55 protein-coding genes and 2 pseudogenes are annotated in these 56379 nt (G+C 58.5%); 15 read left to right on the forward strand and 42 right to left on the reverse strand.

The genetic code is table 11. The features are described 5' to 3' along the window. Positions 1-299: 299 nt before the first annotated feature. The 6 genes from ACYVIS_RS04280 to ACYVIS_RS04305 form a co-directional block, all read right to left on the reverse strand. Positions 300-1034: an amino acid ABC transporter ATP-binding protein gene (locus ACYVIS_RS04280; RefSeq protein ID WP_460873360.1), complete on the reverse strand. Its 735-nt coding sequence runs from the start codon at positions 1032-1034 to the stop codon at positions 300-302. A gap of 17 nt (positions 1035-1051) precedes the next feature. Further along, a complete protein-coding gene (locus ACYVIS_RS04285; RefSeq protein ID WP_460873361.1) occupies positions 1052-1738 on the reverse strand; it encodes an amino acid ABC transporter permease in 687 nt (228 codons plus the stop codon). A gap of 10 nt (positions 1739-1748) precedes the next feature. Next, positions 1749-2489: an amino acid ABC transporter permease gene (locus tag ACYVIS_RS04290; protein WP_232743291.1), complete on the reverse strand. Its 741-nt coding sequence runs from the start codon at positions 2487-2489 to the stop codon at positions 1749-1751. Positions 2490-2571: 82 nt separating this feature from the next. After that, the gene (locus ACYVIS_RS04295) at positions 2572-3471 is read right to left on the reverse strand and encodes an amino acid ABC transporter substrate-binding protein (RefSeq protein ID WP_232743292.1); all 900 of its coding nucleotides are present in this window, start codon (positions 3469-3471) and stop codon (positions 2572-2574) included. A 250-nt stretch (positions 3472-3721) separates the two neighbouring features. Beyond that, the gene (locus tag ACYVIS_RS04300) at positions 3722-4258 is read right to left on the reverse strand and encodes a YaeQ family protein (RefSeq protein ID WP_460873362.1); all 537 of its coding nucleotides are present in this window, start codon (positions 4256-4258) and stop codon (positions 3722-3724) included. Between the two features lie 59 nt (positions 4259-4317). Next, a complete protein-coding gene (locus ACYVIS_RS04305; protein WP_232743294.1) occupies positions 4318-4656 on the reverse strand; it encodes a P-II family nitrogen regulator in 339 nt (112 codons plus the stop codon). A gap of 294 nt (positions 4657-4950) precedes the next feature. On the opposite strand from ACYVIS_RS04305, the gene argH reads away from it, so the two are divergent. Next, positions 4951-6378, forward strand: a complete 1428-nt coding sequence (gene argH / locus ACYVIS_RS04310) for an argininosuccinate lyase (protein WP_232743295.1) — start codon at positions 4951-4953, stop codon at positions 6376-6378. Positions 6379-6432: 54 nt separating this feature from the next. Here argH and rlmD read toward each other — a convergent pair whose 3' ends face one another. The 6 genes from rlmD to surE all read right to left on the reverse strand — a co-directional run bounded on the left by rlmD (position 6433) and on the right by surE (position 11760). After that, positions 6433-7740 carry a 23S rRNA (uracil(1939)-C(5))-methyltransferase RlmD gene (gene rlmD / locus ACYVIS_RS04315; protein ID WP_232743296.1) on the reverse strand — a complete coding sequence of 436 codons (1308 nt, stop codon included), beginning with the start codon at positions 7738-7740 and terminating at the stop codon, positions 6433-6435. 117 nt (positions 7741-7857) lie between these two features. Further along, positions 7858-8481: a hypothetical protein gene (locus ACYVIS_RS04320; RefSeq protein WP_460873363.1), complete on the reverse strand. Its 624-nt coding sequence runs from the start codon at positions 8479-8481 to the stop codon at positions 7858-7860. Between the two features lie 120 nt (positions 8482-8601). Further along, positions 8602-9381 carry a 3'-5' exonuclease gene (locus tag ACYVIS_RS04325; RefSeq protein ID WP_460873365.1) on the reverse strand — a complete coding sequence of 260 codons (780 nt, stop codon included), beginning with the start codon at positions 9379-9381 and terminating at the stop codon, positions 8602-8604. After that, positions 9378-10184: a peptidoglycan DD-metalloendopeptidase family protein gene (locus tag ACYVIS_RS04330; RefSeq protein WP_232743299.1), complete on the reverse strand. Its 807-nt coding sequence runs from the start codon at positions 10182-10184 to the stop codon at positions 9378-9380. Before ACYVIS_RS04330 ends, ACYVIS_RS04325 begins: the two co-directional genes overlap by 4 nt. Positions 10185-10201: 17 nt before the next feature. Then, complete coding sequence (locus ACYVIS_RS04335; protein WP_232743300.1) at positions 10202-11017, reverse strand: protein-L-isoaspartate(D-aspartate) O-methyltransferase; 816 nt, start codon at positions 11015-11017, stop codon at positions 10202-10204. Continuing rightward, a complete protein-coding gene (gene surE, locus ACYVIS_RS04340) occupies positions 11002-11760 on the reverse strand; it encodes a 5'/3'-nucleotidase SurE (RefSeq protein ID WP_232743301.1) in 759 nt (252 codons plus the stop codon). The genes ACYVIS_RS04335 and surE overlap by 16 nt, the downstream gene beginning before the upstream one ends. 110 nt (positions 11761-11870) lie before the next feature. Between surE and plsY the strand changes: the two genes are divergently transcribed. Continuing rightward, on the forward strand, positions 11871-12518 hold the full coding sequence (gene plsY, locus ACYVIS_RS04345; protein WP_460873366.1) for a glycerol-3-phosphate 1-O-acyltransferase PlsY: 648 nt from the start codon (positions 11871-11873) through the stop codon (positions 12516-12518). Between the two features lie 22 nt (positions 12519-12540). On the opposite strand, the gene tsaD is transcribed toward plsY, so the two are convergent. Further along, a complete protein-coding gene (gene tsaD, locus ACYVIS_RS04350; protein ID WP_460873367.1) occupies positions 12541-13590 on the reverse strand; it encodes a tRNA (adenosine(37)-N6)-threonylcarbamoyltransferase complex transferase subunit TsaD in 1050 nt (349 codons plus the stop codon). Positions 13591-13690: 100 nt separating this feature from the next. On the opposite strand from tsaD, the gene ACYVIS_RS04355 reads away from it, so the two are divergent. Both ACYVIS_RS04355 and trxA read left to right on the forward strand, forming a co-directional pair. Continuing rightward, complete coding sequence (locus ACYVIS_RS04355; RefSeq protein WP_460873368.1) at positions 13691-14983, forward strand: NCS2 family permease; 1293 nt, start codon at positions 13691-13693, stop codon at positions 14981-14983. A 239-nt stretch (positions 14984-15222) separates the two neighbouring features. After that, positions 15223-15597, forward strand: a complete 375-nt coding sequence (gene trxA, locus ACYVIS_RS04360; protein ID WP_232743305.1) for a thioredoxin — start codon at positions 15223-15225, stop codon at positions 15595-15597. An 80-nt stretch (positions 15598-15677) separates the two neighbouring features. On the opposite strand, the gene ACYVIS_RS04365 is transcribed toward trxA, so the two are convergent. From ACYVIS_RS04365 to ACYVIS_RS04390, 6 genes are all read right to left on the reverse strand, one after another. Next, positions 15678-16283 carry an IMPACT family protein gene (locus ACYVIS_RS04365; protein WP_232744548.1) on the reverse strand — a complete coding sequence of 202 codons (606 nt, stop codon included), beginning with the start codon at positions 16281-16283 and terminating at the stop codon, positions 15678-15680. A 15-nt stretch (positions 16284-16298) separates the two neighbouring features. Then, positions 16299-17900, reverse strand: coding sequence for an ABC-F family ATPase (locus ACYVIS_RS04370; RefSeq protein WP_232743306.1), 1602 nt, complete (start codon positions 17898-17900; stop codon positions 16299-16301). Positions 17901-18079: 179 nt separating this feature from the next. Next, the gene (locus ACYVIS_RS04375) at positions 18080-18991 is read right to left on the reverse strand and encodes an LD-carboxypeptidase (RefSeq protein ID WP_232743307.1); all 912 of its coding nucleotides are present in this window, start codon (positions 18989-18991) and stop codon (positions 18080-18082) included. 128 nt (positions 18992-19119) lie between these two features. Then, positions 19120-19683, reverse strand: a complete 564-nt coding sequence (gene tadA, locus ACYVIS_RS04380) for a tRNA adenosine(34) deaminase TadA (RefSeq protein ID WP_255696625.1) — start codon at positions 19681-19683, stop codon at positions 19120-19122. Then, positions 19661-20509, reverse strand: a complete 849-nt coding sequence (locus tag ACYVIS_RS04385) for an HAD family hydrolase (RefSeq protein WP_232743308.1) — start codon at positions 20507-20509, stop codon at positions 19661-19663. Before ACYVIS_RS04385 ends, tadA begins: the two co-directional genes overlap by 23 nt. Before the next feature lie 75 nt (positions 20510-20584). Next, positions 20585-22066: an NAD(P)H-hydrate dehydratase gene (locus tag ACYVIS_RS04390; protein WP_232743309.1), complete on the reverse strand. Its 1482-nt coding sequence runs from the start codon at positions 22064-22066 to the stop codon at positions 20585-20587. 183 nt (positions 22067-22249) lie between these two features. Between ACYVIS_RS04390 and ACYVIS_RS04395 the strand changes: the two genes are divergently transcribed. From ACYVIS_RS04395 to ACYVIS_RS04410, 4 genes are all read left to right on the forward strand, one after another. Further along, on the forward strand, positions 22250-22849 hold the full coding sequence (locus tag ACYVIS_RS04395) for a TetR/AcrR family transcriptional regulator (protein ID WP_460873369.1): 600 nt from the start codon (positions 22250-22252) through the stop codon (positions 22847-22849). 74 nt (positions 22850-22923) lie between these two features. Further along, complete coding sequence (locus ACYVIS_RS04400) at positions 22924-24222, forward strand: MFS transporter (protein WP_232743311.1); 1299 nt, start codon at positions 22924-22926, stop codon at positions 24220-24222. Positions 24223-24292: 70 nt separating this feature from the next. Then, entirely contained in the window at positions 24293-25219 is a 927-nt protein-coding gene (locus ACYVIS_RS04405; RefSeq protein WP_460873370.1) for an ABC transporter ATP-binding protein, read from the forward strand. Beyond that, positions 25216-25977: an ABC transporter permease gene (locus ACYVIS_RS04410; RefSeq protein WP_232743313.1), complete on the forward strand. Its 762-nt coding sequence runs from the start codon at positions 25216-25218 to the stop codon at positions 25975-25977. Before ACYVIS_RS04405 ends, ACYVIS_RS04410 begins: the two co-directional genes overlap by 4 nt. Positions 25978-25999: 22 nt before the next feature. Here ACYVIS_RS04410 and ACYVIS_RS04415 read toward each other — a convergent pair whose 3' ends face one another. Continuing rightward, positions 26000-26482, reverse strand: a complete 483-nt coding sequence (locus tag ACYVIS_RS04415; RefSeq protein WP_460873371.1) for a YajQ family cyclic di-GMP-binding protein — start codon at positions 26480-26482, stop codon at positions 26000-26002. Positions 26483-26666: 184 nt separating this feature from the next. On the opposite strand from ACYVIS_RS04415, the gene ACYVIS_RS04420 reads away from it, so the two are divergent. Together ACYVIS_RS04420 and ACYVIS_RS04425 are read left to right on the forward strand one after the other, a co-directional pair. Next, complete coding sequence (locus tag ACYVIS_RS04420) at positions 26667-27350, forward strand: FadR/GntR family transcriptional regulator (RefSeq protein ID WP_460873372.1); 684 nt, start codon at positions 26667-26669, stop codon at positions 27348-27350. Next, a complete protein-coding gene (locus ACYVIS_RS04425) occupies positions 27347-28639 on the forward strand; it encodes a CynX/NimT family MFS transporter (RefSeq protein WP_460873373.1) in 1293 nt (430 codons plus the stop codon). Before ACYVIS_RS04420 ends, ACYVIS_RS04425 begins: the two co-directional genes overlap by 4 nt. A gap of 50 nt (positions 28640-28689) precedes the next feature. Here ACYVIS_RS04425 and ACYVIS_RS04430 read toward each other — a convergent pair whose 3' ends face one another. Continuing rightward, entirely contained in the window at positions 28690-29124 is a 435-nt protein-coding gene (locus tag ACYVIS_RS04430) for a MarR family winged helix-turn-helix transcriptional regulator (RefSeq protein ID WP_232743317.1), read from the reverse strand. A gap of 94 nt (positions 29125-29218) precedes the next feature. Between ACYVIS_RS04430 and ACYVIS_RS04435 the strand changes: the two genes are divergently transcribed. Both ACYVIS_RS04435 and ACYVIS_RS04440 read left to right on the forward strand, forming a co-directional pair. After that, positions 29219-29899 (forward strand): uracil-DNA glycosylase family protein, encoded by a 681-nt coding sequence (locus ACYVIS_RS04435; RefSeq protein WP_232743318.1) that lies wholly within the window; start codon positions 29219-29221, stop codon positions 29897-29899. An 83-nt stretch (positions 29900-29982) separates the two neighbouring features. Then, on the forward strand, positions 29983-30684 hold the full coding sequence (locus tag ACYVIS_RS04440) for a cytochrome b/b6 domain-containing protein (protein ID WP_460873390.1): 702 nt from the start codon (positions 29983-29985) through the stop codon (positions 30682-30684). Positions 30685-30692: 8 nt separating this feature from the next. On the opposite strand, the gene ACYVIS_RS04445 is transcribed toward ACYVIS_RS04440, so the two are convergent. The 6 genes and pseudogenes from ACYVIS_RS04445 to ACYVIS_RS04470 form a co-directional block, all read right to left on the reverse strand. Further along, a complete protein-coding gene (locus ACYVIS_RS04445) occupies positions 30693-31151 on the reverse strand; it encodes a CHRD domain-containing protein (protein ID WP_460873374.1) in 459 nt (152 codons plus the stop codon). A gap of 339 nt (positions 31152-31490) precedes the next feature. Continuing rightward, the gene (locus ACYVIS_RS04450; RefSeq protein WP_460873375.1) at positions 31491-33323 is read right to left on the reverse strand and encodes an FAD-binding oxidoreductase; all 1833 of its coding nucleotides are present in this window, start codon (positions 33321-33323) and stop codon (positions 31491-31493) included. A 565-nt stretch (positions 33324-33888) separates the two neighbouring features. Next, positions 33889-34187, reverse strand: a pseudogene (locus ACYVIS_RS04455) (NAD(P)-binding domain-containing protein); the annotation flags it as partial. After that, the gene (locus tag ACYVIS_RS04460; protein ID WP_460873376.1) at positions 34099-34563 is read right to left on the reverse strand and encodes an SDR family NAD(P)-dependent oxidoreductase; all 465 of its coding nucleotides are present in this window, start codon (positions 34561-34563) and stop codon (positions 34099-34101) included. The pseudogene ACYVIS_RS04455 and the gene ACYVIS_RS04460, both read right to left, overlap by 89 nt. Then, positions 34529-34882 (reverse strand): annotated as a pseudogene (locus ACYVIS_RS04465) (SDR family NAD(P)-dependent oxidoreductase); the annotation flags it as partial. The pseudogene ACYVIS_RS04465 and the gene ACYVIS_RS04460, both read right to left, overlap by 35 nt. Positions 34883-35134: 252 nt before the next feature. Then, positions 35135-36688 (reverse strand): winged helix-turn-helix domain-containing tetratricopeptide repeat protein, encoded by a 1554-nt coding sequence (locus ACYVIS_RS04470; RefSeq protein ID WP_232743322.1) that lies wholly within the window; start codon positions 36686-36688, stop codon positions 35135-35137. 116 nt (positions 36689-36804) lie between these two features. Here ACYVIS_RS04470 and ACYVIS_RS04475 point away from each other — a divergent pair, with 116 nt between their 5' ends. Continuing rightward, entirely contained in the window at positions 36805-37284 is a 480-nt protein-coding gene (locus ACYVIS_RS04475) for a cupin domain-containing protein (protein ID WP_232743323.1), read from the forward strand. A 149-nt stretch (positions 37285-37433) separates the two neighbouring features. Here the strand turns inward: ACYVIS_RS04475 and guaA are convergent, their stop codons facing one another. Beyond that, a complete protein-coding gene (gene guaA, locus ACYVIS_RS04480) occupies positions 37434-39020 on the reverse strand; it encodes a glutamine-hydrolyzing GMP synthase (RefSeq protein ID WP_232743324.1) in 1587 nt (528 codons plus the stop codon). A gap of 207 nt (positions 39021-39227) precedes the next feature. On the opposite strand from guaA, the gene ACYVIS_RS04485 reads away from it, so the two are divergent. Beyond that, positions 39228-39953, forward strand: coding sequence for an alpha/beta fold hydrolase (locus ACYVIS_RS04485; protein ID WP_232743325.1), 726 nt, complete (start codon positions 39228-39230; stop codon positions 39951-39953). Between the two features lie 150 nt (positions 39954-40103). Here the strand turns inward: ACYVIS_RS04485 and guaB are convergent, their stop codons facing one another. From guaB to ACYVIS_RS04540, 11 genes are all read right to left on the reverse strand, one after another. Continuing rightward, on the reverse strand, positions 40104-41564 hold the full coding sequence (gene guaB, locus ACYVIS_RS04490) for an IMP dehydrogenase (RefSeq protein WP_232743326.1): 1461 nt from the start codon (positions 41562-41564) through the stop codon (positions 40104-40106). A gap of 255 nt (positions 41565-41819) precedes the next feature. Continuing rightward, complete coding sequence (locus tag ACYVIS_RS04495; RefSeq protein WP_232743327.1) at positions 41820-42479, reverse strand: 2-dehydro-3-deoxy-6-phosphogalactonate aldolase; 660 nt, start codon at positions 42477-42479, stop codon at positions 41820-41822. Between the two features lie 31 nt (positions 42480-42510). Next, complete coding sequence (locus ACYVIS_RS04500; protein ID WP_232743328.1) at positions 42511-43443, reverse strand: 2-dehydro-3-deoxygalactonokinase; 933 nt, start codon at positions 43441-43443, stop codon at positions 42511-42513. Positions 43444-43525: 82 nt separating this feature from the next. After that, positions 43526-44992 (reverse strand): N-acyl-D-amino-acid deacylase family protein, encoded by a 1467-nt coding sequence (locus tag ACYVIS_RS04505; protein ID WP_232743329.1) that lies wholly within the window; start codon positions 44990-44992, stop codon positions 43526-43528. A 67-nt stretch (positions 44993-45059) separates the two neighbouring features. Further along, entirely contained in the window at positions 45060-45947 is an 888-nt protein-coding gene (locus tag ACYVIS_RS04510) for a MurR/RpiR family transcriptional regulator (RefSeq protein WP_232743330.1), read from the reverse strand. 8 nt (positions 45948-45955) lie between these two features. Then, on the reverse strand, positions 45956-47230 hold the full coding sequence (locus tag ACYVIS_RS04515; RefSeq protein WP_232743331.1) for an amino acid deaminase: 1275 nt from the start codon (positions 47228-47230) through the stop codon (positions 45956-45958). Positions 47231-47260: 30 nt separating this feature from the next. Then, the gene (locus tag ACYVIS_RS04520; protein WP_232743332.1) at positions 47261-48226 is read right to left on the reverse strand and encodes an ABC transporter ATP-binding protein; all 966 of its coding nucleotides are present in this window, start codon (positions 48224-48226) and stop codon (positions 47261-47263) included. After that, the gene (locus tag ACYVIS_RS04525; RefSeq protein ID WP_232743333.1) at positions 48223-49272 is read right to left on the reverse strand and encodes an ABC transporter ATP-binding protein; all 1050 of its coding nucleotides are present in this window, start codon (positions 49270-49272) and stop codon (positions 48223-48225) included. The genes ACYVIS_RS04520 and ACYVIS_RS04525 overlap by 4 nt, the downstream gene beginning before the upstream one ends. Next, entirely contained in the window at positions 49269-50132 is an 864-nt protein-coding gene (locus ACYVIS_RS04530; RefSeq protein WP_232743334.1) for an ABC transporter permease, read from the reverse strand. Before ACYVIS_RS04530 ends, ACYVIS_RS04525 begins: the two co-directional genes overlap by 4 nt. Positions 50133-50141: 9 nt before the next feature. After that, positions 50142-51098 carry an ABC transporter permease gene (locus ACYVIS_RS04535; protein ID WP_232743335.1) on the reverse strand — a complete coding sequence of 319 codons (957 nt, stop codon included), beginning with the start codon at positions 51096-51098 and terminating at the stop codon, positions 50142-50144. 14 nt (positions 51099-51112) lie between these two features. Beyond that, complete coding sequence (locus tag ACYVIS_RS04540) at positions 51113-52702, reverse strand: ABC transporter substrate-binding protein (protein WP_232743336.1); 1590 nt, start codon at positions 52700-52702, stop codon at positions 51113-51115. Between the two features lie 115 nt (positions 52703-52817). Between ACYVIS_RS04540 and ACYVIS_RS04545 the strand changes: the two genes are divergently transcribed. Then, positions 52818-53210: a RidA family protein gene (locus tag ACYVIS_RS04545; protein WP_232743337.1), complete on the forward strand. Its 393-nt coding sequence runs from the start codon at positions 52818-52820 to the stop codon at positions 53208-53210. A 9-nt stretch (positions 53211-53219) separates the two neighbouring features. Here ACYVIS_RS04545 and aroC read toward each other — a convergent pair whose 3' ends face one another. From aroC to ACYVIS_RS04560, 3 genes are read right to left on the reverse strand one after another with little or no spacing between them, the layout of a single operon-like run. Next, entirely contained in the window at positions 53220-54278 is a 1059-nt protein-coding gene (gene aroC / locus ACYVIS_RS04550; RefSeq protein WP_232743338.1) for a chorismate synthase, read from the reverse strand. Positions 54279-54336: 58 nt separating this feature from the next. Then, on the reverse strand, positions 54337-55815 hold the full coding sequence (locus ACYVIS_RS04555; RefSeq protein ID WP_232743339.1) for a protein adenylyltransferase SelO: 1479 nt from the start codon (positions 55813-55815) through the stop codon (positions 54337-54339). Next, complete coding sequence (locus ACYVIS_RS04560; RefSeq protein WP_232743340.1) at positions 55812-56222, reverse strand: DUF2069 domain-containing protein; 411 nt, start codon at positions 56220-56222, stop codon at positions 55812-55814. The genes ACYVIS_RS04555 and ACYVIS_RS04560 overlap by 4 nt, the downstream gene beginning before the upstream one ends. Positions 56223-56379: the final 157 nt, after the last annotated feature.

A 56379-nucleotide genomic window follows, 5' to 3' on the forward strand; every position in this document is an offset into this window, starting at 1 on the left:
CCGACCGCTGGACGTGCCGGACTGCACAGCACCGCCCACCCTGCGGCGTCTTTATAGAAATACCATCACGCCTACACTGGCAACACACAATCCAAAGTCATCGCCCCAGCCAGTACAGCCTACCCAAGCCTAAAAGCGGCTCAAAACAAAAGTCACTGAAACACGTCCAGCGCCTAAAACAATTGAGCCAAAAATACTCCAGCAGCCCATCTTCCTTCGACAAAGCAATCGGCCTGCCAGCACTCCCGAATTCGGGAGCATCGGCAGGCCGAAGCAAAGCTTCAGGCGGTATTGCAGTATCAGTGCGACAAGATCTTGGATAAAAAGTGTTTGGCTCGCTCAGTACGGGCCTCCGGATGATCGAAAAAATCATCCTTGGAGCAATCTTCGACTATATAGCCGGCATCCATGAAAACAACGCGGTCGGCCACTTTTTTGGCAAATCCCATTTCGTGGGTAACCACCATCATGGTCATTCCTTCCTTGGCCAGGTCGACCATGACATCGAGCACCTCATTGACCATTTCCGGATCGAGCGCCGACGTGGGCTCGTCGAAAAGCATGGCAACAGGATCCATCGCCAAAGCGCGTGCAATCGCCACGCGCTGCTGCTGGCCACCTGAAAGCTGCCCCGGAAATTTGTCGGTATGAGCGCTTAAACCCACCCGCTCGAGCAGCTTGCGGCCGCGTTCGAGCGCTTCGGCCTCGTTGCGCCCCAGCACTTTGACCTGCGCCAGCGCCAGGTTGCGCATGACTGACAAATGAGGGAACAGCTCGAAATGCTGAAACACCATACCTATGCGCGAGCGCAGCTTGGGCAGATTGGTTGTAGGCGCGCCGACGGATATGCCGTCGATCCAGATTTCGCCTTTTTGAAACGGCTCGAGGGCATTGGCCGTTTTGATCAGGGTCGACTTGCCCGACCCGGAAGGGCCGCATACGACCACGACCTCACCCTTGGCCACCGAAGTCGTGCAATCCGTCAGTACCTGGAAGGAACCGTACCACTTGCTAACATTCTTGAATTCGATCACAGAAAACTCCCTTGCCCTTAGCGAACAATCGCCATGCGATGTTCAAGCGTTTTAACGATGCGTGACGCGGTGTACGAAATAAGAAAATACACCACCGCCGCAAAAAGAAACATTTCGACCAGGCGGCCGTCGCGCTGGGCAACGTTGTTGGCGGCGCCCAGGAAATCAGTCAACGACAATACATATACTAGAGAAGTATCCTGGAACAGCACGATCATTTGCGTGAGCAGGACCGGGGTCATGTTGCGAAACGCCTGCGGCAATACGATATGGCCCATGACTTGCCAATAGTTCAATCCCAGTGCGTATCCCGCGCCCACCTGGCCCCGGGGAATGGATTGAATACCCGCACGCATGATTTCGCAGAAATAGGCCGCTTCGAACAGGGTGAACGTGATCCACGCCGAGGTAAACCCGCCCACGGCGATGGGCCGCCCGGAGCCGGTAACCCATCCGACGATGTACGGCACCAGAAAATAGAACCAGAAGATGATCAGGATCAGCGGCAAAGAACGCAGGAAATTGACATAGCTGCCGGCCGCGCCCGATAAAATCCGGTTGGAAGACAAGCGCATCATGGCCAGCAGCGTGCCCAGCGCCACAGCCCCTATTGTGGCCAGAAACGTCAGCTTGAGGGTAAAAACCATGCCGATGCCAAATACATAAGGCAGTGTGCGCAGAATAATTTCGAAGTCAAAATGCATGGCGAGCCCCTTATTTTTCGGTACCGATGAAACCGGGTACGCTCATCCATTTTTCAATGTAGCGCATGAGGATCACCACGATCGTATTGATGACTAAATATAATACCGTGGCAGCTGCAAACGACTCGAAGATCTGAAACGAAAACTCTTGCATGGACCGTGCGGCACCGGTCAATTCCACCAAGCCTATGGTGAACGCCACAGACGTATTCTTGATGAGATTAAGCGCCTCGGAAGTAAGCGGAGGCATGATGATCCGTGCCGTAATGGGCAGCAGGATATAGCGGTACACCTGGGGGCGCCGCAAACCAAGAGCGGTGCCGGCCATGCTTTGGCCTGTGGGCAAGGAATTGATGCCGGCCCGGATCTGTTCGGCCACACGGGTCGAGGTAAACAGGCCCAGGCAGATCACTGCCGTCCAGTATGTGCTGAGCGTCGGATCGGCGGATTTGATGAAATCGCCCAGGCTCTTGGGCACAATCTCCGGAAAGACGAAGTACCACAAAAAAAGTTGTACCAGCAAGGGAATATTGCGAAAGACCTCGACATACCCCGCGCAGATCTTTTCCAACCACTTGATCCGGCTGGTGCGCAGCACGCCAACGGTCACGCCCACTACCAGGGCAATAATCCAGGCCACGGCGGAAACACCAAGGGTCCAATACACACCTTTGATCAAGGTGTACATATAGGTACCCGAACCATCGGGCGCCGGCGCCCAGAAAATTGACCAGTTCCAGTTGTAATTCATGCATCTGTCCTAAAGATACTATGTATCCAAATACAAATACGGCACAGCCCCGCGTTTAGGGCTGTGCCGTACCAATCGATGCTTATTTGTAAACAGCAGGGTCAGGTGAATCGGTAGGATGCGCAATGACCTTTTTCAGCTCAGGCGTCATGGGCCAGTTCATATTGATATTTTTGGGCGGTATGGCTTTTGTGAACCATTTGGCATAGAGGCGATCGAGAGTGCCGTCTTTCATCATGGTCTTGACCGCTGTGTCGACAGCAGCTTTAAAAGCTGGATCGCCCTTGGGCTGGATGATGCCGTAAGGCTCGATAGTGTATGCCGTCTTGCTGATCATCCAGTTGGCAGGTTTGTGCGAGGTAGCCACCAGGCCGGCCAGGAGGATGTCATCCATGAAGAAGGCGGAGGCACGACCGCTTTCTACTGTAAGGAAGGCTTCGGGGTGATCTTTGGCAGTGATGATCTTCATGCCCAGTTTTTGCTCTGAATTGGCTTGAACCAGCCAGCGCAAATTACTGGTGCCCGATACGGAAACCACTGTTTTGCCTTTGAAATCGGCCAAATCCTTGAGCTTGGACGATTTAAGCGCCGCGAAACGCGTGGCCGTCACGAACGTGGTGGGTGCGAAACTGACCTGCTGCTGCCGCTCGGCGTTATTGGTGGCGGAACCGCAGGAAAGGTCGACCGTGCCGTTGGCCACCAGCGGAATCCGGGTGGACGAAGTGACGGGCACTTCCTTGATTTTCAGGCTGGCCAGTTTGAGGTCTTTTTTGACAGCGGCGGCAATATTGCGGCATATGTCCATCGAATAGCCAATCGGCTTCTGATGATCGTCGAGATACGAAAATGGAATGGATGCGTCGCGATAGCCAAGCGTGATTTCACCGCTCGCTTTAATTTTATCGAGACGGCCTTCTGCGTGTGCGGCACCCATTCCGATAACGGTAACGGCGGCAGCCAAAACGAAGGGCATTAATTTCATAATATCTCCTTTGCTAACCCTGATAGGGTATATGCATTATGCATTTTTTGGTTTTGCAATCCAACTTTACATGCGCTGCGGCAGCACATGCAACTTTGCCCAAAACATGACCTGTTTGTGCTTGTGCACAAACAGAACGTTAGTCAGGAATTTTCAACAACAGGCATAGTATGCACGATAATGCCAGCGTTTTCTTTGATGAAATACCCTAATTGAGCGCAATTCGTTTATATGCCGCGGCTGGCCGGTATCAATGCCAGATCGAAATGTCCACCGGCACGCTATCGCTGTCGGAAGTCACCAGCGCAGTGCCCTCGTCAATACTGATGTGCAGAGTCATGGTGCGCTGGACGAGCCTGGCCAGGGCTCGAACCGCTTCGGGGGCCACTGAAATGACTTTCAAATTCGGCATGCGCGAGACTGTGCTTTGCACCCCCTGCCACCAGACCTGACTGGCGGAGCCCCCATAGCAGCACACAGTAACCTGCGCCGACTTGCCACTGGCTTGCAACAAGCGCCTTTCGTCGGGGTGCCCCAGATCGACCCAGTTCAGGATCAGGCCGGTCAGATCTTTCTGCCAAAGAGCCGGTTCGTCCGCAATGCTCAAGCCCCGGGTAAATACCAGTTGTTCGTCGGCGAGCAAGGCAAAAACCAAAATTCGCAGCATCAGGCGCTCTTCGGTTTCGGAAGGATGGCGCGCCAGCGTCAGGACATGGCTGTTGTAATAGCCGCGCACCATATCGGCAATATGCAGCTCGAGCTTGAAAATCGTAGCGCGCAGAGCCATGTCATGCCCCTGTCGGCGGAAGATCCGGGTGGCGTGCCGCCATCAGAGCGGCGTACGGCTCAAAGTGCCTCGGCACCGCTTTCCCCCGTACGTATGCGTATTGCCTGTTCTACCGGCATGACAAATATCTTGCCATCGCCAATCTTGCCTGTATAGGCCGCCTTGACGATCGCATCGATGGCGGCATCGACCATGGTCGCGGGCAAAACCACTTCGACACGGATTTTGGGTAGAAAGTCCACCACGTATTCGGCGCCACGATACAGCTCGGTATGGCCCTTCTGGCGCCCAAACCCCTTTACCTCGGTCACGGTGAGGCCGCTTACCCCCATCTCCGCCAAGGCCTCGCGTACCTCGTCAAGTTTGAAAGGTTTGATAATTGCCGCTACTAGTTTCATTGCTCGCTCCGATAAATTCTGTTCGCCAGGCATCGTACTCGCTGTCTGCCCTTAAGCGCCAGGCCGCGCACCATTCGCGAAAACCATTGGTAATGGGGCGCCGCCAATCGCGCCCGAGTAAAGTATGCGGCAGCCCGTGGCCAGCCTGGATTTGTTACCAATCATTAAAACCAGGCGCCGCCGTGCGCAGGGAAATAAAGAATAAAATTATCGCATGCCGCCAGCATATGAGCGATTCATCAAGACGCTGCCGCAATTTTTTATCGGTAGCGGCTCCTTTATAATCACGGCACTATGTCAAAAAACACGCCCTCCTCACAGCAAAATCAATTCGCCAACAAGTCGCAGGCCTGGTCTGCCCGCTTTTCCGAACCGGTTTCCGATCTGGTCAAGCGCTATACAGCCTCGGTCAATTTCGATCAACGCCTGGCCGGCGTCGACATCCAGGGGTCGCTGGCCCATGCGGACATGCTCGCCTCCATAGGCATCATCAGCGCCGACGACAACGCCGCCATCAAGCGCGGCATGGCGCAAATCCTCGATGAAATAGCCGCTGGTCAATTCGTCTGGTCGCTCGATCTTGAAGATGTTCATCTGAACATCGAAAAACGCCTGGTCGAGCTCATCGGCGATGCCGGAAAGCGCCTTCACACGGGGCGTTCGCGCAACGACCAGGTCGCCACCGATATCCGCCTCTGGGTGCGCAACGAAATCGATCTTGCCGTCGATCTGCTGCGCCAGTTGCGCCGTGCCCTGGCCACCCTGGCGCTCGAGCACATAGGCACCATCATGCCCGGATTCACGCATTTGCAAGTCGCTCAACCGGTTACCTTCGGGCATCACCTGATGGCCTACGCCGAAATGTTCGGACGCGACGCCGAGCGCCTGATCGACTGCCGCAAGCGTGTCAACCGCCTGCCTCTGGGGGCCGCCGCCCTGGCCGGCACCTCGTACCCGATAGACCGTGAACTGGTCGCCAAAATACTCGGATTCGAGGAAGTCTGCCGCAATTCGCTCGACGCGGTCTCAGACCGCGATTTCGCCATCGAGTTCTGTGCCGCCGCCGCGCTGATCATGACGCATATATCGCGTCTGTCCGAGGAGCTTGTACTGTGGATGAACCCACGTATGGGTTTCATTGTTTTGGCGGATCGTTTCTGCACCGGCAGTTCGATCATGCCGCAAAAGAAAAATCCCGATGTGCCCGAACTGGCGCGCGGTAAAACCGGCCGTGTCTATGGCCATCTGCTCGCCCTGCTCACCCTGATGAAAGGCCAGCCTCTGGCCTACAACAAAGACAATCAGGAAGACAAGGAAGGCCTGTTCGACTCGGCCGATACCATACGCGACACCCTGACCATTTTCGTCGATATGATGAGCGGCATCAAGGTGCGTGCCGATGCAATGCGCGCGGCTGCACTGCAAGGCTTTGCAACGGCGACCGACCTGGCCGATTACCTGGTCAAAAAAGGCGTGCCATTTCGCGATGCCCATGAAACGGTTGCCCACGCGGTACGGGCCTGCGAAGAACAGGGATGCGATCTGGCCGATCTGCCGCTTGAAGCACTGCAAGGCTTTCACCCCGCCATCGAACAGGATATTTACAGCGTCCTGACTCTCGAGGGTTCGGTGTCAGCACGCAACCATATAGGCGGCACAGCACCGGAGCGCGTCAAGATCGAGGCCGAACGCATCCTGGCCCAAACCAGCCCGGCCTCTTGAAAGACACTATGCGGGCATGGTGGCAAACAGGAGTCCCACGACAAAGTGGACTCGCTATTCAAAGACCGCAATGGACTCCACGTGCCCGGTATGCGGAAACATATTGATCACGCCAGCGGCTTGCAAACGATAGCCGCCTTCGTGAACCAGTATGCCGGCATCGCGAGCCAGCGTGGCCGGATTACAGGAGACATAGACAATCTTTCGAGGGCGTTCCGGCAAAGTTAACGCCGCCAGGGCGCGAGCCACCGCTTCGGCGCCATCGCGAGGCGGATCGATCAGGATACGTTCGAAATGTCCCTGGTCGCGCAGCCATTGCACATCCACTTCGAACAAATTCAGGGTAGCGAACCGCACACGGGAAGCCAGGCCGTTGTGTTCGGCCCCCGCCTGCGCCCTTTCCGTCAGAGTCTTGCTGCCCTCCACCCCGACGACCTCGCGAGCCCGCGTGGCCAGAGGCAGGCTGAAATTGCCCAGGCCGCAAAACAGATCTGCCACCCGATCCGTAACCTGGGGTTCGAGCAGGGTCAACGCCCGGGAAATCAGTGTGCGATTGATGGCATCGTTGACCTGGGTAAAATCGGCCGGCCGGTACAGCATGCGCAAACCGAACTCGGGTAAGGAATAAGCCAGCTTGTCTGCGTCATCGGGATCCAGGGGATGTATGGTTTCGGGTCCCTTCGATTGCAGCCACCACGATACCCGATGCTGGGCGCCAAATTCCCTGAGCTTGTCGATATCGGCCGCCGTCAATGCCTCCATGTGCCGCAACAGCAGGGCCGTAGTCTTGTCTCCTACCGACACTTCGATTTGCGGCAAACGGTTGGGAGTGGACATCGATCCGATCAAGCCGCGCAAAGGCCACAGCAAATCGGATACATGAGGTGGCAGGACCAGGCAATCCTTCATATCGGCGACATAACTGCTGCGGCGCTCGCGAAACCCCACCAGCACCCCGCCTTTCTTGGCCACCACGCGTATCGACAGGCGGGCGCGATGGCGATAGCCCCAGGTCGGGCCATGCAAAGGCGGCAGCATGCACGCTGGCTTCAATTTGCCTATATGCCACAGAGTATCTTCAAGAACACGCTGCTTGATGGCCACTTGTGCCGCGGGTTCCAGATGCTGCATCGCACAGCCACCGCAGATGCCGAAATTTGGACACGGAGGACTGGTACGCTGCGCCGAAGGCTTCAAAACCCGTTCCAGCCGGGCCGTGTCGAAAGAGGATTTCCGTTTGACAATATGAGCGCTGACCCGTTCTGAGGGCAGCGCCCCATCCACAAACACAACCTTCCCGTCGCGGCGGGCTACGCCGCGAGCTTCGAGATCCAGCGACTCGATAGCGAATACTTCTGACATGATGATTCGGACATCCTAAAACACGTAGGTCCGAATTTTACAGTCTTCGGCTGCGCTGGCGCCGCCATGCCCGGCGTCCGTCGGTGAAACACGAACGCGGGCGATGGATTGCTTCAATCAGGAAGCGGCTTTCATAGGCGCGGAAGCATGCTCGTCGGAGTCGTGATGCTGACGATGATGACGTCCCTCATGCTTGTAGTGCTTGTCTGCCCTTTCTTTCAGGTAAGCAGCCACTTTCTGTTGCTGCGCGCTATCCAGGGAATCCCAGACCGCCAGCCATTTCTGAGTGATCTGCTGGCGCTCGCCCTGTGCTTTCTGGACAACAGCGTCCATTGCCTGTTGAGCAGCGTGGGGGTCGACCTTGCCGGCATCCAGCTGCGCCTTTTTCTCCTGTCTGGCCGATTTCATGGCATCCCACCGGGCATGCCGCAGCGCTTTCTGGGCCGATTGGGCATCTTCCAGCAGCTTGGCCTGATTTGCGTTCAATGCAAGGGAGGTCACAAGTTTCTGCTTGACCGGGCCATAGCCGGGAATCCACATGGCCATATCCTTGTCGTGATGATGCCTGCCCATCCGTGGAGAATGGGTCGAAGGGGTTTGGGGAGCGGCAGCTTGCCCGCTAGCCACTTGCGCCGCGCTATCGGGCGTGGCGGGAGTGGCTGCCATCGCAGCCCCTTGCAAGGCAAGCGCCGCCGCCAGGGCCGCAAACTTGGCTAGTACGGGAGTTTTGGAGTATTGCATAATGGTCCGTCCTTGAATGAGGAGTCGCCATTGTCTGCCCGAAGCGGTTTCCGATCTGTTTCAGCCCGGACCAATCGTTTTCAATTGATTTCAGGGCAGCCCGTACAAAGGCAATACAAGCTACGGTGCATCCCACGCGGCCAGGTATTCCTTCCAATGCGGCGCCTGGCTTGCCTCGAGCGTGTCGCGTACCAGGCGGACCTCGGAATCGTAGGCGGCTTTGTCGAGCTCGCCTCTCATGAAGCGAAAACGGCAATAAACCAGCCAGGTATTGACCACATCGGTTTCACAATACGCACGAACTTCGCCGGCCTGGCCGTTGGACCAGGCTTTCCAAACCTGGCTGCCGTCCATGCCCAGCTTCCCGGGAAAGCCGCAAAGCTTGGCCAGGTCGTCCAGTGGCGCATTGGCCCGACCGTTATACTTGGCCAGCAGATCCATGAGATCGATATGGCGGTTGTGGTAGCGACTAATGTAATTGTTATATTTGAAGTCGCGATCGTCGTCGCCCATGTCCCAGTACCGTGGCGCCTGGACGGCATGAATAAGACTGCGGTAATGCAAGACCGGCAAATCGAAGCCCGAGCCGTTCCAACTGATCAGTCGCGGGGTATAACGCTCTATGGTTTTAAAAAAACCCGAAATCAGTGTTGCCTCGGGGTCGTCGGCATTGCCCAGGGTTTTTACCCGAAATCCCTGATCGTCCCGGAATACGCAGCCGACCACCGCGACTTGCTGCAGATGCAAAGGCAGGAAGTCGTTGCCGTGGCTTTCCCGGCGAGCCGCCAGCGCCGCTTCTATGACCTCCGCGTCGCTCATTTCCGGCTCGTAATGATTCAGACGACGCAGCCCTGCCGCGTCGGGTATCGTTTCAAGATCGAAAACAAGCGTGGGAATCATCGCGCAGGCAAATACGACATGGGATTGACCGGAGTGCCGCGACGCCGTATTTCAAAATGCAAACGCGGCGACGTGGTATCGGTTTGACCGATGGTGGCAATCTTGGCGCCCCGATGCACCTGCTGGCCCGTCTTTACCAGCAACGTTTGATTATGGGCATACGCAGTGATGAATCCGTTGCTGTGGCCCAGCAGGATCAGGTTGCCCAACCCCCGCACGCCATTGCCCGCATACATGACCTTGCCGTCGGCCGCCGCATGAACCGGTTCGCCCGGGGCTCCCGAGATGTCTATGCCCTTGGTCGTGGCGTTGAAGCCCTGAATGATGCGGCCCGACGCAGGCCAGGCCCATTGAATCAGGGCGGCATCACTGGCCTTCTCGGCGGGAGCCGCTTCGGCGGGAGCGGGAGGAGCAATCGGAACCGGGGTTGCGTTGCCGCCAGACGGCGCTGGCGATGGAGCTGAACCACCTGAACCGCTCAGATGCAGCGTCTGCCCAACCCTTAGCTGGCTGGGATCGCTGATGTGATTCAAGCGAGTCAGGGTTGCCACATCGACATTGTTGGCCTGGGCAATTTTGTAAAGCGTGTCGCCAGGCTTGACGACGTAAGTACCACCGGTGGCAACGCTGCTGGCGGAGGTTCCGCCCGATAGATCGGCTACCGGCGCGTGAGTCGACCTGGAGGCGCAACCCGCCATGATGGATGTAGCCGCCGCAACAGCAGCGATCAATAAATAGCGAGACGTGCGTTTAGGCTGTTCGAATGCCGATTTGGCGATAGGCTGGGACGTCCCTGCTGGCATATAACTCTCCTGATGACTTATGACTGTATTCCTGCCCTGAGAGGTACGAAACGCACAGACTCCAGTTCTTCGCGGTGCCACGTTGTGGAACCGGTTCGTTCAACCAGAATCAGGCGTTGCGCCGAGGATCCTTCCGGGGCAATCAAGCGACCCCCAACTGCCAACTGTTCAAGCAGGGCAAGGGGAATTTTAATACCTGCGGCGGCCACGACAATCGCATCGAAGGGCGCGACGCCGGGCAAGCCCAGCATGCCGTCTCCGTACGAAAGCCGAACCCGTGTGATGAGTTTAAGCGTTCTGAGATGATTGCGCGCCAGCTCATACAGCCCACGAATGCGTTCGATGCTGTGTACCTCCTTGACGAACTGCGCCAGTACGGCAGCCTGATAACCGCATCCGGAGCCCACTTCGAGAACCTTGACCGGCAAGCGATTTTCGCATACGGCTGAAATCATGCGGGCAACTATCCAGGGTTGAGAAATCGTCTGGCCATGTCCTATCGGCAGCGCGGCATCTTCGTACGCGCGACTGGCCAGGCCTTCATCGACAAACAGATGACGAGGCACCGCCATCATGGCATCGAGCACACGTTCGTCCTGAATACCCTGGTTGCGCAGACGCTGGATCATCATGCCACGCGAGCGCTCCGAGTTCAAACCCAAATTGACAATCGTTGACGTATTGGCCGCATCGGGCACCCGTGGCATAACGGAGCCGGATGAAGAAATACGGGTGTTGCTATTGGATGCAGAAAATCCCCGCCCCAGGCTGGAACGGCCAAAACGGTTATGAGTGCCCGTCGCGAACGGGAATGGATTTACTGGTTTGCGCATAATGAATCCGCCCAGATTTTCACATCGCGCAATTGTTCATAATCGGTCAAATCGAGCCGCAAGGGTGTAACCGATACGGCATTTTGTTCGATTGCGCCAAAATCCGTATCGGCGGCCGAATCGGACACATTGCCGACGGGGCCTATCCAATATACCGGATCGCCATAAGGCGTGCTGCTCTTGACCACAGGCTCCGATGGATGGCGCTTACCCAGACGCGTCACGTGTATGCCTTGCAGCGCCGCCATAGGCACCGCGGGTATATTGACGTTGAGCAGCACGTTTTGCTTCAGGGGCTGGGCCAACTGCTGCTCGACCACTTGCCGGGCAATCCCGCCCGCCGTATCGAGATGCTCCCAGCCTTTCTTTGCCAGCGAAAAGGCGATCGAGGATATCCCGAACAGAAACCCTTCAGTCGCCGCGGCAACGGTACCCGAATACAAGGTATCGTCACCCATATTGGCCCCATTGTTGATGCCCGAAACGACCAGATCAGGGCGAAAATCCAGCAGACCGGTCAAGGCAATATGCACACAATCGGATGGCGTGCCGTTAACGAAATAAAATCCATTGGGCGCCTGCCGAACCGACAAGGGGCGATTCAGCGTCAGGGAATTGGACGCGCCACTGCAATTGGTTTCCGGCGCCACGACGGTCAGGTCGCCCAAACCCTTCAGGGCCTGGACCAACGCTTCAAGACCCAAAGCGTTGTAACCATCGTCGTTGGACACCAATATACGCATTACCTTTCCACAAGAAAACAAACGGACCCGTGGATTGTACCCGGTCGTTTTGCCGTTTTGGGTGACGCTCACGGTAGAATCTCGCTGAACCCTTCCGGAGTCCGCATGCCATGTCGTCGATAAACTCGTCCATTTTGAGTCTGGCCCTGATTTTTCTATCTTATTTGCTCGGATCGATCTCTTTCGCCGTCGTGGTAAGCCGCTGCATGGGCCTGCAAGATCCCCGTACATTCGGATCGAAGAACCCCGGCGCCACTAACGTGTTGCGGACTGGCAACAAAAAGGCGGCGGCCCTGACCCTGCTGGGCGACATGGCCAAGGGCTGGCTGGCGGTATGGCTAAGCAGCCTGATCGCCGCGCGATTCCAATTGCCGAGTGCGATCCTGGGCCTGTGTGCCATTGCCGTTTTCATGGGACACGTCTACCCCATTTTCCTGAATTTCAAGGGTGGCAAAGGCGTAGCGACCGCGCTGGGCGTGCTGCTGGCGTTGCAACCGTGGCTGGCCGTCGCTACCGTCGCTACCTGGCTGATAGTCGCTTATGCCACCCGCTATTCGTCGCTGGCCGCCATTTTGGCCGCCATTTTCGCCCCGCTGTATTACCTGTTCGGGGGCGACGTTGCCTGGGACTTCGACATCGCGATCTGCCTGTCCATCGTGGCCATCAGCGCCATGCTGATTTATCGCCATCAGGCCAATATTGCCCGCCTCATCGCCGGCAAGGAAAGCCGGATCGGCAAAAAGAAACATCAGGCTTGATCCGTCCCGGCATCAGGGTGCATCAGGCCGTTTCGCGCTCGCAAACATCTTGCAGATCCCAGCGTGGCTTGACCGTAAATGCATGGCTCGTATCGGCAAGGTCGACCAAGCCAGCCCTGACGCGCTGGGCTGCGGCAAAAGCGATCATTGCACCGTTATCGGTACACAGATCGAGCGGCGGAAAAAATACCTGGCCACGTCTCGCGGCAAGCACCGCAAGCAATTGGCGCCGTAAATGACGATTGGCGCCGACCCCTCCGGCCACGACCAGATTTTTCAAGCCGGTCTGTTTCAGCGCCTTGAGCGCCTTGGCGGCCAGGACATCGACAATGGCCGCCTCGGTCGAGGCGGCCAGATTGGCACGCTGTTGCGCAGACAGGCTGCCACTTTCCTTTTCCAGATGCCTCAGGCGTGTCAAAACGGCTGTTTTCAACCCACTGAAGCTGAAATCCAGATCATGGCTATGCAGCTTGGGGCGCGGCAAATCGTAACTGGACGGATCGCCCTGTTCGGCCAGTTGTGACAAGGCAGGCCCGCCAGGATAGCCAAGTCCCATCAATTTAGCTGTTTTGTCGAATGCCTCGCCAGCCGCATCGTCCAGCGTTTCCCCCAGCAATTCGTAATCACCCACACCGTCCACCCTCATCAACTGCGTATGACCGCCGGACACCAGCAAGGCAACAAAGGGAAAATCCGGCCGGGGACTGGCAAGCAGGGGCGACAACAGGTGCCCTTCCAGATGATGGATGGGAATCGCCGGCAAGCCGCGGGCCCAGGCGAAGGATTGAGCCACACTTGCCCCAACCAGCAAGGCTCCGGCAAGCCCTGGGCCCGCCGTATAGGCAATGGCGCCGATATCGCCGAAGGACAAGCCGGCTTTTTGCAAGACCTCGGTGGTCAGCGGCAAGACTCGCCGAATGTGGTCTCGCGAAGCCAATTCGGGCACTACGCCGCCGTATTCCTGATGCATGGCGATCTGGCTGTGCAGGGCGTGGGCAAGTAAACCGCGTTCGGTGCAAACGGCCGCCACACCGGTTTCATCGCAGGAACTTTCAAAACCAAGAATAATCATGATGCATAAGTGTACAACCAGAGCAAAAACCGACTTAGAATTGCGTTCAGCCAACTTTTTTCTATCAACAACTAACAAATAGCCTATTCGGGGAAAACGAATGCTGGAAAAATACTTCAAGCTGGACGAGCACGACACATCGGTGCGCACCGAAATTCTGGCGGGCATTACCACCTTCCTGACCATGTCCTACATTATTTTTGTAAACCCCGAAATCCTCTCGGGCACAGGCATGGACAAAAGCGCGGTTTTTGTGGCCACCTGCCTGGCGGCGTCGCTGGGCACGCTTATCATGGCGTTCGTCGCGAACTGGCCCATTGGCATGGCGCCCGGCATGGGCCTGAACGCATTTTTCGCATTTACCGTAGTGGGAGCCATGGGTTACAGCTGGCAACAGGCTCTGGGCGCGGTGTTTATTTCAGGCGCAATATTTGTCATTCTGACCGTCACCGGCATACGGTCGTGGCTGGTAGACGGCATACCCAAATCCTTGCGGTCGGCCATAGCGGCCGGCATAGGGCTGTTCCTGGCCATTATTGCCTTGAGCAGCGCAGGCATAGTTATCGCCAATCCCGCAACCAAAGTCGGCCTGGGCAACCTGACCTCAGCACCCGCTCTGTTTGCGATTCTGGGATTTTTCATCATTGCCGCCCTCGATACGCTCAAGGTTCGCGGCGCCATCCTTATCGGCATACTGGTCATTACCATCCTGTCGATGCTGACCGGCAACAACCAGTTTCATGGGGTATTTTCGATGCCGCCAAGCCTGGCGCCCACCTTCTTCCAACTGGATATCATGGGGGCCCTGCACACCGGCTTCGTTCATGTCATTTTGGTATTCGTGCTGGTTGAAGTATTTGATGCCACCGGCACCATGATAGGCGTGGCCAAGCGGGCCGGCCTTGTTCAGGAAGGAAAGCCCAACCGCCTGGGCCGCGCCCTGTTCGCCGACAGTACCGCCATCGTGGCCGGGTCCTTCCTGGGCACCAGCAGCACCACAGCCTACATTGAAAGCGCCTCGGGCGTGCAGGCTGGCGGCCGCACCGGACTGACGGCACTCACCATAGGCATATTGTTTCTGCTTTCGCTGTTTCTTGCACCGCTTGCCGGTTCGGTACCCGCCTACGCCACAGCACCTGCCTTGCTTTACGTGGCCGGCCTGATGTTGCGCGAACTAACCGAAATCGAATGGGGCGATATCACCGAAGCCGCTCCGGCGGCCCTGACCGCCATTATCATGCCCTTCACCTACTCGATTGCCAACGGCCTGGCATTTGGTTTTATCAGCTATGTCGTCCTGAAAGCCGTTACCGGAAAATTCAAGGACATACACCCGGCTGCGCTGCTGGTCGCAGCCCTGTTTGTAATCAAATACGGATTTTTCCCCGGCTAGGGCGCACACCGGCGCGGGCACGTCCTGCCGCTGCGGCCAAACGCCGTGGCGGCTGGCCAGGCAGGCTTTTCACCGAGCCGGCTGCCGCTATCTATCGGCACTATTAGGATTTACCTATTCACCCCATTTAAGGGTAAACAATCACATAAAACACCGAGCAATGGCGCTACACTCTGCGCTTGTTTGCATTACTTTCTTGATAGGCGGCTCATAAAGCCGCTTTTTAGTTTGGATTCCCTATGAGTACCATCGATTTAAACAAAGACACCTTTCAAGCAGCAATCCGCGGCAGCCAGCCGCTCATCGTCGATTTCTGGGCTCCCTGGTGCGGTCCATGCCGCAATTTCGCACCGATTTTCGATGATGCCTCCGACAAGCACGACGACATCACCTTCGCCAAGGTGAACACCGAAGACCAGCAAGAACTGGCGGCCGGCATGAATATCCGCTCGATACCTACATTAATGGTATTTCGCGAGCAAGTACTGTTGTTCTCGCAGCCGGGCTCCCTGTCGGCGGGCCAGCTTGACGAACTGATTACCCAGATCAAAGCGATCGACATGGACAAGGTTCATGCCGATATCGCCGAACAGGAAAAACAGGAAAGCGCCTAGCAACAAGCGCGGACAGATGTAGAGGTGGACCTTGTGCCCACCCTCGCCCATCACGGCGGGCAGCCCTGGCAGGGCTGCCCCTACAAATCGACCTGCGGAGTTGGCGCAATTCGCCACTGCCCTTGCCCGCGAGTCAAATTGGCGAACAATTTGCCCAGCGATTGGGCAAGGTCTTGTGGAACGACAAGGCGCCATTGCACGCCATTTGCATCGAATATTTCGTTTTCGATGCGAACATGGAAGGCTGGGAAACGCGACTGAATCAGTGCCATCTCCGCAAAAGTGCAACAGCAATCAATCAGAATTTCGGCAAGCAGTTCGACTCTGTCGGCCAGCCGCAAACACTGAGCGGCTGAGCCTCCGTACGCTCGCATCAGGCCGCCCGGACCCAGCTTGATGCCCCCGAACCAGCGCGCCACCAGAACCGCCACCCGATCGCACTGCTGCCCTTCGATAGCTTGCAGGATCGGCCGGCCGGCCGTGCCACCCGGCTCCCCATCATCGTTGAATCGATATTCGGTGCCGATCCGGTACGCCCAGCAATTGTGGCTTGCCGACGCCACGCGATGCCTTGCGATAAAACTCAAAGCCTCCGCAGGCGACTGAACCCCCTCGGCAAACACAATGAAACGGCTTTTCCTGATGTCTTCCTGGTACGTTCCCGGTGCGGCAAGCGTATAAAGCATCATGAAAAAAGCGGATCAGGCTTCAATCCCGCGCGAACTCAGGTAATCGTCGTAGCCGCCGAGATAATCAACGATTTCCCCGCTCGGCATGATCTCGATGACGCGAGTGGCGACTCCCGATACGAATTCGCGGTCATGCGACACGAACACCAGCGTGCCGGCATATTTCTCGAGCGCAAACTGCAACGACTCGATCGATTCCATATCCAGGTGATTGGTGGGCTCGTCCATGAGCAGCACATTGTGGCGACCCAGCATCAATCGTCCGAAACTCATGCGGTTTTTTTCGCCGCCCGACAATACCTTGACCGCCTTGGGAATGTCGTCGGCTGAAAACAGCAAACGCCCCAGCACCGAGCGGATCGACTGATCGTCATCGCCCGTTTGCCGATAATCGATAAGCCAGTCGAACAGATTGCTGTCGGACTGGAACTGCTCCGAAACGTCCTGAGCCATATAGCCGATATCGGCGTTCTCGGACCATTTGACGGTTCCGCCATCCGGAGCCAGATCGCCCGCCAGCATACGCAGCAGCGTGGTCTTGCCCGCCCCATTGGCCCCAATGATCGCGATTTTCTGGCCGGCTTCAATCATGGTCGAAAACGACCGTATCACCGGCTGATCAAACGATTTGCGTATGTGCTCGAGCGTTACAGCCAGACGGTGCATGACCTTGTTCTGCTCGAACCGGATATACGGGTTCTGGCGCGAAGAAGGCTTGACCTCAATGGCGCCCGCCTTGATTCTGTCGATCTGCTTCAGGCGCGAAGTAGCCTGGCGAGCCTTGGATTTATTGGCGGAAAAGCGCCGCACGAAATCCTGCAACTCGGCCACTCGCTCTTTGGCCTTGGCATTAGCCATGGTCACGCGCTCGCGCGCCTGCGTGGAGGCCAGCATGTAGTCGTCGTAGTTGCCTGGATAGATACGCAGTTCGCGGTAATCCAGATCGGCCATGTGCGTGCAAACCTGATTCAGGAAATGCCGGTCATGGCTGATGATGATCATGGTGCTCTGATAGCCGTTGAGCACATCCTCGAGCCAGCGGATGGTGTTGATATCGAGGTTGTTGGTGGGCTCATCCAGCAGGAGCACGTCGGGGTTCGAAAACAGGGCCTGGGCCAGCAGCACACGCAGCTTCCAGCCCGGTGCGATTTCGCGCATGGGCAGGTTATGCTGATCGACCGCAATTTCCAGCCCCAGCAGCAATTCGCCAGCCCGCGCCTCGGCGGTGTAGCCGTCGTATTCGGCAAACTTGGCCTCGAGGTTGGCCGCGTGCATGTAATCTTCTTCGGTCGCGTCCGGATTCGCGTAAATGGCATCGCGTTCAGTCATGGCCTGCCACATTTCCTCGTGGCCCATCATGACGACATCCAGAACCCGGACGTCCTCGAACGCAAACTGATCCTGGCGCAACTTGCCCAGGCGCACGCCCGGCTCCAGCGACACATTGCCGCTACTGGATTCGAGATCGCCCCCAATGATTTTCATGAAGGTAGACTTGCCCGAGCCATTGGCGCCGATCAGGCCGTACCGGTTGCCTTCGCCGAATTTGACGCTGACATTTTCAAAGAGAGGTTTGGGCCCGAACTGAATAGTAAGATTTGCGGTGGAGATCACTGAGAATTATCACGTAAGTAGAGTCAAGACAACCTGCTAGTTTAACAAGTTGCCGGGATATTCGTTGAACACCGGTAAAGTACGGCGAATTGCAACAACAGCCGTGCGGGCATGATCGCTATTGCCGACGCGGCAGCGGCGGCTCTTCCCCGGATGTTCTGCCCGCTTTGGGCCACACCCTAGAAATGCTCTTCGAGGACCAGGTGCGCCATGCCTTTTTCGGTTGCGATCCCTACCTTCCTTCCTACCGGCAAGGTGGCTTTCACCTTGACATGACCGTAGGGCAACCCGGTCACGACCGGTACCTTGACAGTTTGACGCAACCAACGAACCACCGAGGGCATGTCGAAGCCATTGTCGTGATCGGCCAGCCGATAGTCGGTGAAGTGCCCCAGAACAATAGCCTTTTGGCGTTGAAGTATGCCGGCATGCCACAACTGGGTCAGCATGCGCTCGACCCGGAACGGGTGTTCGCACACGTCTTCAAGAAACAATATGCCGCCTTTCACTTTCGGAAAATAGGGCGTACCTATCAGCGAAGTTATCATGGCCAGATTACCGCCCCATAAAATGCCACGGGCATCGACCGCATCGGAGCCAGGCGACTCGAAGCTGAGGATTTCCAGCTCTCCACGCATGATTTCGGCAAACAGATCCGCGGTCAGGTCGTCCATGGTTTTGGCGCCAAAGTCGAACACGGCGGTAGGTCCGACAAAACTCGGGGCTCCGGTTCGAGCCAGCAGCGCCAGGTTGAATATCGTAAAGTCGCTCTGTCCGACAAATACCTTGCCGCTGTCGGCGGCCGCTTTCCAGTCGATGAACGGCAACAATCGGCTCAGGCCATAGCCACCGCGTGTGGCCATGACAATGGCTTGTTTCTGCTTGAGCGCGCGGGCAATACCGGCCAGACGCTGCTTGTCGGTTCCCGCAAACCGTTCGTGCACGGCCAGAGCTGCCCGATCTACCGCGGTTTTGAACCCCAGCTTGGCGAGCCGTACCCTGGCGAGATCAAGCGCCTTGGGATCGGCCACCGCTCCCGATGGAGAAATCAGATAAATACCAGAAGCGGAATGATGCTCGGCATGACTCATAGTTGTACTCGTGAAATCAGAAAAAAAGCCCGAAGGCCATGTTCGAACGGGGGGCGCCTCTTCAGCCGCCAATACAGAGCAGCCATCCGCGGACACCGCATCGCATGCAAGCGTGTAAGTATAGTTGACTAGCTATCCGGGTCCCTTGCTTCTTTCGCCCTGATGCGGCGTTCGCGAAAAAACTGCCGCAACAGATCGCCGCATTCTTCAGCAAGCACGCCACCCCGGACCTCGGTGTGATGATTGAGCTGCGCGTTGGCATGCACGCTGAGCACGCTGCCGCAGGCTCCGGTTTTTGGGTCGCTGGCGCCGTATATTACCCGCTTGAGCCTGGCATGCAGCATGGCACCCATGCACATGGCGCAAGGTTCGAGCGTGACATACAGGCTCATGCCCGGCAGGCGATAATTGCCCGCCGCCCGGGCCGCAGCCCGCAAGGCCACGATTTCAGCATGCGCGGTGGGATCGCTGTCGCTGATCGCGCGATTGAATCCTTCCCCCACGATCCGGCCTTTTTCGTCCACGACAACCGCCCCGACAGGAACTTCCCCTGCCGCATGCGCCCGGCCTGCCAGCGCAATGGCCGCCTGCATTGCGGCCCGGTCGGCGGCAGCCTCGGCAGGATCCGGCCCGGCATCGTTGCCGGCTTCGGCGAGATCGGGCCCCGGATCAGCCACGGTAAATGCGCGCATTAAGGGAAATCCGACCCGCCAGGCTTTCGACAGCCTCTTCAAGCCATTGATAGAGCTCGGCATCTTCATCGTAGCGTGCCTGATTCAGATTGGACACGCGTCCCTCTTGAATAAACCCCCAAGCCCGGCTGCGTTTTTCGCGATGCTTGGGATCCCATACGCCAAACGCCACTCCACCAGAACGGCGAATCAGGGAAAAACAGGGAATATCGGTATAGCCATCGCCAACAAAGATCATCTGTTCGAAGGGAATCCGCAATTTGTCTTCCGCTATTTTCTTGTTGACCTCGAATGGCTTGTTGCGCGAAGACAGGCCCACGATACCCTTCTGGATATGAAACAGATAACGCGTCTTGTCGGTAAAGCTGACTATCCGCTTGGGAAAATGGATCCCTCCCTGCTTGTCGTAGATAAATTCGGAAGCCCAGATATCCGTAAACTCCCCGGCGATTGGCGTGTGCCTGACCACATCGCCTATACCGCTGGAAATCAGGTAGAACTCGAGCTGTACCTGCGGGTGCTGTTCTTTGACCATGGCCCGCAAACGGCCGAACAGGGATTCCACTCCGGCATGCAGCGGCAGGCGCGCGCCCCACTGCGCCAGGCGTTCCTGCGTTATACGGCCATGACTCCCCGATTTGGACAATTCAATCATGCGGTACAGGTAGGCCGGGACCGGGTCCCAGTCGTGCTGCGACAACAGCGGATCGACCTGCCTCTGCCAGAAGTCCTCGACATCGACCCCCATATCGGCAAGAAAACCCGACGTACTGTCGGGCGCAAGCGTATCGTCAAAATCGAATATCAGGGCGATCACATCGGACATACCAAACCTCTTGCCACGCAGCCAAATGAGGCCGGGTTGAACGTAAAGGTCAAGTGTAACGCCTGGGACGGCCGTTCAGGAGAGCCCGGTTTTCAATTCTTTGAGGCGGCGCAAAACCGTCGGCAAAATAGCCGGCAGATCTTCGGCGATCAAGCCCGGACCGAATTCGCGCGCGGCCTCGCCATGCAGCCAGGCTGCGGCGGCCGCGGCCAGAAAGGGCTCCATGCCTTGCGCCATCAAGCCCGCAATCAAGCCGGCCAACACATCGCCGGTACCACCGGTCGCCAGTTCCGGCGGCGCATTGGTATTGATAATTGCCCTGCCATCGGGCGCCGCGATGATCGTATCCGACCCTTTAAGCAAGACCACTGCACCACTCTCGCGCGCGGCATAGCGTGTGCGCATCAGTTTATTCCCTTCGCATGCGAAGATCCGGGCAAATTCACCCTCGTGCGGCGTAAGCACGCAAGGACCGGAGATTGCCGCGAAAAGCAGTTGTGGATCGCGGCCGAACGAGGTAATGGCATCCGCATCCAGCACCACGCTACGCTGCGTGGCCAAGGCTTCCAGCACATTCTGCCGGGTTTCGCTGGAAACACCGGCGCCCGGACCGACGACAATGGCATTCTTGCGCGGATCGGCCAGCAATAAAGCCAGGCTGTCGGGCGCTTTCAGCGGTTGAACCATAACGCTGGTCAGCGCCGTCGCGTAGATGGCGCGGACCGACTCCGGCACCGCCACGGTAACCAGGCCGGCGCCCACTCGTGCCGCCGCCAGCGCCGCCAAACGCGCCGCTCCTGTCATGAGTTCACCACCCACCAGCAGGACATGGCCTCGCTGATATTTGTGCCCACCGGTTTGCGGCCAGGGATAATCGCTCAGCCAGACTTCCGGGCCATTTTCCCATGCATGCGGAGGCTTGCGCTCCAGAAGGGAGGCAGGGATACCGATATCGGCCAGCACCAGTTCGCCGCACAACAGCTTTCCCGGCAATAGCAAGTGGCCGGGCTTCTTGCGAAAGAAAGTCACCGTCATGTCGGCCGCCGCCGCCACGCCAAGCACCTCGCCTGTTTCGCCATCCAGGCCGCTGGGCACATCGACGGCACAGATCGGCAGTTTGCGCCGGATCAGGGTTTCGATTACGGTACGCGCCAAGCCTTCGACGGGCCGCGACAGGCCGGCGCCGAAAAGCGCATCAACGACCAGGGCTGCACCATCGAGCAATTCAAGTGACAGGGGCTCGATGGCGCCTGTCCATAATGCAGCACAGTACGCCGCGTCGCCGGTCAGCCTTGCGCGCTCTCCTGAAAACCCCAGCCGAACCGGCCAGCCCGACTCGGCAAGACGCTGGGCCGCAACGAAACCATCGCCCCCGTTATTGCCGAATCCGCATATCACCACGACGGGCTGCACCGGCCAGCGCGCGCGCACCGCATCGGCCACTGCTCTTCCAGCCGCTTCCATCAATGCAATACCGCTGATCCCGGCCTTCATGGCTGCCGTATCGGCCGCCCTCATCTCCAGAGGAGTCAGCAGCGCCTTGTCGATTGAATTCATAGCCATACCCGCGTCGGCCAATACGGCCAGGATGGAGTCACACCATCATAGTAAAGCACAAGCACAGCTATCGATAGTAGCTACGATACAAGCTGATACGCTCTTGGTTTGCGCTCTTGTTACTTGAATAGATGATAATAATAATTTATTATTGGACCGACTCAGTTTTCCCAGGAAAATGCCATGCCTCGAGTATCACGCGAACAAACACAAAAAAACCGCGCCGTCATTGAAAATGTCTCGGCCCGGCTTTTCCGCGAACAAGGCTTCAATGGGGTCAGTGTGGCTGACCTGATGGCGGCGGCCGGACTGACGCACGGGGGCTTTTATGGTCATTTCTCGTCCAAAGATGAGCTTACGGATGTGGCCTGTGCGGCAGCGTTCAAACAGTCCTCGCAGCGCCGGAACGAGCGCAGCAACAAACACGCCGACCCGCGCCATGCGCTTCATGCCCATGTCGACCACTACCTGAGCACCTGGCATAGAGATCATACAGGCAACGGCTGCCCGGCCGTTGCCCTGGCCGGGGACGTTGCCCGCGAACCGGCCGACAAACCCGTACATCGAACCTATGCGGCAGGCGTCGAAGGCATGGCCGACTCCCTTACCACACTGTTCGAGGCGAGCGGCGCCCCTCAGCCCAGGTCGCAGGCGCTGGCAACGCTGGCCACCTTGGTAGGCGCCCAGGTCCTGGCACGGGCAACACGAGGCTCCCCCCTGTCTGACGATATACTGGCGGCCGCGCGCGAATTCCTGCTGGATGTGAACATGCTCAATAACTAGGCCTCACGCGACATCGTGACCCGGCTCACGCCAAAAACCTTCAGGCTTTGCATCACCGACTTTCGGAAACCCACATGTTCGCCCAACCGTTTTCCAATTGGCTCCACCGGCACGGCATCCACTACGCCTGGATAGTGGCGCTCATTTGCTTTCTGACTATGCTCACCTCGTCTGCCGCACTGGGTCTGCCGGGTGTGCTGCTGCAACCGCTGGGCAAAGAATACGGCTGGGACACCGAGCAAATTTCATCGGCGCTTGCCCTGCGCTTTGCACTGTATGGCCTGATGGGGCCTTTTGCCTCGATCCTGATGGATCGTTACGGCCTGCGCAACGTTATTTGCGCGGCGCTGGCCCTCGTGGCGTCGGGCATGATCCTGGCCACCCAAATGACTGCGCTATGGCAACTGGTCGTGCTATGGGGGCTGATACTGGGCTTTGGCTCGGGCCTGACCGCTCTGGTTCTAGGCGCCGTGGTGGCCAATCGATGGTTCGACAAGCGCCGCGGGCTGGTGATCGGTTTATTGACCGCCAGCACGGCCACGGGCCAACTGGTGTTTCTACCCGGCGCCGCCTGGCTCATTGACCACTACGGCTGGCGCTCGGCCATCACGCCGGTTTGCGTCTCGGCCGCGCTGGTCATCATTCTGGCAATCTGTTTTGTACGCAATCGGCCGGAAGACGTCGGCATTGCCGCCTACGGCACGGATCCGGCAACTGCCGCCATGCCACCTGTAGCGCACACGCACACATCCATTTGGGATCCTTTCAAGATTCTGGGAACTGTACGCGGCAACCAGACCTTCTGGATCCTGTTTGCGACCTTCTTTATATGCGGCCTGAGCACCAACGGCCTGATCCAAACGCATTTCGTGTCCTTGTGCGGCGATTTCGGCCTGACGGCCGTACCGGCGGCGTCCGTGCTCGCCATGATGGGTGCTTTCGATTTCTGCGGCACGATTCTATCGGGCTGGCTTTCAGACCGCTATGACAACCGCAAACTGCTTTTCTGGTATTACAGCCTGCGAGGCTTGTCCTTATTCTGGCTGCCGCATTCCGACTTCACTTTCTACGGCCTGTCGATTTTCGCCATGTTCTACGGCCTCGACTGGGTTGCCACCGTGCCGCCAACCGTCAGGCTGGCAGGCACTGCCTTTGGCAAGGAACGCGCCGGTATGGTGTTCGGCTGGATTTTTGCCGGGCACCAGATGGGCGCTGCCGTGGCGGCATACGGCGCCGGCGCCACTCGCACCCTGCTGCTGAGCTACACACCGGCACTGTATGTGGCCGGCGGCGCGTGCCTGATTGCAGCGCTGATCGTAATGGGAATCCGGCGTCCCGACAAAGCGCCGGCGCCAGGGTACCGGCCGGCGTGAACGGGACGGCTACACCAAGCCGTGCGCGCCGGGTACACTACCAGCCACTGATGCCAATCGACGGTTTGCCATGACATCCATAATTTCGGTATCCGGCCTGTCCAAAACCTATGCCTCGGGTTTCAGGGCCCTGAAAAACATCAACCTGGAAATACGCCAGGGAGAAATCTTCGCCTTGCTCGGCCCGAACGGGGCCGGCAAAACCACCCTGATCAGCATTATCTGCGGGCTGGTCAATCCGACCGAGGGCGTCGTGCTGGCCGATGGCCACAACATTGTTACGGACTACCGCGCGGCACGATCCAAAATCGGCCTGGTACCGCAAGAACTCACCAGCGATGCCTTCGAGTCCGTGTGGAACACCGTCAGCTTCAGCCGCGGCCTGTTCGGCAAAAAGGCAAACCCCGCCCATATCGAAAAAGTGCTTAAAGCCTTGTCCTTATGGGGCAAGAAAGACAATCGGCTCATGACGCTGTCGGGCGGCATGAAGCGGCGCGTGCTGATTGCCAAGGCGCTCTCGCACGAGCCGCAAATCCTGTTCCTGGACGAACCCACCGCCGGCGTCGACGTCGAGCTGCGCAAGGACATGTGGGAAATGGTGCGTTCGCTGCGCGCCACCGGCGTCACCATTATCCTGACTACGCACTACATCGAAGAAGCCGAGGAAATGGCCGACCGGGTGGGCGTAATCAGCAATGGCGAGCTTATTCTGGTCGAGGAGAAGGCCGAACTCATGCGCAAGCTGGGGAAAAAGCAACTGATCCTGCAACTGCTCAATCCCTTGGACAAGGTGCCGGAATCGCTTGCCGCCCACCAGATCGAACTGGCCTCCGACGGCAAGGAACTGGTATACACCTACGACACTCAACGCGAGCACACTGGCATCACGGCATTGCTCAAAGACCTGAACGACAGCGGTATCACATTCAAGGATCTTCAAACCACGCAAAGCTCGCTGGAAGATATTTTCGTCAACCTGGTCAAGGAGCGGCCATGAACTGGCAGGCGATCCGCGCAATTTATCTGTTCGAAATGGCCAGGACCTGGCGCACACTGATGCAAAGCATTATTGCACCGGTCATTTCGACCTCTTTGTATTTCGTCGTGTTCGGCGCCGCCATAGGCGGGCGCATTACCCAGATAGACGGTATCAGCTACGGAGCGTTCATCGTGCCCGGGCTGATCATGCTGTCGCTATTGACGCAAAGTATTGCCAATGCATCGTTCGGCATTTATTTTCCGAAATTCACCGGTACTATCTACGAGATTTTATCGGCACCGGTTTCGTACTTCGAGATCACGCTGAGCTATGTGGGCGCCGCCGCCACCAAATCCATTATTCTGGGAGTGATCATTCTGGCAACCGCGGGCTTTTTCGTGCCGCTCAAAATCGACCATCCATTATGGATGCTGCTGTTCCTGGTGCTGACGGCTTTCACATTCAGCCTGTTCGGTTTCATTATCGGAATCTGGGCCGACGGCTTCGAGAAACTGCAACTGGTGCCTCTTTTGATCATCACCCCCCTGACATTTCTTGGGGGCAGCTTTTACTCGATCAATATGCTGCCACCCTTCTGGCAAACCGTGACCCTGTTCAACCCCGTGGTCTATCTGATCAGCGGCTTTCGATGGAGCTTTTATGGCCTGGCCGACGTCAGCGTAGCCATAAGCCTGATTATGACGCTGGTATTTTTAGGCCTGTGCCTGCTCATCGTAGCGCTGATCTTCAAAAGCGGCTATCGGCTCAAGACCTGAGCTCGATACCGCGCCAGCCTGTCTAATCGCGGAAGTTCTCGAACTGCAGCGGCAACTCGACATCGGTCTTGCGCAACAACGCGATGGCCGCCTGCAAGTCGTCGCGCTTTTTACCGCTGACGCGCAGCTTATCGCCATTGATCTGGGCCTCTACCTTGAGCTTGGCGCCCTTCATGGCCGCAATCAGTTTTTTTGAGACGGCCTGTTCTATGCCTTGCTTGATAGTGATTTTTTGCCGGGCTCCCCCCAGGTTTTCAAGCGGCTCGGCAATATCCATGCAACGCACATCGATTCCGCGAGCCGACAGGCGGCCACGAAGTATATCGAGCATCTGGTTCAGTTGAAACACGCCAGGCGCCGACTGGGTCACCACAAAGCCTTCCAGTTCGAATTTGGCGTTGGTCCCCTTGAAATCGAAGCGGGTGACCAATTCTCGGCTGGCCTGATCGATAGCATTGACGAGTTCGTGTTTGTCGACTTCGGAGACGACGTCGAAAGAAGGCATGACGATGGTCCTATGAGCAAATTTCTGGAAACGGCGGCAACTTGCCGCCTACGTGGGTCGTATAGACGCAGCAAAAGAGTGTACCTTGATTCTCGATCGGTTATGCCCTGAGGCATTAAGGCTTGACACCATTGACCGTTTATTTGAAAATCAAATCATCCGATGATTTAATGATTTAAATACGATGCTTGCGCAAGCCACCAAAACCAGCCTGACCGACAGCGTCTTGGAAGGAATTCGACAGGAAATCCTCGACGGACGCTGGGCCATCGGCGAGCGGATCCCAAACGAGCCCACGCTCGCAGCCATGCTGGGGGTCAGCCGCGGTACAGTGCGCGAAGCCGTCAAGATGCTGGCTTCGCAGGGCATGCTGGAAACCCGACAGGGTTCCGGAACCTATGTGCGCGCCAATTTCGATCCCTCCACCAGCGTGCTGCGCATGCGGCAAGCCAATTTGAGAGATCAAGTCGAAACCCGCTGCGCACTTGAAGTCGAAGCCGCAAGGCTGGCGGCCGTCAGGCACACGCCCGAAGATATCCAGCGTCTGTACGGCTTGCTGGCAGCGCGAGGAAATTCAGACGATCCGCAAACCCGCCCCGGCCTGGTGGAACGGGATTTCGACTTCCATGCCGAGATCGTCCGCATCGCCCGCAACCGGGCGCTGGCCGAAACCTATTTGTTTTTTTCCGCATCGGTGCAGGAAATCATCAAAGCCACGGTAGACAAAGAAATACCCGAGCCCGATATGGAAGCGCATGCAGGCTTGGTGCGAGCCATCGAAACCCGCAACCCCGACCACGCGGCATCGACGGTGCGCCAATTCATGGCGCCTATCCTGTCCGAGCTTAATCGGGCGCTGGCATCATGAGCGCAAGCCAGACAAACGAACAAGCCCTCCTTGCCCTGGAAACCATGAAACTCGCCACAAAAATACCCAAGGCAAGCTCCGCACACCCTCCGCAAACGGCGCCAGGCATCCGTCGGACGGCAATGATTCTATTGGGCTTGAGCCTGATGCTGATTGCCTTTAATCTACGTCCCGTATTTTCGAGCCTGTCAGTGCTTTTGCCCGAAATCATCAGGCAAACAGGTTTGTCATCGGCCAATGCCGGCTATCTGACCACCCTGCCGGTGTTGTGCCTGGGCCTGTTCGCGCCCTTGGCGCCGAAACTTGCGCAGCGCTTCGGTGTCGAACGCACCCTGCTGGGCATGCTGGTGTTGCTGGCCCTCGGAACCGCCCTGCGCGGATACGGCGGCATCTTCACTCTTTTTATCGGCTCCGCGCTGGCCGGAGCAAGCATCGCCGTGGGAAACGTACTGCTGCCCAGCCTGGTAAAGCGCGATTTCGCCCACCATGCCGCCACAATGACCGGACTCTACACCATGGCCTTGTGCGGCGGTGCGGCGGCGGCAGCGGCATTCACCGTGCCCATCGCACACAAGCTCGGCGGCTCCTGGGCGCTCGCCCTGGCGGCCTGGGCCATACCGGCGGCCATTGTCGCGCTTATCTGGGCTCCGCAATCATTAAGGCAGGGTAAGCTCGCGCGCCAGTCCGCTGGGGCCGTCACCGGCCTGTGGCGCGACCGGCTTGCCTGGCAGGTCACGTTCTTCATGGGCCTGCAATCAGCACTGGCGTACTGCGTAATGGGCTGGCTTGCCCCCATTCTGCGAGAACGGGGGCTGGACGGCGTAACGGCCGGACTGGTTGTTTCCGTATCGATCATGGTCCAGGTGGTCACCAGTCTCGTAGTGCCGCCCCTGGCCGTCCGCTGCAAAAACCAGCAACTGTTCAATGTGGCGCTGGCGATCATAGCCGGCGCTGCGTTGCTGGGCCTGCTCTTTGCTCCCACGTCCACAGTGTGGATCTGGGCGATCCTGCAAGGCGTAGGACAGGGAGGGCTATTCGCCATTGCCCTGACTGTCATTGTTTTACGTTCTCCGGATTCGCATGTCGCCGCGCACCTGTCGGGCATGGCCCAAGGAATCGGATACGTACTGGCGGCCATAGGCCCCTTGCTGGTCGGGCTTTTGCACAGCTGGACGGGAAGCTACACGGCCACATCCTGGCTGTTCATTGCGCTCACTGCCGGCGCGGCCATAAACGGTTGGGGCGCCGGACGGGCCATGCATGTCAGGGTCACAAGCGGCAAGCCCTAGATTCAGTGTCATTGCAAATCATCGCCTGCCGACTGGCCCCCATCGAGTTGTCAGGCCGTTTGAACAGTGGTCATATAGAACAACTCCGCCCGTAGCGACCTGGCTCGTTCCGGGCCAACCCTGGATTCGAATTCGCCCTGGGCATTGCTCCATGCAACAGCAGCCAGATCGAACACACGCTCGCCACTCTTCGATAGACTGAACACATGGGCCCGGCCGTCGCGCTTCGATATTTCGCTGACCACAAGCCCATCTCGCTGCAAGGGCTTGAGCGCGCGGACCAATGTCGTTCGCTCCATGACCATTGCATCGGCCAGATCCATTGCCGTAAGACCCGGTGTTCGCGCCAATCTGGCCAGGATTGTGAACTGCGCGGCAGTCAAGCCTACCTGCCCCAGGTGTCGTTCGTAAATCTGAGTGATGTAACGGGTGGCCTGGCGCAGCGCAAAGCAATTGCAGTCTTCGTAGAAAATTGATCTGTTCATGCCGGAAATTATACGTGTGCATACGCACATAATCAAGTTTCATGGCAGCCTTCCGCCTCGGGCCCAAGCCCGGAATCAGCTAATATTCCCGGATATGGACACGGGAACCGACTCACAGACACCCCAGGCAATCGATTACGGTCGCTTCAGCGAGCTGGCGGCGACACTTGCCCAACTGGACCGGCCCGCCTATGCGGCGGCCGGAAAAGACAGCTCGGTGCCTATGATGGGACTCGGCCCAGCCAGCGCAACGCTGTGCATCATGGGCCGCGACCCCGGCCGAGCGGAAATCGCCGCGGGCGCACCGTTCATGGGCGCATCCGGCCGCATGCTCAGACGCATGCTGACTGCGCACACAAACCGCGGCGCAGGAACTCCGCCAGCCTCGCTGTTCTGGCTCAATACCGTTCCCTACAAGCCCATCGCCAATCGAGCCTGGCCGCTGGCCGTGCAGCGCCTGTTCCAGCCGCTGATCCGCGACATTCTGCTATTGCAATGGCGCGGCGATTGTGTGATTACGCTTGGCAATCAGGCTTTTCATTGGTTCGGCATTGGTCAACCACCCGCCGAACAGGCACGCATGGCGGCCTACTGGTCTGGCGGTCGACGCTATATCGATCCATTGCGCATCCTGGTCGCTAACGCTGAACGGCAGCGTTGGCTGACGCTCTACCCGCTGCCCCACCCCTCTCCCGCCAATGCCGTTTGGCGCGAGCGCTTTCCAGCGCTGCTGCAGCGCCACCTCGATGCGCTGACATCAAGCCACGAGAAATGATTGCTGGGGCCTTGCGCCGACTGCCGCGCCTCTATAATGTTCGACAGTGACAGCAATACCCGGTCGAACAACAAGGCGCCATGATGCCCAAAGGCGAACAATCCATCAATTCAAACACATCGGCGCGGGCCGCCTATCGTCTGGTGCAAGTCTGGGACGCGTCGACACGGCTGTTCCATTGGCTGGTGGTGCTGCTGGTTGCCGCGGCCTACCTGACCTGGAGGCTGAACTGGATGGATTGGCACGTCCTGATCGGCGAGACGCTGCTTGCGCTGGTGCTTTTCCGATTGCTGTGGGGCTGCTTCGGCAGCGAAACCGCGCGATTCAGCAACTTTCTGGCCTCACCGGCCGCCGCATTGCGCCATCTGCGCCATCTATTCCGCCGCGAAGCCGACCTGCAGGTCGGCCACAATCCTGCGGGAGGATGGATGGTGCTGCTCTTGCTAGCCCTGCTGCTGGGCGAAACCTTGAGCGGGCTTTACATCAACAACGACATCGCGGACCAAGGTCCGTTCACCGAATGGGTCTCGGCACCGCTTGCCAACGCCATCACGGCACTGCATGAAATCCTGTGGGATGCGTTGCTTGTGGCGGTGGTGCTGCACGTACTGGCCATCGCGCTATACGCGGTGGCCAAAGGGCACAATCTCCTGCGGCCCATGCTGACCGGCCGCAAACCTCTGCCGGCGAGCATCGCCGCACCGCGGCTGGCGCCGCCGGTGCGGGCGCTGCTTCTGCTGGCCCTTGCCGCCGCCATGGCGGCGCTACTCGCAACCTACCTCTGATAGAAGTCTCAGTTGCCCTTGGGGGGCAGCACCTGACCACGAATCTCGCCTGACGGATGATCCTTGGTGTGCACGTTGATATACATTTCACCGGCAAGGAACTCTTGTGCGTCCGCCGCGGATAGCGTGGCCTGGCCCTTGAGGGGGCTGGTGACCGCGCTGCCCTTCTGTGACAGCCAGATCTTCACACCCGCATTCTTGCCTGCCGCGGCAGGACCATGGAAATGCGCCATGGTAGGTGCACTGGACAAGCCGGTGAAGCTGATCGTCCAGGTGACGACCTTCGTGCCCGGATCATACGTGAGCTTGGCCGTGCCACTGCCCTGGGTCTGGACAGCAGGCACTTCCTGCGCACCGGCGAGCGGTACGGTAAATGAGACCGGCGCCGCCTGCGCCAGGGTCATAGCCCCCGTGCACACGAGGCCTGCGAGCACCACAAGGGCTCGCCGTGACATAGAAATATTCATTTGATTATCTCCTATCGGATATGCCTGGCCGGAACAATGGCGGTTTGCCGTCGTTTCATGGAGGCAGGAAGGCCAAAAGCCAGCCCTTCCGATAGACATCGGATACAGCACCCGTCACACTGCCAGCACGGATCCGGAAAGAACAGCCCTAGCCTGTTAACGATGCTAGCACAGTAATAGGCGCCGCCTCGACAGAAATCAGGGCCAACTGGAAAACGCAGTTGCGCATGGATGTGGACGTAAGTCGGTCACGCAGAACCCGCCATGTACTCGCGCAGGCAGCATCACTGCCGGATCCGTGCAGGCCGACTCCCGGAAATCAGTACAAAATATGTCTGCTCATGCTTTTCTGGTAAATCCATCTTTACTCCAGCCTTCTGTACCCACCCCGCTATGGACAAAGAATAAGCCTTCGGGGTCGTACTTCTTTTTGGCGGCCTGGAGTCTCGGATAATTGGGGCCCCAGTATGATTGCGCCCACTCCGTATCGAAATAGTCGCTTTCAGAGACATACGCTCCTGCCTCGTTTTTGGGAACGGCGCGATAGATTTCTTTCATGGCCTTGCCGATTTTTACCGCATCGGCACGCGCCGCGGCGACATTGGGTTCATGACCCGGAACACCCGGATAAACCGGCTCACTACCGGCTGCAATAATGACCAAAGCAAACGCGTTGAGAACCGCGGGATTCATGGCCGTATCCCGGGACCGCTCGATAGCCTCAGGGCGGCCGCCGGCCAAGCCCTTATTACAATGCAACGACACATTGAAATGCCGAGATGCTGCATAAAAAGCGTCAACCAGGCGCGCTTGTCGCCCCTTTTCAAGCAAAGCCCCGGGAATCCAGGCCGACTGATAGCTGTGTAGATATTGCCCGGTCTCTTTCAGATTGCCTGTCCAGAAAACGTTATCGGATGAGGCTCCCGGACGATCGTCGGTAAACACCAGACCAGGTATCCGCTTCAGAAACGCCGGGTCCCAAAACCGCCGGGCCGGCATATCGATTGCGTTTGGCGCTGCCGTGACCGCCATATCGGGATCGCTTCTTATCCAATCGAAAAACGGCTTCCACAGAGCGTGAGCCTGGGCCTTGTTTATCCCCTGGAAAACCATGTAAATCTTGCTCGAATTATCGGAATTCAAAGAGACCTGTTCACCCCAGTGAGGATTGAACAAATTTTCAGCATAAAAAGCGATGAATTTCTCGAGCAGGCGGCGATAAGCCGTATCAGATTTGGCTTTGACCGTACCAAAATAAGCGCCAAATTTTTCGGGCAGATCGTGAGTTTGAAGAGTAATGCGGGTCACCACGCCCCAACTCCCTCCGCCGCCGCCCTTCAATGCCCAAAATAGCTCAGGATGGCTGCACCTATTAACAATAAGAATCTTGCCATCGGCAGTGACAATTTCGGCCTCGAGCAGGCTGGCCGCCGCCGTACCATAATTTTTTGAAAAACTGCCAAAGCCACCGCTTTGAATCAAGCCCGCCACCCCTACAGTACCGCAGCCCCCGCCCTGCACATAGCGCCCGTGCCTAGTCACAACCTTGTTGTAAGTACGCATCCAAATTGCGCCAGCCCCCACACTAACCGCCGGCTTGGCCGCCACCTTGCCCGAACAGCCTTGGCCGACGAAGGCGTCATGCATGGTTACTTTGTCCATGCGACGAGTCCAGATCAGCAGGGAATCGGCCGAATTCGACGTACCCAGATAGCTATGCCCTCCACCCTTGACAACCAATCGCAGCCTGTTTTCCCGGGCAAAATTGACAGCCGCCGCAACATCGGCCGCCGTCTCGGCGGCCACGGCATAAACACTGGGCGCGGTAGTCCAAGCGTCGGCCCAGCCCACCGTTTCGGTCAAGGCGACATTATCGCCAATAAAGTACGGATTTTTCAGTTCTTTGAAGAGGCTCGCGCATGCGACGCTTTGCGACGCACCCACACAGGCATCCAACGGCGACTCGATGGCAATTAACTTGCCTTTGAGTACTGTCTCCAGACTTTTCCAGCGTGCGGGAGATGGCCAACCCGGATTCGAAGGTCTGACGCGCTGAAAGCCGCTTGCCTTCGCAACGACGACATTCGCACATCCTGTGATTGCGGCGCTCAGAAAAGGGAAAACCGAAATCGCCCCTGCTCCTTTTAGTAAATCCCGTCTGCTGATAGTCATGCGTACCTCTCCGTGGATTCGAAATTATTTTTGAGAAGCAGGCCGTATTGTCTTATTCCTGCACGCCATAATTTCTTATGGTATGAAGCCTGTTGAAACCAATGGTAACTCCACGAAACAATGGGTGCAATATCATCGATCATCATCAGCCCCATGCGTTTGCTGCTCGCCCTGGCGGCCAGATCCGTCGCGTTGACGCGATGGCGATATGCCGCATTCCACGTTCCGCCGACCGTTGATGCGGTAGTCGTACCGAAAGGCCCTCGTGCCAGTTGGGAGCGCCGCCAAGTACATGCCGTCGCGGTCGCCCACTTTGAACATTTTCATCTTAGGCGTTGGCGCACCGATTTCACGGTTTGTCAGCAAATCAAGCCTCGCTTTCTTAATTTACAGCATCTTATCAGGGCAACCTTGCTGTGCACCATGAAAAATACCATGCTCCTTCCGGAGGGATGGCATAGCCCATCCCGCCCAGTTGTGGTGCGCTTGGCGCGAGATTCAGCGGATATCTGTCGGCTCCCCGTTGTCCACAAGGAAGGATCACATCGAAACTTGTGACCATGATTTATCTGTCGAACTTGACCAAATCCTTGAAGATCAGGTGCCCCAGCTTTTTCCGCGCGTGTGCACAAGCAATCCACCTTCCGAAAGCCCGTCAAGCTGGATCAGCGCGAAACCGAGTTTTTCCGCAGGCGCACCAACCTCCACCGCGGCGCCGTCATCGTCGCTCGCCAGGAACACGACTCTCCTGCCATCGCGTACGACCGGGTCCTGGTCAAGGACGGCAGCGGCCAGATGGTTGAAGCTTTTCACCAACCTGGCTCCGGTGAACACCCTCGCGACGAAAGCAGAGGACGGGAGACCGCCCCAGCGCGATTTCGGCCTCGACCGCCTTGACGAGTTCGGGATTCTCTCGGAAGGCGGCATTCGCATCCGTACGCGTGTAGCCAGGCGCTACGGCGTTCGCGGTAATTCCGCGTGGCCGCAGCTCGGACGCGAGCGCATGGGTCAGGTTGTTGATGGCCGCTTTGGCCATCGGGTGGACGGGAGCGGCTGTCACGGGCTTCGTGGCGGCGGCGGAGGAGATATTGATGATGCGCCCACCATCGGCGAGACGTTCGGCGATAGCGCGGCCAATGCCCCGTGATGCCCCGGTAACGAGAGCGGTTTTGCCCTTTAGCGATCGTGTCATTTGATTTTTCTCCTCAGAGTTGCGCCAAGCCACCGTCAACGGCGACATCGCTGGCGGTCATGAAACTGCTGTCTGACGACGCAAGAAAGGACGCCACCGCTCCGATCTCCGCCGGATCGGCCATGCGCTGGAGTGGAGTCATCGCACCGTAGGCCTTCTGGCCCTCCTCGCCTAGCGCTTCCTTCGCGAGTTCGGTCGCAGTCGGCCCAGGCGACAGCACGTTTACCCGGATGCCGGTGCCCTTCACATTGGTGTCGAAGGTTTTGTCAATGTGCTCGGTGGTGATCTGGCCGAGCGGAAGCGGGCTTCCCGCCCCGGCGTTGGCGAAGACTATGTCGATGCTTCCGCGCTCGGCCTTCACCGCCGCGACACCGCATAACTCCAGCATGGCTCGCTCGGGCGTGGAGCAGACTAGAGTATCGGCCCATCGCTGCCCGACGCCAGGCCAACCCTTGCTCAGACAACGTCTTCTCGGGCGTCTCTGCTGTGAACGACAAGAGCGGCAGATCAAGATCAATGGGGTCCGCGTGCAATTACATGACTGGACCAGCCCCCCCCAAAAACCAGCCCAGGCACCTCCAAGTAAACAGCAAATGGCGGCCCTGGGCAAGTTGAACGGCTACTCTGGCAATCCCGCTGCCCGCAGCGCGTCGCCCAGGGACAATGCAAGCTCCGGGGCACAGTTCACGCCCAGAAATTGCCGGCTATAGCGAAACGTAGGGTGCAGTTCCAGGACTCTGGCCGCAGCCGCCCTGGCCTCATCGAGCCGTCCGAGCTTGGCCAGCGCGGAGCTCAACTGCACATACGTGATGCTGTGCGCAGGATTGGCCTGAACGGACCGGTAGGCCGCTCGCGCAGCTTCTTCATAGCGGCCGCGGTAAAAATGACTCATGGCCTGCGCGTCATATGCGGCCCAAGCCCAAGCGTCGAATGGGCTGAGCCGCACACCCCGCTCGCTCCATTCTATGGCTCGCTCGGCTTCTCCTCCCCAGCCAAGCATGACGCTGCCGAGGATATAGGTCAACGCCGATGACGGACTGATCGCGAGCGCCGCCTCCAGAGCGGTGAAAGCGGCCGCGCGGTCGTGCCCATCCATGCCGACGGAAAATCCGGCCCAGGTCAGCGCCAGTGCGTCGTCCTGGCCATGGAGTATGGCCAAGCGCGCGTGGCGGATCGAAGCGGCGCGGCTGCTCTCCTGCAAGCCGGCGCGAAGAAAAAGGCAATGGTGGCACATGGCCGCATTGCCATGCGCCAGCGCATAGGCGGGATCGAGCACTATGGCGCGGTCGAGCAGCAGGAGCGCTCGCCTGACCTGCTCCGGCATGCCTGAATCGACATCAGGCTGAGCCTGGAGGACCAGGTCGTAGGCATCGAGGCTGTCGGGCCGTTTGCGCCGAACCCGGCTGATTTCGGCGCGCCGCAGGCTCGGCGCTATGGCGCCGACGACCGATATGGCGATTTCATCCTGGAGGGCAAAAATGTCCTCGGAATTGCGCTCATAGCGCTCGGCCCACACATGCGTTCCGCTCCCTGCATCGACCAGCCGGGCGGTGACGCGCACGCGATCATTCAGCTTGCGCGCACTGCCCTCGAGCACATAGCGCACGCCGAGTTCGCGCCCGACCTGCTTCACATCCACAGCCCGGCCCTTGTAGGCAAAGCTCGAGTTGCGCGCGATCACAAACAGCCAGTTGATGCGCGACAAGCCGGTGACGATGTCATCGACCATGCCGTCGACGAAGTATTGTTGCGCCTTGCCGCCGCTCAAATTCGAGAACGGCAGCACGGCGATCGACGGCTTCTCGGGCACCGACAGGGCAGTCGATGGCACTGTCTCGCTTGCGCGCATGTTGCTGCGCGCCACCGTCGGGCCGACATAGCGATAGCCGCGGCGTGGCAACGTCTCGATCCAGGCATTACCCTCGTCCTGCTCCAGTACGCGGCGCAGCGCTGCGATCTGCACGGTGAGATTGCTGTCCTCGACCACAAGCCCCGGCCACGCCGCCTCGATCAGCGCTTCCTTGCCGACAGGCGACCCGGCATGCTCAAGCAGCAAGCGCAGCAAGGCAACGCCGCGCTGGCCAAGCAGCGCCGGCTCGCTGTCATGGAACAGCATGCCCACGCCGGCATCGAGCGCAAACCGGCCAAACTTGTAGATATCTGGCATGACCATGCTGACCACCTCTTTTCGGAGATATTTTGCCGCAATTTCGGATCGAATTCACGACTTTCAGCAATCGGATAAGCAGAATGGAAGCGTCATACGGCCTCATCTCAAGGAGATCCAAAATGACCGCGAAAGCAATCATCCACAGACCCGGCGAAGGCAAAATAGTGCAGCTTGGAGGCCAGCCCATGAGCTTCCTGGTTACTGGCGAGGACACCCGCCACACCTCGATGTTCGAATGGACCATTCCTGCCGGCTTCTCCACCGGCTTACACGTGCACCGGGTGCAGGAAGAGACCTTCTATGTGCTGGAGGGCGAGTGCGACTGGCAGGTCAACGGTGAGCGCGTGCGCGCAACACCGGGTACCTACCTCTTCCTGCCGCCAGGCGTGCCGCACAATATCGCCAACGCCAGTGCCCGGCCGGCGCGCGTGCTGATGACGGTCTCGCCGCCCGGGCACGAACACTACTTCGAGAAACTGGCAGACATGGTCGCAAGCGGCTACGCAGCGGACCCGGCGAAAATCGCCGATCTGCGCGCGCAGCACGACACAGACCAGCTCTCGGTACTCAAGGCGCAGTCGCCGCGTACGAAGGATTAACCTGCGAGAAAGCGTCGAGCCAGGTGGCGAGCTTCGGCTGCACCTGCCACCAGGCTCCATCAAAGCGAAAATCCAGGTAGCCAGACGCAGCGGCCAGCGAGATATAGAGATTTAACTTCTATAATTAAATCAATAGTTTATAAAAAATCTCACTCCCACTCAATCGTAGCCGGCGGCTTGCTTGACACATCATAGGTCACCCGGTTAATGCCGCGCACCTCGTTGATGATGCGGCTCGATACCTTCTTCAACAAGGAATACGGCAATTCCGCCCAGTCGGCGGTCATGAAATCCGAGGTCTGCACGGCGCGCAAGGCAACCACATAATCGTAAGTGCGGCCATCGCCCATGACGCCCACCGACTTGACCGGCAGGAATACGGCAAAGGCCTGGGAAGTCAGGTCGTACCAGTTTTTGCCGCTGGTTTCGTCCGTGGTTTTGCGCAGCTCTTCGATGAAAATGGCATCGGCGCGGCGCAGCAGATCGGCATACTCGTGCTTGACTTCGCCCAGTATGCGCACGCCCAGGCCCGGTCCCGGAAACGGATGGCGGTACACCATGGCGGGCGGCAGGCCCAGGGCCACGCCCAGTTTGCGCACTTCGTCCTTGAACAATTCGCGCAAGGGCTCGAGCAGCTTCAAGTTCAGGGTATCGGGCAGACCGCCCACATTGTGGTGAGATTTGATCGCCACGGCCTTGCCGGTCTTTGCGCCGGCCGATTCGATCACGTCCGGATAAATCGTGCCCTGAGCGAGCCATCGCGCATTGCTGAGCTTGCCGGCTTCGGCCTGAAAGACCTCGACGAATTCCCGGCCTATGATCTTGCGTTTGGCTTCCGGGTCGGTCACGCCGGCCAGCTTGCCCATGAACTGCGGACTGGCGTCGACGTGTATGACTTTCATGCCCAGATGATCGGCAAAGGTGGCCATGACCTGCTCGGCCTCGTTCAGGCGCAGCAAGCCATGATCGACGAACACGCAGGTGAGCTGGTCGCCTATGGCCTTGTGTATCAAGGCCGCGGCTACCGAGGAGTCCACTCCGCCCGACAAACCCAGAATGACTTCATCGCTGCCCACTTGGGTTCGGATACGTTCGATCGCTTCGGATACGTAATCGGGCATGTTCCAGTCGCCCCCACAGCCGCAGATATCACGCACAAAACGCGCCAGCATGGCTTCGCCCTGTACGGTATGCGTGACCTCGGGGTGGAACTGCACGGCGTAGAAGCCGCGTTTTTCATCGGCCATGCCGGCGATGGGGCAGGAATCGGTGGACGCCATGAGCTTGAAGCCGGGCGGCAGCCCGGTGACTTTGTCGCCGTGGCTCATCCACACTTTGAGCATGCCATGGCCTTCGGTGGTGGTGAAGTCTTCAATGCCCTCCAGCAAACGGGTATGGCCGTGTGCGCGCACCTCGGCATAGCCAAATTCGCGGTGATCGGACCACTCCACCTTGCCGCCCAGTTGCTGCGCCATGGATTGCATGCCGTAGCAAATACCCAGCACAGGCACGCCGGCGTCGAATGCCTTTGCCGGCACTTTCAGGGATGCTTCATCGTAGGCGGAAGCGTGGCTGCCGGATACTATGATGCCCTTCAAACCCTGCTGGGCCTCGATGAACGCGTCGTCGACATCGCCGGGATGAATTTCACAATAGACTCCGGCTTCGCGCACACGGCGCGCAATAAGCTGGGTTACCTGTGAACCGTAATCGAGAATAAGGATACGCTGATGCATGGCTTGGAAAGAACTGATAAAAATGAAAAAAACGGAATCAAGGCGTTAATGTAACGTATTGGACCTGCCAAAATACGTTACAAAACGACATTTACGATATTTATTGCGATACTGGCAACACGTCCAGCCACCCGAAAACACAATAGGCGCCACGGTTCCATGTGCGGGATCCGGGAACACGCCTTCAACCATCAGCCGAGAAACCCCATGCCAGCCTCTCTCACATTGAAAACCTTTGTACTGGTCCACGGCGCCTGGCATGGAGGCTGGTGCTGGGCCAAGGTGGCCCACGCGCTGCGGGCGTTCGGGCATCGCGTATACACACCGACCCTGACGGGCCTGGGCGAACGCAGTCACCTGCTCGGCTCCGGCATTACGCTGGGCACCTTTGTGCAGGACATTGAAAACGTGTTGCTCTGGGAAGACCTGACCAACGTCATTCTGGTCGGGCACAGCTTTGCAGGCCTGGTTATCACGGGGGTGGCGGATCGCGCGCCGCAACGCCTGAAACAGCTGATCTATCTCGACGCCTTCATTCTGGAAAGCGGCCTGAGCACCTTCGATACGCTTGCATCCGAAACCGTAGCCAAGCTGCGCGCGGCCGCTCGAGATTCCTGCAATGGGCTTGCCCTGCCAGCGCCAAAACCCAAGGCATTCGGCCTGATCGAACCCGCCCATATCGACTTTATCGCTGAACGCCTTACGCCCCACCCGCTTGGTACCTATGAAAGCGCGCTGCAGCTGCGGCATCCCATTGGCAACGGCATGCCATGCGCCTATTGGCATTGCACCGCACCTTCATACGCGCCACTGGAGGCATCCAGGCAATGGGCCAAAGCGCAAACCGGCTGGAGCTGGGCCGAGTTGGCCACAGGCCACGACGCCATGGTGTCCGCTCCTGAACTTTTGATAAGAAACCTGCTTGATCTATAGATTCGACCCAGCATCATTGGCAACACATCCTATCCGTAGGGGCAGGCTTTGTGCCCGACCAAACTCTGGCCGGACTCGTAGGGGCAGGCCTCCATCTGCCCGCTCGAACCTGGCTCGGCAAGCACGGGCGGCCACAAAGGGCCGCCCCCACTAGTCGGCTCGATAGTTCGGGGCTTCCTTGGTGATTTGCACATCGTGCACGTGCGATTCGCGCACACCGGCCGACGTGATTTCAACGAATTCGGCCTTGCTGCGCATCTGCTCGATCGACGCGCAGCCGCAGTAGCCCATTGAAGCCCTGATACCGCCCACCAACTGATAGATGATCGCAATCACGCTGCCTTTGTAAGGCACCCTGCCCTCGATACCTTCGGGAACGAGCTTGTCGGCATTATTGGCGGGATCCTGGAAGTAGCGGTCGGCCGAACCGTCCGTCATGGCACCGACACTGCCCATGCCGCGATACGACTTGTACGAGCGCCCCTGGAACAAGACCACCTCGCCTGGTGCTTCTTCGGTGCCCGCGAACATGCCGCCCATCATGCAAGCCGACGCGCCGGCCGCCAGGGCCTTGGCCACATCGCCCGAATAGCGGATGCCGCCATCGGCGATCAAGGGTACGCCCGTATCTTGCAGAGCTTTCGCCACATCGGCAATGGCCGTGATTTGCGGCACGCCCACGCCGGCGACGATGCGGGTCGTGCAGATGGAGCCTGGCCCGATACCGACCTTCACGCCATCGGCGCCGACATCGACCAGGGCCCTGGCGGCGGCGGCGGTAGCGATATTGCCGCCTATGACCTGAACTTTCGGATAATTCTTCTTGACCCAGCCCACACGCTCGATCACCCCTGCCGAGTGGCCGTGCGCGGTATCGACCACGATCACGTCCACACCCGCGGCAGCCAGTTTTTCGACACGCTCTTCGGTGCCGTCGCCCACGCCCACCGCGGCGCCCACGCGCAACTGGCCAAGACTGTCTTTGCAGGCACTGGGATGTTCGGTGTTTTTGACGATGTCCTTGACCGTGGCCAGGCCGCGCAACTGGAATTTATCGTTGACGATAAGCACGCGCTCAAGACGATGCTGATGCATGAGCGTCTGCGCTTCGTCGAGCGTTGCGCCTTCTTTCATCGTGATGAGCCGCTCCTGCGGCGTCATGATGTCGCGCAGGGGAACGTCGAGGCGGTCTTCAAAACGCAGGTCGCGGTTGGTCACGATACCGACCAGCTTGCCGGCTTCGACCACAGGCAGGCCGGAGATGCCGTGCTGGCGCTGCAGCGCAATGGCGTCGCGCACTTTCATGGTCGGCGTAACCGTGACGGGATCGATCACAATGCCGAATTCGTGGCGCTTTACACGCGCCACTTCGCGGGCCTGCTCATCGGCGCTGAGGTTTTTATGAATGATGCCTATGCCGCCTTCCTGGGCCATGGCAATGGCCAGACGCGATTCGGTCACCGTGTCCATGGCCGCCGAAACCAGCGGAATATTTATTGTGATGTTGCGGGTAAGCTGCGTGGCAAGTTGGGTGTCCCGGGGAAGAACCTCGGAATAGGCGGGCACCAACAACACATCGTCGAAGGTAAGCGCTTTTTTGATGAGACGCATAAAATAGCTCCGTGCAAAGCAAGATTATACGCCTATGTAGAAGTATCCCAAAACAGCCTGCCGCGTTTTTTCGTCCGCATTAAAGGTAATTGCGCAGGTCGCCTGCAAAGGCCGCCCACACCGAACCCATGGGCCGCCACCGCCGCACCTAAAGAACACGGATGACGGCCGGCCGCAAGGGCCATCCCCACGGACTCACGGGCAACCCACAAGAACCGTCCCTACGCCACGGCCTATCGGCTTCCAGGACCGTATCTACAGATTCAACAAAGGGCCAGCCTTGACCAGCCCTTCTTCCTGGAGCCTGGCCAACGCATCCCGAAAAGCCTGCGCATTGGCCGCGACGTCTTTGGCCGACATGCCCGCCTTGTACAGCGCCGACCCCAAGCCAAAGCCATTGGCGCCGGCGCGCAAATACTCTTCCATATTGCCGGGCGTGATGCCGCCCACGGGCAACAGGCGATGACGATGCGGCACAACCGCCCTCCAGGCCTTGACGACCATGGGGCCAATCTGTTCCGCGGGATACAGCTTCAAGGCATCCGCGCCATTGGCCAGCGCCGCAAAAGCCTCGGTTGGAGTCGCCACGCCGGGAACGCACAACAGGCCCGATTGTTTCGCCCGGCGCACCACGCTCGGGTCGCTATGCGGCATCAGGATCAGTTGCCCGCCGGCATTCGCTATGGCCAGCACATCGTCCGGCGACATTACCGTACCGGCACCCACAAGTTGATCTGGAAAGTGCCTGGCCAGAAGCTCGATGCTTTCCAGCGGGCACGGCGAATTGAGCGGCACCTCGAGAATCTGGAAGCCGGCGCTCACGACCTCTTGCGCAATAGCGATAATTTCTTCGGGCCGAACACCTCGAAAAATGGCGATCAACGGAAATCTGTCCAGAAACGGCTCGATACTCATTGGTTTTCCTCTGCAATACGCTATTTATACTTCAGGAGATCAAACCGCACCCGCGCGCAATCGCGAGCATCCCCTGAAAGCTCGCCTGCTGCGTGCACTCCGAACTATCCACCCCAAAGACCGATAAAGCGGCCTGATAGCGCTTGAACAGGGAAGGCTTGCACACCAGGTGGATGTGCCCGCCTGCGGCACCAGGCACCAAAGACAGCGCCTCGCGAATTTCTTCACCGATCACGAGCCCCGATAAATAATCGGATTGCTGATCGCCCGCCAGCATCCCGAACAGCCCCTGCGCCCGAACGGAAAACAAGCGGTGCAGCAAGGCATCGTCCACGGCTTGGGAACAGCCTGCGACAAAGCTGTCGCGCCCTTGCTCCCAGGGTATCGCATCCTGCGATGGCATCAGGCGCGACAGTATTGAATGCTGGCGCAACAGGGCGAACAGCTCGCCTGTCATGAAAGTATGAAACTGCAGGATTCGACGGTTTTCCACCACAGCCCATTTGCTGTGCGTGCCCGGCAAAACGAATATGCCATCCTTCAGGCCCGAGGCATCGAGCGCCCCGAAAATCTGAACCTCTTCTCCGCGTATTACGTCAGGCGCGCCATTTGCATGGTGTGTAGCCAGCCCGGGCACAAAGCCCACCGGTACGCCCGCCCCGCCCGACCAGACCAGGCCGGCACCCAGCTCGTCAAAGCCGGCCGGACATGGTACATAAGGTGCTTCGCACCAACCCTGGCGGCTGCCTATCATGCCCGCCGCCAATACCAGGCTTGCAGGATAGTCCCGCAGCCAGGGGCCGATAAGCCGATCAAATACATCATGGAATCCGCCGTCGGCAATCGACATGATGCCGTCGTCCGTACTGATTTCACGCAACACAGATCCCTGCGCATTCATCAACGCAGCGCGCAGTGAAGAAGTGCCCCAATCCAGGGCAATTAAGTATGAAGCATCCGGCATGAAAATTGTTAGCCCTGGAATGCCGCCGCATCGACCTGTTCGAGGCGATAAGCGCGGCCTGGTTTTTAATACTGGTAACGGGCTATTTATTGCGCTTCACAAATCGACCCGCCCTGGCCACGGCACTCTGTTGACGGCCGTTGAAACTCAAGCACCCGTTGACCCAGACCTGCTCTATGCCGTCGCTGAACTGAGCCGGTTCCGCATAAGTGGCCCGATCGCGTACTTTGTCCGGATCGATCACCACAATATCGGCAAAAAAGCCTGACTTCAAGTGCCCGCGCCCCTGCAAGTTGAAGCGCGCCGCCGACATGCCCGTCATTTTATGCACTGCCTGTTCCAACGGCAAGACGCCCTTGATGCGCCAATACTGATCCAGGACCCGCGGAAAAGCGCCCCACAGACGGGGATGCGGCCGCTGGTCGTGCGGCAGGCCATCCGAACCGATCATGGACAAAGGATGACACACAACCCGATCGACATCGTCCTGCCGCATCTGGAAATAGCAGGCACCGCCCGGCTGCAGCCGCTTGCATGCCTGAACTTGCGATACGCCCCACAAAGCCGCCACATCCTTGAGATGGCGCCCGATCATCTCGGGGTGCGGACTGCTTCCGGTAATCAGGATGTCGATAACGCCATCGACCAGATCTTCTCTGAGAACGGTGGAGCCCGCGGCATAGGGATAGACGTCCATGCCGATGGGCTGCTCCAGCGCGAGCTTTTCGATCAGGGGCAGGGTTTCCTCGGTACGACCCCAATTCGCCGGGCCAGCGCATTTATGATGCGAAAGCACCAGAGGCGCACCGGCAAGACGGGCCGTCAGGGCCGCCTCTTCAATGGCGGCAATAATGCCTTTCATCTCATCCCGGATATGCGTCGCGTACAAGCCTCCATGCCTGGCAACGACCTTGACCAGCGCCGTCAACTCCCCTACATCGGCGGCATACGCCTGGCGATAAAACACCCCCGAGGACAGGCCCAACGCGCCGTCGGTCATGGCATCGTCGAGCATCCGCTCCATGGCGGCTATTTGGTCGGCAGAAGCCGGCGCATCCAGATCAGGCATGGCCAGCATGCGCAAAGTCGTATGGCCGATAAGGGCGGCCACATTCACGCCAGGGCGCGCGTGGTCCACAGCATCGCGATAGGCTCGCAAGGAGCTGAAACGGAATTGTTCGTGGCCCAGTAGGGACAAAGGCGCCGGAGGATCGCCTGTCACCATGGGCACCAGTGAAATGCCGCAGTTGCCGGTAATGACGGTCGTGATACCCTGCGACAGCTTGGGCAACATATCGGGGTGATCCAGAACAATGGCATCGTCATGCGTATGCACGTCGATAAAGCCTGGCGCAATGATCCGGCCCGCACAGTCATGGGCGACACAAGCCCGCAAATCGGCAGACCCCTGCAATTCCGGGGGCTCAATGCCCGGCGGCAGCACCGCCAGTATCCGCTCGCCTTTTATCCAGACATCGGCTTGCACCGCGCCCGCGGCGGAGCCGTCGCATACGCTGCCGTTTTTCAATACCGCTATAGCCTGACTCATTTTCCAACCTCAAACCCGGCCCTGCGCGCACGCCTTTGGCGCCCTATTCGCCAGGACCTTTACAACATCAATAAATATCGGTGTGCAGAGCGCTATCCACACCATGCAGTTCAAGCACACGCTTGAACTGCTTCAGTTTTTTAATGGTCTCAGGGCCCAGATTCTGGGCTACGCGCACCATCAGTATTTCTATGACCAGCAAATGGGCCAGATAGGCTTCCGTGCTGACACGCATGATCGCGTCCTGCGGCACCGATACAGCAATCGTCAGACTGGCCCTGTCGGCCAATGGCGTGCCGGCCTGGGTCAGGGCCACCACCGTCGCCCCACGGCTCCTGGCCAACTGCGCGGCCTCCAGCGCAAAGGGCATGCTGCCCAGATGCGAAATAATGAATGCCACCCCATTTTCATCCAGCGAGCTGGCCGAGATCAGTTGCTGGTGGGGATCGAAAAACGCATTGGCGTTGATCCCCAGGCGAAACAGGCGAGCCTGCAGTTCCTGCGACATGAATGTCGAAGTCGATCCGACCGAATAGGAGTCGACTCGCGAAGCATGAACGATTTTTCTGGCGACTTGATCCAGTATGTCTACATCCAGATTACGCTCCAGTTCGGCCAACGATGAAATCGCGCTCTGCACGATCTTGCTGGCGACATCGGGAGCAGCGTCATCGATCGACACACTGCGATGCAGATGATGATTCGATACGGCCAGATCCTGAGCCAGCGCAAGCATGAAATCCCGAAAGCCGTCATAACCGAAATTGCGGCAGGTACGAATCACCGACGGCATGGAAACGCCAGCGCTTATGGCGATCTGCTCTATCGTGCTGTTGACGATCGCATTGGGATCGCCAAGCATGACCTGCAAAACCCGCTGCTGAGCCTTTGAAACATGAGTCGCAGACTCCTGGAGCTGGCGCAACAGGCCAAGGGACGAGGAAGTAATCGCCATCGGGACTCCTAAAAACGCGTGGTGACCGCGGAGACCACTGTGCCCGCCTCGTCGATAATCGGCAGCCAGGTCCATTTATCAAAAGTAGTGCAAGGGTGGGAGATCCCCAAAATGACCCGGTCCCCGACTTCCGGGGCGTGCGAGCCGGGTGCGAAGCGCAGGTAGGCATGCTGGTCGTTAAGCGCGGAAATGCTCCAGCCCTGGGGCGCCGGCGTCTTTTCCAGCTTGCTCCTGGGAGAATAATGCGTAACCACAGGCAGGGATAAATCGTAGGAAATATCCCGTTTGCCGCAGCTCAATATCGCCAGGCCCGGTTCAGGCACGGACTGGACTATGGTCCAGACCTCCAGGGCAGGCAGCAGGCTGGCCTTCAGCCCTTCGCGCTGCTCGACGTTACGCAGCATTTTCGAATAAAAATCGTGATCGTGCGTGATGTAGCAGCCAGAGCGCAAAACCCCTACCACGGGTTTCGACAAAGACATCCTGAGTCCGGGCACGACCAGATCGAAAACCGCCGACCCTCCGGCACTCATAACGACCTGCCCGTCTTCGAAATAGCCGAGCCGGTCGCACTCTTTGGTAATTTCCGCGACACGCGCCATCAGGATTTCCACTTCTTTGCGATCGTGCTCGGTCTGGCAATGTGCCAGGCCTCCTTCGTAGCACTCTATGCCGCCCAGCGCCAGATTATTGGAGCCCCGGACTCGTCCGGCCAGGGTTATGGCTTCGGCCAGAGTCCGGCAGCCTGTTCTTTGCCCTTCGATGCCGACCTCGAGCAGACAGTCGAAACGAGTCGTTCTGGCGCGCCGGCTGGCCCACGATTCAATCCGCTCAACCTGGGCCGGCGAATCAACCAGAAACCAGATACGCAACTCCGGATCGTTTTCGAGCAAATAAGCCAGGGAGTCGAGATCGGCGTCGGCGACCACCTGATTGGCAATGATGATGCGCTTCGCTCCTGCCTCGAGCCCGGCGTTGATTTGAAAAACCGTCGCGAAGGTCAAGCCCCATGCCCCCAACTCAAGCTGTCTGCGAAACAGCTGGGGCGACATGGTGGTTTTGCCGTGCGGGGCGATAAAAATTTTCCGCTCCCCGGCAAACGCCTGCATCCATCGCAAATTGTGCTCGAGCTCGGCCTCCTTGATGACCGCCATGGGATACGGCAAATCATCGTTGAACAGATTCCAGCCATATCGACCGATATCGTCCACCGGGCAGGCCTCGGCGGTATAGGGAAACCCTTTGAAACTGCGGCTCAACAGGTTTTTTGGATTCATGCTCATTTCAATTTCCAGGCTTTTTTCGGGAGTCAGTCAAAAGTTGCGCCAACAGGCTTGCCAATGGCCCGCACTATGTTCGCGCAGACTCATGTCGGCTTGTGCGCAGCGCGCCTCGGCCAGCGGACAGCGCGTTCTGAACACGCAGCCCGAAGGCGGGTCGGCCGGACTGGGCAGATCGCCTTCCAGCAATTGAACAGGCCGGGACACTTCGGGATCGGGGATGGGCGATGCCGCCAACAGCGCCTTGGTATACGGGTGCAATGCCTGCGAGTAAAGCTTTTCGGTGGGAGCGATTTCCACGATACGACCCAAGTAAAGCACAATCACCCGGTCGCACAAATACTCGATCACATCCAGATCGTGCGATATCAGCAGCATGGTCAGTCCCAGCCTGTCCTTGATATCGCCCAGCAAATTGATGACCTGTGCCTGGATCGACACATCCAGGGCAGACAAGGGCTCGTCGGCAATGATGAACTTGGGCTCGACAGCCAGCGCCCGTGCAATACCGATGCGTTGCCGCTGGCCTCCCGAAAACTCATGGGGGAAACGCTCGGCGTGATCTTCATTCAGCCCAACCTGCCTGAGCAATTCATGAATCCGGGGCATGCGCGCCGGGCCGCCGGCCAGGCCGTGCGCGTCAAGCGCTTCACCCAGAATCTGGCGTATGCGCATGCGCGGGTTCAAGCTGGCATAGGGATCTTGAAACACCACCTGAATTTCCGACCGCAAAGGACGGTATTGGTGCTGGCTGAGTTTAGCCAAATCCACTGCGGGCTGTACACCGTGATACCACATCTCGCCGGCGCTCGGATCGGTAAGGCGGCTCAGCATTCTTCCTATGGTGGTCTTGCCGGATCCCGACTCCCCGACCAGTCCCACGGTTTCACCCTTGAAAATGGCAAAGCTCACCTTGCTGACCGCCTGGACGGGCGCCCTGGCCGACCCAAAATTCTTGCTCAAGCCCCGAATATCCACCATGGATTCGCGCGTGCTCATGCCACGACCCCCTGCGCCTTGAAGCAGCGCACACGCCCGCCGCTATGTTCCAGGCTGCACAAGCCAGGCACCGACGCCTTGCATTGCGCATCGGCCAAAGGGCATCGCGGGCTGAATGCGCATCCCGGCGGCATATCGAAAGGGCTCGATACCTGCCCTTCGATGGCCGCCAGGCGTAGTCTTCCCCCCGCGTCGCGCATATTCGCCTTCTTGGCCATGGCAGGCAGGCAGCTCAGCAAGGCCTGCGTATAAGGATGCGCCGGCTTTGCGAACACTCGCCTGACATCGCCATTTTCAACTATTTTCCCGGCATACATCACCGCTACATTATCCGCATACTGGGCTACCACGCCCAGGTTATGAGTAATGAACAATACGCTCATGCCGGTTTCCTTTTGCAGGCGGCCTATGAGGGCCAGAATCTGCGCCTGTATGGTGACGTCCAGAGCCGTTGTCGGTTCGTCGGCAATCAAAAGGGTCGGCGAACATGCCATGGCCAGGGCTATCATGACGCGCTGGCGCATACCGCCCGACAACTCGTGCGGATACTCCCCGACCCGGCGCGCCGCCGCGGGAATTTCCACAAGTTCGAGCATGCGCTGCGCATGAGCCCGCCCTTGCTTGCGGTCGTAGCCCAAATGCAGCCGCGTCGCTTCGGCAATCTGTTCACCCACCGTAAGCAGCGGATTCAGGCTCGTCATGGGCTCTTGAAAAATCATGGCCATTTCGTTGCCGCGCAGCGACCGGAACTCGCGCTCCGACAGGTCGAACAAGCTCGCCCGCTCGCCATTGCGCCGCAAGAACATGGCCTTGCCGCTGACCTGCGGATGCGATGTCCTGGCGTGCAGGCCCATCAAACTCAGGCTGGTCACCGATTTGCCCGACCCTGACTCGCCGACCAGCGCCAGCGTGGAACCGGCCGGAATGGAAAACGAAACGTCGGACACGCTCTGTATGCGGCCGCGATCTGTCATGAACGAGGTCGACAGGGAGTCCACCTCGATGCGCGCGACACTGTTTCCGGAGGTGCCTGAGGAAATCGTCATGCTGCTTTCCTCAGCTTGGGATCGAGCGAATCCCGTATGCCATCACCCACGATTTGCAATGACAGGGATGTCACGACGATGGCGAGGCCAGGATAGATGATCGTCCAGAAAGCCTGGTCGGAATAGTTGAGGCTGCCGGAAATCATCGTTCCCCAGGTAGGGATGGACGGCGGCACGCCGACACCCAGAAACGACAGGCCGGCTTCGGCCAGAATGGCATAGGCAAAGATGAAGGTCAGCTGTACCAGGATGGGCGAGATCAGGCCCGGCAGGATATGCAGATACAAGATTTTCCAGGTAGGCGTACCGATGGCCCTGGCGGCATCCACATACAGCAAGTCTCGCAGAACCAGGGTCGAGGCGCGCGCCACCCTTGCCACCCTGGGGGTATAGACAATCACCAGGGCAAGAATAACGTTCCACAGGGATGGCCCAAGAATAGCGACCAGGGCGATACCCAGGAGAATATCGGGAAACGCCATCATGGCATCCACGACCCGCATGATCGGCGCATCGGCCAGGCGGAAATAGCCTGCCACTATGCCCAGCACGGTACCTATGACTACGGCGCCGAAAGCCGTTACGAGGCCGATGGTAAGAGAATAGCGGCCGCCGTAGGCCATTCTCAAAAAGACGTCGCGCCCCAATTGATCAGTGCCGGCCCAGTGCGACAAAGATGGCGCTTTAAGCCGCTGCATAATGGAAATGGCGCCGGGATCGACATTGGAAAGCCACGAAATGCTCAGCGCCACGACAACAACCAGGACCAGGATCACGGTGGCAAACAGCACGACACGGCGGGCGAAATAGCGGCGGGCCAGGTACTGGAATCGGCTGGGCGGCATGGTGGCTGTATTCATGATGGTGATCTATTTGTGCAGACGAATACGGGGATCGATAACGGTGTATAAAAAATCGATGAAAAAATTGATCAACACATAGATGAACGCCACTACCAGCAGCGTACCTTGAATCACCGGATAGTCGCGACGCAGCACCGCACGCACCACCAGCCCTCCCACCCCCGGCAAATTGAAAACGGTCTCGGTGACGACCGTGCCGCCTATCATGAGGGCCGCCGTCAGGCCGATGACAGTCACAATAGGGATCAATGCATTTTTCATGACATGCTTGACCATGATGGTCGTCTCCGACAAGCCTTTGGCCCTGGCGGTGCGCACATAATCTTCGCCCAGCGTATCGAGCATCGACGCCCGGGTAAAACGGATGATCAAGGCGGAATTCAGCACGCCCAGCACAATGGAAGGCAGCACCAGGTGATACACATGCCCCGCCAGGTTTGCTTCGGGAGGGCCGTAGCCCGAGGCGGGAAACCAGCCCATCTGCACCGCAAAGATCCGGATCAGGATCAAGCCCATCCAAAAACTGGGTACGCTGGCCGCCAGCATGGCCACCGCGCTGACCACCTGGTCGGTTCTGGATCCGCGCCACACGGCGGCCAGCGCTCCGCATGGAACACCGATAAGCGTGGCAATCGCGACAGAAAAAGTGGCCAGCAACACGGTAGGCTCGGCCCGTTCGAGCAAAACCTCGGCAACCGGCTTCTGCAGGAATATGGAGGTACCCAGATTCCCATGCAGCACCTGCTGAATCCACAGAAAAAACTGAGTCAACAAAGGCTGATCAAGCCCGTACATCGTACGCACTTGCGCGATGTCGCTGGCGGTGGCCTGGTCGCCCAGGAGCACGGCGATGGGATCGCCCGACGCCATATGCACCAGAGCGAATACCAGGACCGCCACGATCAGCAGCACCACGCAGGCACCCAGCGAGCGCGCGAACAGGAACTTGATACGATCGAGCATTTGAGCGCGGCCTCTTAAGCGAGCGTCACATTCCAGAAGAAAGGCCAGGCGCCGGGCAGGAAATTCTGCAGCTTGCTCGATCTCGCCGACAGGCTATTGAACTTGCCCAGCTCGACGAATGGCACCTGATCGTAAACGACTTTCTGCACGCCACCCCACAACGGCGCCCTTTTTGCAAGATCGACTTCGTCGTTGAAGGCCTTGATGCTGGCGGCTTTCTCGGGTGAATCCCACCAGCCGGGCGCGCCGGACCCCAGTTGAGGCGGCGACAGCATGGGCTCGGGGAACAGGCCCGAATGGGTAATGTAGATATCCCACAGCTTGGGATCATTGCGACGCTGCAGCAAAGTGGCCCAATCGACCACCTGCAGGTCGGTAGCCAGGCCAGCCCGCTTGAACTGCTCGACCAGCACCATTGCGATGTTGTAATGGAATTCGTATTGCCGGCTGGCCAGGATGCGAATCGGCTTATTGGCGTACCCAGCCTGTTTGGCCAGTTCGGCCGCTTTCTTGGGATTGTTATTGTTGTAGTGTTCGGCACCCGCATCCGAATAATAAGGCGTTCCTTTCGGAAAGAAATTCGGCTCCACGATAAAGAAACGCGGATCGCCGAATGCAGCCGCCATGAGTTCGTCGGCGGACATGGATGTCTGCACGGCCTGACGCATGGCTTGCGACTGCAGCGTGCCCTCTTTGGTATTGAACACCAGGTAGGGGAAGCCGAAGTTCTTGGTAATGATGGGGACAATCGCTTCGCCGCCGCGCTCCAGCCGCTTTACAGACTCCACCGGCAGCAAATCGGCATAGGTGAATTGACCCGACAAAGCGCCTTCGACCCGCGTGTTCGAATCGGGCACCGGCACAAACCGCAGCTCTTTGATGATTGCGGTGCGCTTGCCGCCATACCCGCTGGGAGCTTCGGTGCGCGCCGAATAAGAGTCGAAGCGCTCCATGATGGTGTATTGGTCGGGGCGACGTTCCTTTAATTTGTAAGGGCCTGTGCCTATGAATTGAGTCAAAGGCATGGCAATCGTGCTTTTGGGAAGAATCGCCGCCATGCTGGAGGAAAACGCCAACTGGGCCAGCAAGGGCGCGTAGCGATTGTTCAGATGTATGGCTATCTTGGCGGGCGAGATTATTTTTATCTCGGCTATTTCCTTGGCAACGGCCTTGCCGCGCGGCGATATTTTGCTCCACCGCTCAAGCGACGCAACCACATCCTCGGCGCTCATTTTCTGGCCATTGTGAAAATTGACCCCTTCGCGCAAGGCTATTTCAAACACCTTGCCGTCGTCTGAAATCACAGGCATTGTCGCCGCCAGCATGGGAACCACATTCCATTTGGCGTCGAAAGTGTAAAGAGGCTCGTAAACGTGCTGCATGATGGTGCCCACCAGATCCGCCGTAGTCAGCATGGGATCCAGCGTTTGCGGATCACCTATCATCGCCAGGCTGGCGGACTGCCCGCCGCCGGCGGCAAAAACCTTGTTTCCAGCCAAGGCGGCTGCGGAAATACCCAAGGCGCCCATCAATAAAACCTTGCGCCGGGCAGGACTATGCTGCTCGAGAAACAGGCTGTTTTTGCTAATGTTGGAAGATTGCATAGTGGCACCATTTAGTAATAAAATTACAAATAGAATGCTAATCATCTCGGAAAAATCCGTCAATAACCTTTATATCAGGGTTTTCCTGTAATTTTTTTACAAAAAGGAGAAACAAATGGCTTCTATCGAATTATTGGGCCAGGCACCCACGGCATCGGATCGGCAGGCGCGCCCGCTTTCGCCCGTGGTTCGCGCCGGCGATTTCGTTTTCGTATCAGGCCAGGTCCCGACCGACGATCAAGGCCAGGTCGTGACTGGCGGCATCGAGGCTCAAACCCGCCAGGTATTCAAGCATCTGGAAAAGGCGCTGGCCCTGGCCGGCTGCACCCTGGACGATGTCTGCAAAGCCAATGTATGGCTGGCCGACGCCCGGGACTTTGGCAGCTTCAACAGGGTGTATATGGAATGTTTCGGGGCCAACCGCCCGGCCCGATCCACCACCGAGGCCCGGCTCATGATAGACGCCAAGGTCGAAATCGACCTTACCGCCTACAAGCCGAAAGCCTGAAATAAGGAGTCAGCCGCATTGCGCACGGTGCCGCAATGCGTGATCCATCAAAACGATTGCCAGCATCGCCTCGGCAATCGGTGTGGCGCGTATGCCTACACAGGGATCATGGCGGCCCAGGGTTTGCACCTGCACAGGCTCGCCGGCGCTGTTGATCGAGCGTCGCTCGGTGCGGATGCTCGAGGTAGGTTTGATGGCCAGCGACACGGTTATGGGCTGCCCGGAGGAAATCCCGCCCAGGACGCCGCCCGCGTTATTGCTCAGGAACCCCTGGGGAGTGATTTCGTCGCCGTGCTCCGAACCGTGCTGCACAATGCTTTCGAAGCCGGCACCGATCGACACGCCCTTGACGGCATTAAGCCCCATCATGACGTGGGCGATATCGGCATCGAGCCGGTCGTACAAGGGTTCGCCCCAGCCGGCGGGCAAATTTTCGGCCACCACTTCGATACGGGCGCCGATCGAATCGCCGTCGCGCCGCAGCTGATCCATATAGGCTTCAAGCTCGGGAACAATACTCGCGTCGGCCGCATAAAAAGGATTGTTGCCCACCTCGTCCCACGACTTGAAGGGAATCGAAATAGGGCCCAGCTGGCTCATATGGCCGCGTATCGTTATGCCATGCGTTTGCGCCAGCCATTTCTTGGCTATTGCGCCGGCAGCCACGGTCGGGGCCGTGAGGCGTGCCGAAGAGCGCCCTCCTCCACGCGGATCGCGCCGGCCGAATTTCTGGCTATAGGTGTAGTCGGCATGCCCGGGACGAAAGGTATCGGCAATATTGGTGTAGTCCTTGCTGCGCGCGTCGGTATTGCGTATCAAGAGGCCTATGGGCGTACCCATGGTAACGCCCTGATATACCCCCGACAGGATTTCCACCCGGTCAGCCTCCTGGCGCTGGGTTACGTGGCGCGAAGTGCCGGGGCGGCGCCGATCCAGCTCGAACTGGATGTCGGCCTCGCTCAGGGCCAGTCCGGGCGGACAGCCATCGATCACGGCGCCAATGGCCGGGCCGTGGGATTCGCCAAAATTGGTGACACAGAATAATTTGCCTAGGGTGTTGCCGGACATAATGTTTTTTAAGTAGTGAAACAAAAACGCGGTAAGCGGGATTATGGCATCACTTTGCCTACGACGAACAGCTGACCTCCAGCTGGCAGGCCCATTCGGGCGGCAGCGCCGCATAGGCTTCGCAACCGTCCCGAGCCGTATAGGGATCGCTCAAGAGCGTGAGCAGGGTGTCGATTTCGCCGGCATCGCCCTGCTTGGCCGCCTGAATGGCTTTTTCAGCCAGGTGATTGCGCAGCACATACAGAGGATTGACCCTATCCATTTGGTCAGCGCGCTCGGCGCCGGCACGCTCGTCGAGCGCCAGGCGTTGCGTATACGCATCCAGCCACGCCCGGGCCGCCGCCCTATCCCCAAACAAAGCCAGAAACGCGTCGCTATTTTGCGGGGCCCGGGCCAGAGTCCGGAAGCTCAAGGTAAAGTCGGCCCGATTGGTATGCAGCAGCCGCCACCAATCGTCGACCAGCGTTTCGTCACCTTCTTGCCATTGGCGCAGGCCGAATTTGTCGGCCAGGCGCCGGCGATAGGTATTCAGAAACGCCGCCTCGAAATGCTCCAGCTCGGCCTTCAGGGCTTCGGGTTCAATGTCGAGCGCCACCAGGCTATTGGCCAGCCGGTATAAATTCCAGTGAGCCACGGCGGGCTGGGCGTTCCAGGCGTAGCGCCCTTGTGTGTCCGTATGGTTGCAGATGTGCTTGATCTGGAACGCGTCCATGAATCCGTACGGGCCATAATCGAGGGTCAGGCCCAGTATCGACATATTGTCGGTATTCATGACCCCATGGCAAAAGCCGACAGTCTGCCAGGCCGCCACCAGTTCGGCAGTTTTCACCACCACTGCCCGTAAAAAACGCAGGGCGACGTCATTGGGCGAATTCGGTTCGCCCACCTGGCCCTCGCGGCATTCGGGATAGAATCGCGCCACGACATAATCCAGCAGGGCACGCAAGTTTTCCGGGGCAGAGTGCCAATGCTCGAAAGAGCCAAAGCGAACGAAACTGGGAGACACTCGGGTAACAATAGCCGCGGTTTCGACGGTTTCGCGATACACCGGATCGTCGGACACCACCAGCGCCAGGGCTCGCGTGGTGGGAATACCCAGCCCGGCCATGGCTTCGCCCGCCAAGTACTCGCGCACCGACGAACGCAATACCGCACGGCCGTCTCCCATGCGTGAATACGGAGTGCGGCCCGAACCCTTGAGTTGCAATTCCCAGGAACCCGCCGGGCCGACGACTTCGCCCAGCAAGTGGGCCCGGCCATCGCCCAGTTGGCCCGCCCACACGCCGAACTGGTGGCCGCTATAAACCGCCGACAGCGTCTTGCCGCCGGCCAGAGGCAGTGTCCCGGCACACACATCGAGAAATGCCTGCTCGGCCAGCGCCGCGGGCGACAAGCCCAAGAGCCCGGCCACATCGGCATTGGCGTGCAGCAGGCGCGGCCGTGTCAGGGGCTGGGTGGCCAGCCGGGTGTAAAACGCGGTTGGCAGATCGGCAAACGAATTGACGATTTTCAACTGATTGATTGAATCGAATTTCATGGGACCTGCTTGCCTTGGACTGCTTGCCCGGCCTGGGCTGCCTGTTTGGCCTTGGCGGCGCGCTTGGCCGGCCGGACATAAAAAATGGCGCACAAATAAAAAACCGCCGACAGGACAATTTCAATCCAGGCCATGTACGTCGACAGAGGCGCCGGATCGGAATAGGCGCGCACCACGCCCTCCATGAAATAAAGCAGAATCAGCATGGCGGCCCACTGCATAGTGTAGACCTTGCCCTTGAGTACTCCCCGCAAAGGCAACAGGAGCGGAAAGACTTTCAAAACCAGTAGCGAACCGCCCGGACGCAAAGGCGCCGCCTTGAGCTCCCATACCAGGCATAGAACAATCAGGCCCACAAGGGCCGCGGCCGCGCCAAGGCGCAATTTGGAGTTTAGTTGCGTATTCATGCTGTTATTATCACTCGAATGTGGCACTTGAATCTCGCCGCCCCGCATACCTGCCCCAAAACAGCGAGAACTTTACAGGCCGGCTCATGACTATCAATCAAACGCCATCCGCCCGCTCAACATCCGATACCGAATCGGCGGCGACTGCCATGCGCGC

It is taken from the genome of Paralcaligenes ginsengisoli (assembly GCF_054781135.1).

Bases quoted from the DNA above. Each gene is read 5' to 3' on its own strand.
- ACYVIS_RS04530 (WP_232743334.1), bottom strand. From the start codon at position 50,132: ATGAATACAGCCACCATGCCGCCCAGCCGATTCCAGTACCTGGCCCGC.
- ACYVIS_RS04540 (WP_232743336.1), bottom strand. From the start codon at position 52,702: ATGCAATCTTCCAACATTAGCAAAAACAGCCTGTTTCTCGAGCAGCAT.
- aroC (WP_232743338.1), bottom strand. From the start codon at position 54,278: ATGTCCGGCAACACCCTAGGCAAATTATTCTGTGTCACCAATTTTGGC.
- guaA (WP_232743324.1), bottom strand. From the start codon at position 39,020: ATGCATCAGCGTATCCTTATTCTCGATTACGGTTCACAGGTAACCCAG.
- ACYVIS_RS04305 (WP_232743294.1), bottom strand. From the start codon at position 4,656: ATGAAACTAGTAGCGGCAATTATCAAACCTTTCAAACTTGACGAGGTA.
- ACYVIS_RS04515 (WP_232743331.1), bottom strand. From the start codon at position 47,230: ATGAGCATGAATCCAAAAAACCTGTTGAGCCGCAGTTTCAAAGGGTTT.
- trxA (WP_232743305.1), top strand. From the start codon at position 15,223: ATGAGTACCATCGATTTAAACAAAGACACCTTTCAAGCAGCAATCCGC.
- ACYVIS_RS04495 (WP_232743327.1), bottom strand. From the start codon at position 42,479: ATGAGTATCGAGCCGTTTCTGGACAGATTTCCGTTGATCGCCATTTTT.
- ACYVIS_RS04415 (WP_460873371.1), bottom strand. From the start codon at position 26,482: ATGCCTTCTTTCGACGTCGTCTCCGAAGTCGACAAACACGAACTCGTC.
- ACYVIS_RS04425 (WP_460873373.1), top strand. From the start codon at position 27,347: ATGAGCGCAAGCCAGACAAACGAACAAGCCCTCCTTGCCCTGGAAACC.
- ACYVIS_RS04325 (WP_460873365.1), bottom strand. From the start codon at position 9,381: ATGATTCCCACGCTTGTTTTCGATCTTGAAACGATACCCGACGCGGCA.
- ACYVIS_RS04440 (WP_460873390.1), top strand. From the start codon at position 29,983: ATGCCCAAAGGCGAACAATCCATCAATTCAAACACATCGGCGCGGGCC.
- ACYVIS_RS04365 (WP_232744548.1), bottom strand. From the start codon at position 16,283: ATGCTTTATACGCTTGCCGCACCGGGAACGTACCAGGAAGACATCAGG.
- ACYVIS_RS04500 (WP_232743328.1), bottom strand. From the start codon at position 43,443: ATGCCGGATGCTTCATACTTAATTGCCCTGGATTGGGGCACTTCTTCA.
- tsaD (WP_460873367.1), bottom strand. From the start codon at position 13,590: ATGATTATTCTTGGTTTTGAAAGTTCCTGCGATGAAACCGGTGTGGCG.
- ACYVIS_RS04320 (WP_460873363.1), bottom strand. From the start codon at position 8,481: ATGCAATACTCCAAAACTCCCGTACTAGCCAAGTTTGCGGCCCTGGCG.
- ACYVIS_RS04435 (WP_232743318.1), top strand. From the start codon at position 29,219: ATGGACACGGGAACCGACTCACAGACACCCCAGGCAATCGATTACGGT.
- ACYVIS_RS04475 (WP_232743323.1), top strand. From the start codon at position 36,805: ATGACCGCGAAAGCAATCATCCACAGACCCGGCGAAGGCAAAATAGTG.
- ACYVIS_RS04430 (WP_232743317.1), bottom strand. From the start codon at position 29,124: ATGAACAGATCAATTTTCTACGAAGACTGCAATTGCTTTGCGCTGCGC.
- ACYVIS_RS04535 (WP_232743335.1), bottom strand. From the start codon at position 51,098: ATGCTCGATCGTATCAAGTTCCTGTTCGCGCGCTCGCTGGGTGCCTGC.
- ACYVIS_RS04395 (WP_460873369.1), top strand. From the start codon at position 22,250: ATGCCTCGAGTATCACGCGAACAAACACAAAAAAACCGCGCCGTCATT.
- ACYVIS_RS04285 (WP_460873361.1), bottom strand. From the start codon at position 1,738: ATGCATTTTGACTTCGAAATTATTCTGCGCACACTGCCTTATGTATTT.
- ACYVIS_RS04405 (WP_460873370.1), top strand. From the start codon at position 24,293: ATGACATCCATAATTTCGGTATCCGGCCTGTCCAAAACCTATGCCTCG.
- argH (WP_232743295.1), top strand. From the start codon at position 4,951: ATGTCAAAAAACACGCCCTCCTCACAGCAAAATCAATTCGCCAACAAG.
- ACYVIS_RS04450 (WP_460873375.1), bottom strand. From the start codon at position 33,323: ATGACTATCAGCAGACGGGATTTACTAAAAGGAGCAGGGGCGATTTCG.
- ACYVIS_RS04510 (WP_232743330.1), bottom strand. From the start codon at position 45,947: ATGGCGATTACTTCCTCGTCCCTTGGCCTGTTGCGCCAGCTCCAGGAG.
- ACYVIS_RS04295 (WP_232743292.1), bottom strand. From the start codon at position 3,471: ATGAAATTAATGCCCTTCGTTTTGGCTGCCGCCGTTACCGTTATCGGA.
- ACYVIS_RS04375 (WP_232743307.1), bottom strand. From the start codon at position 18,991: ATGAGTCATGCCGAGCATCATTCCGCTTCTGGTATTTATCTGATTTCT.
- ACYVIS_RS04555 (WP_232743339.1), bottom strand. From the start codon at position 55,815: ATGAAATTCGATTCAATCAATCAGTTGAAAATCGTCAATTCGTTTGCC.
- ACYVIS_RS04460 (WP_460873376.1), bottom strand. From the start codon at position 34,563: ATGTCGCCGTTGACGGTGGCTTGGCGCAACTCTGAGGAGAAAAATCAA.
- ACYVIS_RS04420 (WP_460873372.1), top strand. From the start codon at position 26,667: ATGCTTGCGCAAGCCACCAAAACCAGCCTGACCGACAGCGTCTTGGAA.
- ACYVIS_RS04470 (WP_232743322.1), bottom strand. From the start codon at position 36,688: ATGGTCATGCCAGATATCTACAAGTTTGGCCGGTTTGCGCTCGATGCC.
- ACYVIS_RS04330 (WP_232743299.1), bottom strand. From the start codon at position 10,184: ATGCCAGCAGGGACGTCCCAGCCTATCGCCAAATCGGCATTCGAACAG.
- ACYVIS_RS04385 (WP_232743308.1), bottom strand. From the start codon at position 20,509: ATGTCCGATGTGATCGCCCTGATATTCGATTTTGACGATACGCTTGCG.
- ACYVIS_RS04390 (WP_232743309.1), bottom strand. From the start codon at position 22,066: ATGAATTCAATCGACAAGGCGCTGCTGACTCCTCTGGAGATGAGGGCG.
- ACYVIS_RS04445 (WP_460873374.1), bottom strand. From the start codon at position 31,151: ATGAATATTTCTATGTCACGGCGAGCCCTTGTGGTGCTCGCAGGCCTC.
- plsY (WP_460873366.1), top strand. From the start codon at position 11,871: ATGTCGTCGATAAACTCGTCCATTTTGAGTCTGGCCCTGATTTTTCTA.
- ACYVIS_RS04335 (WP_232743300.1), bottom strand. From the start codon at position 11,017: ATGCGCAAACCAGTAAATCCATTCCCGTTCGCGACGGGCACTCATAAC.
- ACYVIS_RS04505 (WP_232743329.1), bottom strand. From the start codon at position 44,992: ATGAGTCAGGCTATAGCGGTATTGAAAAACGGCAGCGTATGCGACGGC.
- guaB (WP_232743326.1), bottom strand. From the start codon at position 41,564: ATGCGTCTCATCAAAAAAGCGCTTACCTTCGACGATGTGTTGTTGGTG.
- ACYVIS_RS04355 (WP_460873368.1), top strand. From the start codon at position 13,691: ATGCTGGAAAAATACTTCAAGCTGGACGAGCACGACACATCGGTGCGC.
- ACYVIS_RS04410 (WP_232743313.1), top strand. From the start codon at position 25,216: ATGAACTGGCAGGCGATCCGCGCAATTTATCTGTTCGAAATGGCCAGG.
- ACYVIS_RS04545 (WP_232743337.1), top strand. From the start codon at position 52,818: ATGGCTTCTATCGAATTATTGGGCCAGGCACCCACGGCATCGGATCGG.
- tadA (WP_255696625.1), bottom strand. From the start codon at position 19,683: ATGCGCGCATTTACCGTGGCTGATCCGGGGCCCGATCTCGCCGAAGCC.
- ACYVIS_RS04525 (WP_232743333.1), bottom strand. From the start codon at position 49,272: ATGACGATTTCCTCAGGCACCTCCGGAAACAGTGTCGCGCGCATCGAG.
- ACYVIS_RS04560 (WP_232743340.1), bottom strand. From the start codon at position 56,222: ATGAATACGCAACTAAACTCCAAATTGCGCCTTGGCGCGGCCGCGGCC.
- surE (WP_232743301.1), bottom strand. From the start codon at position 11,760: ATGCGTATATTGGTGTCCAACGACGATGGTTACAACGCTTTGGGTCTT.
- ACYVIS_RS04400 (WP_232743311.1), top strand. From the start codon at position 22,924: ATGTTCGCCCAACCGTTTTCCAATTGGCTCCACCGGCACGGCATCCAC.
- ACYVIS_RS04300 (WP_460873362.1), bottom strand. From the start codon at position 4,258: ATGGCTCTGCGCGCTACGATTTTCAAGCTCGAGCTGCATATTGCCGAT.
- rlmD (WP_232743296.1), bottom strand. From the start codon at position 7,740: ATGTCAGAAGTATTCGCTATCGAGTCGCTGGATCTCGAAGCTCGCGGC.
- ACYVIS_RS04290 (WP_232743291.1), bottom strand. From the start codon at position 2,489: ATGAATTACAACTGGAACTGGTCAATTTTCTGGGCGCCGGCGCCCGAT.
- ACYVIS_RS04485 (WP_232743325.1), top strand. From the start codon at position 39,228: ATGCCAGCCTCTCTCACATTGAAAACCTTTGTACTGGTCCACGGCGCC.
- ACYVIS_RS04520 (WP_232743332.1), bottom strand. From the start codon at position 48,226: ATGAGCACGCGCGAATCCATGGTGGATATTCGGGGCTTGAGCAAGAAT.